Origin of the sequence: Vibrio hepatarius (assembly GCF_018860525.1) — a bacterium.
Classification (GTDB): domain Bacteria; phylum Pseudomonadota; class Gammaproteobacteria; order Enterobacterales; family Vibrionaceae; genus Vibrio; species Vibrio hepatarius_B.
The window spans coordinates 57,672-115,342 of sequence record NZ_JAHKPM010000054.1 but is presented as its reverse complement, the minus strand read 5'-3'; the positions used below and the strand labels follow the sequence as shown (position 1 = coordinate 115,342).

Sequence of the window (57,671 nt, the reverse complement as noted above, 5' to 3'; positions counted from 1 at the left end):
AAAACAGAATGTCACTCACTTGGAAACAGCGTACCAGTGCTGTCCTTGGCAATGCGATGGAGTTTTATGACATCGCAGTATTCGCATCGATATCGATGTACATTTCCCAGTTATTTGCCACTCAAGGCATTGCGAACTCAGAGCTGGTGGTGTGGGGCGTATTTGCCTTACGTTTTTTGATCAGGCCTTTTGGTGGTGTCGTGATTGGTCGCTACGCTGACAAATATGGGCGTAAGCGTGCGTTAGTTTTTTGTAATTTACTGACAGGTTTAGCAACCATCTCTATGGCGTTTGTTCCTGTTGATACCGTCGGGCAGTACGTTGTTGTCGTTTTCTTACTATTCCAGATGATTCAATCATTTAGTTTTGGTGGTGAATACCCAACTCTGATCAACTACCTTCTTTATGATGCGAAGAAGTCTGAACGCTCGCGTGTGAGCAGTTTGATTGTTGCGAGCTCCATCGTTGGCGTTATCATTTCTCTACTAATTGTTGCTGTCCTTGAACATTATCTAAGCGCGGGAGAGATGAGTGACTGGGGCTGGAGAGTACCCTTATTGGTGGGTGTAGCTAATATTATAGTTAGCCTGTATTTGCGACTTTCTCTGCCTGAGTTACCTAATGCAGAAGCGGTGGTAAGTAAGTTCAGTCATCAGAGTATTGCTAAAGTCTTCTGTATTTCCATTCTCGGTGCTGTAGTGTTTTATGTGCAGAACTTAGCAAGTGGTATCCTTGGTAAGGCAATGAACATCGAAAACCTCGCATTGATCAACTCGTCAGTGTTAGTGGTATTGCTGTTGGTATTTTCGTTTGTTGTCGACAAGCGTTCCTCACCGCAACAAGCATTCAAAGTAGGTGCGCTGCTTATGCTGTTTTTGGCCGTACCACTGTTTGCTTTACTCGGTTCTAGCGAATTCATTTGGCAAGTGTTATCGGTGCTTGGTATTAGTACTTTGGCGGCAATTATTTTGGGTAACTTGGCCTCATTATTATGGCAACAATCAGCAAACCAAACCACCAGTTTAGGGATTGGATATAACATTGCATTGTCTATCTTTGGTGGTCTCACGCCACTGATTGTGACAGAAGCAATGTTGCTCAGTTCTACCTATGTTGGGGTATACGTTGCTATTGCGACATTACCGGGGTTAGCTGTATTGTATCGCTTCAACACAGGCACTGATCAAAAACCAGTCCAGTTGGCATAGTCACTAGGTTAAAAATGCGTGTCAAGAAAGTCATATTTAACATTAATCGGCTTTCTTGAGTTTTCTATGTGGCTGAAGTGGTCAATAAAACACAAACCTAAATCAGTTTTGTTAACCCCCAAACCCGAGTCAGGATGATACTGCAAATAAATATGCAGCTGGGTAAGTATGATTGTAAGCAAATTGATCAAAAACATGGAATACGCTAAAACAGGGAGGTGTTAGGGGCAGGCCGCTTGAACGGGCATGCGATAGCTTGTTAGCACAACCACTACCTACTGAGTAGGAATGTGCTTTACTGGAGAGATCGTAATCTCGTTCTAAATATTTAGCTAGTGAGGCTAAATACCGCAACATTTATAAAGACACACCTAAAGGACTAGCATACTTACGTTATATTTCTGTTATTTAAAGTTTTTTACTATTGGTTACTTGCTTTTACACTTACTTTTGAAATGGGTATTGACGTTAAACTCAATAAAAATAGAATTACATTCACCCTATGAATGTGTCGGGTGGTTAGAATTATTTTTAACCTATATTTAAATAACCAGAGTTTAATAATGAAAAATAAATTGGCTTTAACAGCCTTTATATCAACGCTATCTTTGTCCACCATTGCTCCAGTACTTGCACAAGGCTTTACAGGAAATCCAGCAGTAAATGTTGCTAATCAGGGTTTTAGCGGCCCTCATCAAGGAATCAATACCATAAGACAGGTTTTGGCAGCAGGTTTTTTTAGCGATGATATGCCTGTGACTTTGATAGGGTATATTAAGGCTTCTCTCGGTGGTGATATGTACTTATTTACTGATGCGACTGGTGAAGTCACTGTTGAAATTGATCATGATAAGTGGTTCGGTCAGTCTGTTAGTCCAAAAAACAAAGTTCAGCTCTCAGGAGAAATTGATAAAAATATCGGCGGAGTGAAAGTCGATGTAGATAGTGTTCGAATTCTCGAATAAGATCAAAACTATTTTGGGGAGGTGTGAAGGCATACTAGCCCTTTAAAATCTCTATTTTAATGCGGCCAACAATTGGTCGCATTGTTGCGCTTGCACTGACACCATTTGCTAATGGTTAGCTCAATCAAACCAACCCAAGGAGATTAATTGTCAACGAGAAGCTCCATGTCAACTTTGTGTATACCCAACCCCCAACCATCCAGTAAATGCGAAACTTCGATTGCACCATACCTCGCGAAAAATGGAGCCGATAAATGGCTGGCTGCGATGTTTTTTTGTTGACACTCTAGTTGCTTTGCTTTTTGAACTACTCTCAGCATAAATTGATGTCCAATACCCATACCTTGAGTGTTGGAGGAAATTAAAATCCAATTTAATCTTTGACAGTCACTTGTGTTACCACACAAACCGAAAGCACCAACAATATCACCGTTGAGTAGACAAACTTCATACCCTTCTGGGTTGCTATCTAAATACTCGGCATAATCTTGTCTTTCATTGGTCGCGAAATAATCTGGGCAGTTTGTGTCAAAAATTGTCAGGCAAGCCGCTTTATCATGAAAAATGTAGGCTCTGAAGCTAACATTGTTTGGCATAATATCACTTTGCTCTTAGTACTGGTTAGACGTTGCTTTAGGTCATCACTTTTTATCATAAATACGCTCCAGCGCTTCAATTCTTTTCCATTGTTTAGCATCAAAGCTTTGCTGCCTTAAGTCGGTGATTTGGGTGTGTTTAAGATCGTCTGATAAGCTTGGAGTCGAGAGGATGTCTTGCCTCTTTTGTAAATAGTGCTCCATGTTTTGATTAAACACTTCACGTTGCTGGTCAATTTCTTCAAGCCTTCTTGCACCTTCTTCACCGACTAAGTTGACTCGAGTTAAGTATCTGTTTTGATTGCTTTGCTCAAGTGACTGGCTAAGTTGCCCCATTAACAAGTTATTTCGCTCGGCACGTTGAATATAAGCCGGTTGACTGGCTATTTTCTCTTGCCGTAATTGCGCTTTTGATTCCTCATCTAAGTCGCTGCGGTTGATGCTTAGCTTGTCGATGGCCAGTTGGCGCAGGCGATTTTCTTCATCAAACAAAAGAGCGATTTGCTGTACAGTAAAATGCTGGTGTTGTAATGTGAGTATTTGTTGGTTGATTTGCTCTAGTGCCGATAAATCCAGTGTCTTAAGCGAACTTGGCTCTAAATCAGCGAGTGCGGTTTTATAAAGAACGAAAGCTTCAAACAAGGTTTCGTCAATAGAAAGCTCTTCTTTATGATCGGAGGCCGAAAATAGATTTTCTCTAATTTGGTCTAAATTTCGCTCACCCATACTGGTTAGGGTATAGTTGAGGAGATCTCGGCTAGAAGAACTATCTACGAGAGTATCGCTTTGTGAGGGCGATTGAATAACCTGAACTCGATCTGCTTGTGAGTGATAAAGAAAATACACCACTCCTGTCAATATTGAGACGAATGCAAACGTGGTAAGAGTGATGCTTTTCACTTGATATTCCTCTATAAGCCTTGCAATTTCAAGCGGTTTGCTTGTTGACGATATAGAGAGACGGGGTCGGTTTCAAACAAGTGGTGAATACCTAATAGACCGTTTGTCTCATCGAGATGGTTCATTCGGTAATCGTCACGAATGACTTGACCTAAATGAGTACTGCACACATCAACTAAGCCATCATTAGGTTCATCAAAAGCAAGGCCTAAGACACCCAAAGCGGCATCTGCTGGATCAAAGAGATTGGTAAAAGAAGACGCACCTGTCCAAGAGTAATAATAGACACCATTGTCGTTTAGTCGCTCACCAGAGCCACATCGAGTCGCCGGAATCGCTTGAGGGTGATGTTGGTTAAAAGCTGCTAGACCTTCGGTCGTTAATGCATCAAGTGTCGCAAGAGGGTCTTGCTCTAGATCGTAGCCTCCTGACAACAGGCCAAGGATGGTTGTCAAGCTCATCGAGAGCTTAACAGCCAACGCTTCAAGTCGTGAATCTCTAGGAACTGTACTACGAACTAAATCGGCTACTTTTGAGCCCTTATTAACACCACCAATACTGGTTACTGAAGCCACCAGATCAGGGCGAACTGAAGCTACATAGCGGACTGTTGGGCTGCCATGGCTATGACCAAATAAGTTAACTTTTTTTGCCCCAGTTGCTGCGAGTAATAGTTCAACTTGATCAAGAAGCTGCTCCCCACGAACTTCAGAACTATTGGTTGCTGAGACTTGAGCGACATACACGGTGGCGCCACTTCGAGCAAGGGCATGGGGAATGCCATAGAAATAATCAACACCCGCCAAAGTATCAAAACCAAACAGGCCATGCACCAGAACTATTGGATACTTCGTTTGGGTATAACCACTGGCGTTAGCAGTCGTGGGCAATCCTACACATAAAAAAATGAGCAAAATAAGTATAAGTTTGTGTTTCAAAATGAATCCCTTCTGGTTTGACCTCTGATGAGTAAATAAACATTAGAAGAGGCAAACCTTTATGCGAAGTTTAGATTCTATTGTACCTCTGTAATTGCGAATAAAGAAACAAAAACAACACAAAAACTTAACATAAATTTAACTTGGTTTTAATTGATAATTAATTCAATAAATCATGGGCTTAATATTCAGCAATGATGGTGAAAATCGGGATTTTTGCGGGTAGAAAACTGGTCGAGGGGGCAAGATGTACTTAGCTGTACATCTTGCAATGCTGCGCTTATAAATGGTGGGTTATTGCCCTTGGATAGCAGTATTGTAACGTTTTAGACCTTGTTCTAAATCGTCTATAAGATCGTCCACACTTTCTAAGCCTATGTGCAGTCTCACTAATGTTCCTCCGAAATTCGGATTAGCAACGCGTCGCAATGTTTTAAAGCTGTTGGGTTCATTGGCCAATATTAAACTTTCAAAGCCACCCCATGAATAGCCCATTTTAAAATGGGTCATACCATCTAAAAGTGCTGTGGTTGCTTGAGGAATGCTGCGCTTGAGTACAAAGGAGAATAAGCCATTTCCTCCACTAAAGTCCCGTTTGAAAAATTCATGCCCAGGGCAAGTGTCGAACGCAGGGTGACGGACATGATCCACTTCTGGCCTTGTTTGAAGCCATTGGGCAACCTTAAGGCTGTTTTCAGCGTGTTGTTTTAAGCGCACGTCTAAGGTTCTTAGACCGCGTAGACCAAGATAAACATCGTCGGGTGAGACACATTGGCCCATTAAATAGCTTTGCTCTCGGAGTTGCTCCCAGTACTGCTCACTCGCTACCGCGGTGCCAAGCATCACATCAGAGTGGCCAACAATATATTTAGTCGCAGCTTGTATTGAGATATCAACGCCATGTTCAAATGGGTTGAAAAGTACACCAGCTGCCCATGTATTATCTAGCATGACGATAATATTGTTCTTGTGGGCTATTTTGGCGAGAGTGGGGACATCTTGAATCTCCATCGTGATTGAACCTGGCGATTCAAGAAAGAGTATTTTTGTATTGGGTTGAATGAGGGCTTCTATACCTTCGCCTATGACAGGATCGTAGTAGGTAGTGGCTACGCCCATTTTTTTCATCACCTTGTCACAGAAATCTCTGGTTGGCTCATAGCAGGTATCCACCATCAAAATATGATCGCCAGTTTCAATAAAAGACAGTATGGCATTGGCAATAGCTGCAGTACCACATGGGTAAAGTGCGCAACCTGCGCCACCTTCCACTTCGGCCATGGCATCTTGAAACGCGAAATGCGTGTGGGTGCCTCTGCGCCCATAGAAAAGCTCTTTGTTACCGCGATTGATTGTGGCGTGACGTTTGTCTGCGACAGTTTCGAAGACGATGGTTGATGCACGTTGAACGGGTGGATTTACCACACCTTTGGTCCATTTTTGTTTTCGCCCCGCCGTGATTAATTGTGTTTGTTTGCCTTTTGGCATTGGAAGTCCTTATCGAAAAATGCATTGCTTTATTTAAAACATGGCAAAACACGAATATCAAGCAACTAAGGTGTGTTTCTTTTTATTATCGTGTTTTTTATTGTTAGTAGGGGTGGAGTTTAGAGTAAAGGGCTAAATTGATAATACACATGTTCAAGCAAACGCGAATATAAGGAACGATTCTCCCACTCTTTCAGCATCACCTCATGCGATGAGTCAATGTAGCTTTGCTGTAAGCTGTACATTTGATGGGTGAACGTTTGATCGTCTATCGCCAGTGTTAGTTCAAAGTTAAGCCAAAGGCTGCGCATATCCATGTTGACGGTTCCCACCAAACAAAACTGTTGATCGATAACAACGGACTTGGTATGCAGCAAACCTCCATAGAATTCAAATATTTTAACTCCAGTTTTTAATAGCTCAGCATAAAATGCACGTGATGCCCACTGAACCATTAAGGAGTCATTTTTTTGTGGGATGATCAATTCAACCGTGACGCCTCGTTGTGCTGTCAATTTTAATGTTTCGAGTAAACCTGCACTTGGAACGAAGTACGGAGTAGTAATTCTTACCGATTGATTAGCCTGGTTAATCGCCAAGTTGAGTACCTGAGAAATAAGGTGGTCGGGCATCCCGGGGCCTGAAGGTACAACTTGTATTGGGTGTAGCGGATTATCTTTATCCACATGGGATACAGGTAATTGGGGGAGGGAACGAGAACCTGTTTCTACTTCCCAATCCCAACAGTGTATGGCAGATAATACATTGACCGTCGGGCCTGTGATACGCACCATGATATCAATCCATTGGCCGACACCTGACCCCTGCTTAAAATAGGCTGGGTCGACTAAATTCATCGAACCTGTGTAGGCAACTCGATCGTCAATCACAATGATTTTTCGGTGTTGACGTAAATCCAAACGTCGAAGAAATATCCTCCAAGGGCTCACTTCAAGCGCTTGAACGATTTCTACACCAGCAGATTTCATCATCTTTACCCAGTGACTTCGGAAAAACCTCGGGCTTCCGGCAGAATCGAGAAGTAATTTTACTTTAACACCGCGTTTTGCAGCTTGTATTAAAGCAGAAGAGACAGCGTCCGCTAAGCCCCCAGGATGCCAGATATAGAACACCAGTCGAACACTTATTTGTGCATTTTCGATATCATTAATGATCGATTGAAGTATTTGTTCAGGTGAATTTTGTAACGATAATGTGTTGCCGCAGAGAGCTGGCAATCCGAGACGATTATTGCAGAGCTCATCAATCCGATAGATATGCTGGCCAAAGTTTTTTGGGTCATGGGCGCGACAGTTATTGAGTTTGGTAAACCAGTTAGCAAAAGGAGTAAGCATATCTCTGGCTCTTTCTGCCCTTTTATGACCTAAGTTGAGTTCCCCGAATAGGAAATAAAAAAACACACCCACAATAGGAATGATGTAAATGATCATTAACCAGGCAAGTGAAACGCTGACCGCCCGCCGCTGAAATACAACACGTAGAGTCACGCCTACGACAAGTAGCCAGTATACTGCTACGCCAGCTAGGGTGAGGAAGTGATAAAACTTTTCCATTCGACTTCTACTTAAATCAATCAATTAGGTAAATGAGATAACAGGGTAAATCATAAAGTGAGTTAACACCTACGGCAATAAACATTTATTTATAGAGATTTGCTTTACATAATGTGAGCTACACTACGCATCAACTGGCATAATTCGATTAAGGTGTTAATGGTCTTCAGGTAAAAACGAGTTGTGATTAAAAAAGCACCAGTTAAATGTGCTTAATGTTAATTATGCATTAATTTATAAAGAATGGCCTTCCAATTATAATCTTAAACTGGTCTACTTACCATTTTGTTAGCGTCACATAAGATTGTTATGTGTGTAAAATTTTTTGTACAAACCTTTTTGGCGCGCTAACGTCTGTAAACGCAACTTAACGAATTTAAATGGAGTAATCGTGGCTACGACTACAAATACCCAACCCCGTGATACTTGGGGTTCTAAATTAGGCTTCGTGATGGCTGCTGCAGGTTCTGCGGTTGGCTTAGGCAATATATGGAAGTTTCCTTATACCGCAGGTGAAAGTGGGGGTGGTGCTTTTGTTGCCATATACCTTATTTTTGTCATTTTTATTGGCTTTAGTGTCATGCTGACAGAATTCGCCATCGGCCGAAAAACAGGTTTGTCTGCTGTTGGCGCATTTAAGTCTACTGACCGACGCTGGACATTTACAGGTGTGATGGGCGTTGTCAGTGGATTGCTCATTATGGGGTTTTATCCTGTAGTGGGTGGCTGGGCACTGGCTTATATCTTCAAAGTGGGAGATGGATTGCTTAGTGCGCCGAGTGCGATTGGTGATAGCTTTGGCAACTTTATCTCTGATCCTCTCCAGCCGATAATGTGGATGGGTGTTTACTTATTAATGAATGTCCTCATTGTCATGAAAGGCATTTCAGGTGGAATTGAGAAAGCCGGTAAAATATTAATGCCTTTGCTTTTCTTGATTCTGATTATTGTGTCGGTAAAAGGTTTAATGTTGCCGGGTGCAAGCGCTGGGCTAGAGTTTTTGTTTACGCCGGATTTCTCAAAAGTAGATAGCGGAGTTGTACTGGCTGCTTTGGGGCAGGCTTTTTTCTCTCTTAGCCTTGGTATGGGTTGTATGATGACTTATGGCTCTTACCTAAAGAAAAAAGAAAACCTAGTTCAAACGACAGGGCTGGTTACTGCAATGGATACTGGTGTCGCTATTTTGGCTGGTATTGCAATGTTCCCAGCAATGTTTGCGTTTGGTATGGAACCTGCCGCTGGACCAGGGTTAGTGTTCGTTGTTGTTCCACAGTTGTTTGCTGAAATGGGCGGCGCAATTGGAATTCTTCTTGCATTGCTTTTCTTTATCGGTTTAACGGTTGCCGCTTTGACTTCATCGGTTTCTCTGTTAGAAGTTGTCGTATCGTACCTTATTGACGAAAAAGGAATGAAGCGCTCTACGGCTGTACTATCTGCAAGTGCGGTTATGTCGGTATTATGTGTCTTTGCTTCTTTATCGTTAGGTGGTGTAGGCCCAACACTATTTGGTACGGGTTCTTTCGATATATTCGATTTGTTAACGGATAAAATTTTCCTTGCTGTTGGTGGTATGTTGGTTTGTATCTTTGCTGGGTGGCGTTTAAACCGAGCTGATCTTGAAAAAGAAATTACCAATGATGGCGAAGTGTCTTTTCCTCTGTTTGGCTTATGGTACAACTTAATCAAATATATTATTCCAGTTGCTATCGCCGTTGTTGCTTTCATGGGCATAAAATCGGGCTTTGATAGCGGTAAGGGAGCTGTAATGCTACTTGGAATTGGAATTATTGCTATTGCGGGCTTATTTTCAAAGAAAATGTAGTCTCCGCTCAATAGTATGACAACCAAAAATAGGGAGCAACAATGTTCCCTATTTTATTTCCTGCTTATCAAGCTATGGTATTAGGTGATGTAACAGGTATACTCATGCTTCCCAAATAGCATGTCCTGTTTTATGTTTGATATCATTTTTTGCCATTCAGATTTTATTGTCATTAATAAGCACCCTAATGTATCTGTCCATAAAGATGAGGGTGATTCAATGCTGCTGCAAGACGTTGCTGCATCTATAGATGAAAAGCAGTTATACCTAGTACATCGATTGGATAAAATGACGTCAGGCCTTCTTCTTTTGGGGCGCAATCGTCGAGCTGCCAGTGAGTTATCTAAATTATTTTCCCAGCGAAGGGTGGAAAAATACTACTTAGCAATTGGTAGTAAAAAGCCTAAAAAAAAGCAGGGTCTTATTAGAGGCGATATGGAACGGTCGCGTCGCAGTTCATGGAAGCTGTTAAACACTCAATCCAACCCAGCCGTTACTCAGTTTTTCTCCGTGGGTACCGAACCTAGCGAACGCTTGTTTATATGTAAACCTCACACCGGGAAAACACATCAAATTCGTGTAGCGTTGAAGTCAATCGGTTCACCGATTGTGGGCGACAGGATCTATAACCCGACAAGTGATGCTGATAGAGGGTATTTGCATGCATATGCACTCATTTTTGATTTTCAAGGTCAAAGTTATCGATTTGTTTGTGATCCTAGAGAGTGCGAATACGAAGGAGACAGATGGTGTCAAACAACCACCAGCTTAAGGATACAGGCTTGGCTTAGTCCTTGGACACTACCCTGGCCGCCGATAAAACAATAATAGGAACTAACGATGGACGCTTCACAAATTACCACCTTCTTTTCCCATATTCGCCATGAACTGTCTAATGTACCTGATGAAATTAGGCGTTTGTTCCATGGTAGAGGTCGGGTTTATTCGGGTCTTGAACAGTTAACCTGTGATTGGGTTGATAATCAGCTTTTGATTAACATATTTAAGCAGGTGGATAACCCGTTTATTGAAGAGCTAAAAAACGGTCTGTATTCGCTATCTCAAACTGAATTATGGCGTGATAAAGGTGTCACTTGTGCGGCTATTCAACACCGTTACCTTGATGGTTCCCCGCTAGAAATAGTTATCGGGGAACTGAATGACCGACCTATTGTGGTTGAATCAGGGATAAAATATCAGCTGAATATTGGACGAAATCAAAACTTTGGTTTGTTTCTTGATATGCGTTTGGGAAGAAACTGGGTTAAAAGTAGGACCAAAAATAAAAGAGTACTTAATTTATTTGCTTACACCTGTGGTTTTTCTGTGGCTGCTATTGAAGGCGGAGCAAAACAGGTGGTGAATGTGGATATGGCAAGAGCCTCTTTAACCAAGGGTCGAGATAACCATAGGCTCAATGGCCACAATCTCGACCAAGTAAAATTTCTAGCGTACGATATATTCAAATCATGGGGTAAAATTAAGAAGTTAGGCCCTTATGATTTAGTAGTTATTGACCCACCTTCTTTCCAAAAGGGCAGTTTCGCCTTGAGTAAAGACTATATAAAAATCATACGCCGTCTACCTGAACTACTGGCCGAAAAAGGTCAGGTACTTGCGTGTGTAAACTCTCCCCAGGTGAGTGGGCAATTTTTGATAGAGAGCATGCAAGATGCAGCTCCTCAGCTAACGTATAAATGCAGGTTAGATAATCCAACTGAGTTTGCTGATATAGACAATGATGCCGCCCTCAAGGTGATGCTATTTGAGTAAAATATTGATTACTTAAGTGTCTGGAAGCCAGAGTATATTCGCGTCAACGTTGTAAACCAGCAAGCAACACCAAATATAATGGCAATAATGGGAAAGTATTGTGGTAACAGACACATAGCTACCAAACAAGCGATAGTTTCAGTTCCTTCTGTCAGGCCACTCATGTAATAGAGCGACTTGTTTTTATACACTGGATTCTCAATGTCTCGTTTACTTGCCATGACCGCAAATGCGAGAAAGCTAGAGCCGGTGCCAACAAAAGAAAAAATGAGAAAAGCACCTGCTACCGCATTTTGATCAGGGTTTGCGACCACAAAGCCAAATGGGATCAGGGAATAGAACAAGAAATCTAAGCTGATATCGAGAAACCCACCCGCATCACTAATACCTTGACGCCTAGCTAATGCACCATCTAGTCCATCACATAATCGGTTAAGAAGGATAAACATCAAAGCCAAATCGTACCGAGTGAAATACAAAGCAGGGAAGGCTAGTACGCCTAAAGCAAAGCCGAAAAGCGTAGTTTGGTTTGCGGTGATCCCCAGTTTGTCTAAACCAACAGCTACTAATGCTAATGGTGAACGGATGATTTTAATACTGAATCTATCTAGCATGTGAGTGGCTCCATGGCCAGTTAAATACTCGCCCATGTTTAGGTATATCATCAAAGTCATGAGTGACCATGATTGTTGGAATATTGGCTTGAGATAACTGCGCCATGACCCAATCACGAAACTGCATCCTAAGCTCTTTATCTAACTTACTAAATGGTTCGTCTAGTAGGGCTAACTTGGGTTGAGCGAGAAGCATTCTGACCAAACTAATACGGGCACGCTGTCCTCCTGATATCTGATCGGGGAAAGACTCCGCTAGCGGTGAGAGTTCGACCTTGTTAAGTGCGGACATTGCTTCCTGGTATCGTTGCTCACCTTTGATTTTATTTGGTAAGGCAAAGGCTAAGTTTTGCCAGACATTTAAGTGAGGAAACAAGAGGTCATCTTGAAAAAGAATCCCAACCCTCCTAAGGTGTGGCTCTAGTTGAGTGAGATTGATACCGTTTAGCTCGATGTGTCCTGCGTAATGAAACTCTGGGCTCATATGACCGGCAATGAGGCTTAATAGTGTAGACTTACCACAACCACTTGGCCCCATTAGACAGATCACTTCGTCAGAGGAAGCTGAGAGAGTTAAGTCAGACATTAAAGTCTCGCCACTATTTTTATAAATGGTGATGTTTTCTAGCGACAGTGTCACGTGAAAGTGTTTCCTTATTAGTGCATCGGTAACCGTTACGACGCCTAACGATTATGCTCATAATCATGGCGGTCGCAAAGAAAATAAACGGTAATAAAGCTTGCCATAGAGCATAGATGGCAGTGACACGCCTATCAAAGCCACTTGATAATGCTACCGCTTCTGTTGTGACAGTTGTTATTCGTCCACCACCTAGCATTAAGGTAGGAAGGTATTGCGCCAAACTTACGCTGGCACCTACTGCCCATGCGTACCATAAAGCGGGCATTAGCAGCTTTACTTTGATTTTAAAGAAAACGGATAGAGGCGTTTTGCCTAAACTGAGCCCCACTTTACTGTATTTATTGTTGTAGCTTTGCCACGGACCATCTAATGCCAAATAAACCAGAGGAAATGCAAAGAATATATGTGACCAGATCACCCCAAGATAATAGCTGCTATCTAGCAAATACAAACTGGTAATCTGAATGCCAAACAGGATAGAAAGCTGCGGGATTAGCATAGGCAGTGCAATGATATATTTGGGCAAACACACTTTAAATCGTAGCCGGTATTCATGAGCGAGAACGGCGAGCAGCAGGCTAATGCATGCAGTGGTCATTGCGATAATGAGGCTGTGATTAATGGTTGGCCAAATATTATCCCATTCATTATTCCAAAAACGTAGGCTATAGCGGCTTGGTAATATATCAGGAAAACGCCATCGATGGGCTATGCTCCAAATCATCATCAGGGGTAGCATTACTCCGGATACTACCACTGAGAAAGCGAATAAAGTTTTGCCCGGTAGGTTAGTACCATGACGCCCGGAAAACTGCCAACGGCCTAATGGTCCAACTAATGTTTTCTCAGTTATAACAACGAAAATGAGTAAGGAACTGGCTATAAGGAACAGCATAACAGCGCCAGATGCCGCTCGAGGTAGTAAAGATAAATCAGGGTCGTTAAACCATTGCCACACCAAAACAGCGAGAGTGGGAGGGTTTGTTGGTCCCAAAATTAAGCTTAGATCGACAACCGAAACCCCATAAGCAATAACGGCAAACAGAGCAAAACGCATTTTAACCAGCCACAACGGGAAGATGGCTTTCCACCACATTTCAACAGGTGAATAACCAAGTGAAGTGCTTACCTTATGAATTTTATCTATCTTTAGTTGCTGTAATATGGGTATGCTCATTAAAAGTAAAAATGGGATTTCTTTCAAGGTTAAAGCAACCGTCAGCCCAATGGCATGGGGGTCATGCACAAACCAAGTTACATTTTGTGTATCAGGGATGAGGTCAGATGTTTCGGCTAAGATGCGCGCGATCATGCCCGTAGGTGCAAAAAGAAATGCAAAGCCAATGGCAAAGGCGACGTGTGGCATCGCCAATAGAGGTGCAAGTAATACCTCTAGCTTTGACCAATGCTTTCCTAACCAAAGTTTTTGTAAAACGGCAAAGCAAATAAAACAAGCAAGATAAGTACTGGCTATGGAACTAAATAAGGTCAGTACTATGGAGTGGTTAATCCCTGGCCAAGAAAAAAACGCTTTGTAATTAGATAAAGACAATTCAAAAAGGCCGACGGGAGGAACATAACCTAATGAGGAAAGTAGTACTCCGAGCAATCCAGGAATTGTTGGTGCGATACAAATGAGTATTAACACTATGTATGTGGTTCTGAACATCTGTTTTTCTTAGTTACCGTAGCGCTTGTGCCACTCTGACTCTAGTGCCGCTTGCCAGCTAGGGTGTGGCTCGACAATTGACTCAAATAAGGCGGTCTTTTTTGCACTTCCTGTAAGGTATTGGTTGTTGAGTACGGAAGGATCTCCCCAGATTGAAATATCGCCTTTACGGGATTGAGCTTCAGAGCCTAATAAAAAATTGATTGTGACAAGAGCACCTTCTTTAGCACTAGCGTTCCATGGAATGGCTAAAAAGTGAATATTTGAAAGGGCGCCCGCATCCATCGCATATACGGTTGTACTTTTGGCTAAATTACCATTTATCTGAGCCGAATAGACTGAATTAGGGTTAAAAGTGATAGCAATATCAAGCTGTCCATCATCCAGTAATTGTACTGTTTCTGCAGCACTCGCTGGAAATTGTTTCCCTTGACGCCACGCCACTTTATGAAATTCATCCAAATACGACCATAACGGGTTTGTCACTGCAGAAAAATCGACTTCGTTAACAGGCTTACTTAGAGAAGGATCGTTATTGGTTAATTCAATGAGTAAAGCTTTTAAAAAGCTAGTACCGTGAAATGCAGGGGGACGAGGATAGGTCAATTTGTTCGGGAATGCCTTGGCATAGCTGAGAAGTTCATTAAATGAGGCAGGCGGGTTGTTTAATTTCACTTTATCGTGAATAAAAACAAGCTGACCAACTCCCCATGGTGCTTCAAGTCCTTCCGTTGGTTCTGAAAAATCACTGGTGACGGGTAGGGATTTGTTGACCTTTTCCCAGTTTGGTAAACGCTCAACAAAAGGGCCAAATAGTAATTGGCTATGCTTCATTGACTTAAAGTTCTCACCATTTATCCACACCAAATCTACGCTTCCTTGAACATCTTTGGAAGCTGCTTTTTCAGCGATTAAGCGTGCTGTTGTCTCCGCTATATCAGTGACCTTTACATGCTTGAGGGTTATCCCATACTGCTTTTGCAGCGTTTGATTTGCCCAGCGAAGATAGTTGTTAATTTCTTGACTGCCTCCCCAAGCATGGAAGTAGACAGTTTGCCCTTTTGCCTTTTCTGTAATTTCGTTCCAGCCCTTTTCAGCCATGACATTGAGTGATAAAAGTAAACCAGCAAAAAATGTAATCAGCTTAGTCATGAGAGCCCTTTTTTAAAATCTGAATTAACGACATTCTGATAGACCGTACTATCAGTAGCTTTCATTCATTATGACGGAAAAAATTTATTTGTTTTATATATTTGAGGTATATAGTGGGAAAGTAAACAGCTTTGGTATCTAGCATACAAAAAAAGCCCTTACTGACCTAATAGGTAGTAAGGGCTCAATAGGTGTGGATAAGTGTTAAGTTATTTTTTCCAGTCTTGAAGCTTAAAAATCAGTGTATGGGACTCGTTCATTAGGGTGAAACTATCTTTAGTTAAGGTGATATCACTCCATTGTGATAATGTTTTCGAAAACGTCTGTTCAAGATTCATTGCTTCTCCGATGCACATTTTCATCGTCATCCCCATTTTTTCGATACGAAACTGATTATTTTTAAGTTCAGCTTGGCCGAAGAAATTATTGCAACCAGCATTTCCATTTGCCATTAATTTTTCGCCGATTTCAAGACGTGGGTTCTTTTGTTGCTCAGTAGAAGATATGTTTTCACCATCGATACTTACCAGTTCCCAATTATGGTGTTGAAGATCTTGGGCTGTTATTTGTTTTGCGTCACTACCATTGCTTGCACATGCTGTCATTAAAATGGGTAGCACGACAGCTGCAAGTAACGTTTTTGGACTAAACTTCATAGTAATAAACTCCGGAATATAAAACTCTATATCGACGTTTAGACGATTTTTATGTTACTAAGTATAGGTGGAAAAGCTTGGTTTTTGTCAGTCTAGAGTCATGGTTTATTCATCATTTCGTAGTGAAACTTATTGAGTTATTTAGCTTATGTTTATGAGTAGGCTTAACTTAATACAATAGTACAGAGAGAAGTTAATATGGAACAGCTAGAATTTTTTGTTGTCCCTAGTCCTTGCATAGGAGTCTGTACCGTGGATGAAAAAGGGTACTGTAAAGGGTGTATGCGTAAGCGAGAAGAGCGCTTTAATTGGCTAACTTTTTCTCCATCAGAGCAGATCCATATTATCAAATTGTGCCGCCAGAGGTACTACAGGAAACACAAAGGTAGCCACAATGAAACTGATGTGACGCCGTCACAACCTAGCGCGCAGCAAGAATTGTTTTAAAGTGGCGTTTTACACTGTAATTATACCTTGTCACTATCATTCCCATTCGTCACTGACCCACCCACCAGTATGCGCATCAAAGTGATTACCAATGAAACGCTGAGTTTGTTCTTTTTGATTATCGGAATTAGGCCCAGAATCTAGAAGTTGTTGAATATAGCTAGCCATAGGGTCATCAACGTCTAGTCGTTCTTTCCTTGTGGCAATCTCTTTAATTAATTGCAAACGATAGGAATTGCTTGCGCGCTTCATGGGGGACCTCTTTGTCGTGACTCTAACAATAAAAATTTAGGTGTGGAATGCTTTGACGTCAACATAGAAACAAGAGGCCACAGACTTATTGACTATGGATGCTCGAAGAGTAAATGACATTTATATTAATAATGTTGTTGGATGGCGCACACTTAGTAAATTTGCTTAAATGTGAGAGGCTTTTAGCTGTAATAAAAACTTCATAATTTAATTGTTAAATATGTAATTTAAGTACGGATCTCAGTTCAATTTAAACTTGTATGGAGAGTTTTTTCGTTCTAGGAGATAAGGGCCCATCAGCTCATCAGTTGGGCCCATAAAGGCAGATAAAAAGGGGGTTATTGGTTTGCTTGACAGACCTGTTTGGTAACTATTTCATCAACCATTAATTGGCCTCGAGCATTGCGCATTTTTATCCTATAGATTATTCCCACGTCTAAGTTATTCTTAGTTTCGTTGTCGGAGCAGTAACTCTTGATACTGGTCTGGAAAACTTGCTGAATTGGTTTAGCACCTGGAGCATCTTGGTTGTAGACCATCATTATTTCTATCATAGTTCCTTTAGAGCTTGCTCTCATAATGGAAAGAGGGCCTACTTCCATTGGGAGCTCTGCTGCAATCACACTAGCTCGGCTATGCGCCAGCATTTCAAGCTGACGTTTCTCTCCTGAAGAAGAGCAGCCTGTCACTAAAATCGTTGCAAGTATACCTAGGATAAATTTCAGCTTCATTTTAGAACACTTTTTTGTAAGGCTTAATTATTACTTGCTCATAGACGCCGGCTTCGACGTATGGGTCATTATCAGCCCATTGTTGAGCTTGTTGAAGAGAGTCGAACTCCGCAATAACGGTTGAGCCTGAAAAACCGGCTTCACCTGGATCATTTGAATCAATGGCTGGCATCGGACCTGCAGTTAGCAGGCGTCCTTCATCTTGAAGTTTTTGTAAACGAGCTAAATGATCTGGGCGAGCATTCAATCGCTTTTCAAGTGAATTTTTAACGTCTTGTGAGAAAATTACATACCACATATTACTATCCTCATATTTAGAAATGTCGAGAGGCATTGTCTAGATTTTTTGATCCCTAACTGTACAGAATGTAACAGCTTTTTAAAGAGGTTTTGACAGTAAACTGTGAGATCTATGTTGTTTTATGATGCGAAGTGTTGCTTTCGCATTATGTGCAGCCTAATTATAGATTACCGCGTGCAGCAGCCATTACTCATGGCCGCTGCAAGGGAAAAATAAGTCTGATTTGTAAACTCTTTAAACAAAATTCAATCTAGAAAATTCACTAGGCAGAATTCAAAGTAATTATTCGTCAGAATTAGGTTCAGATTTTTCTTTTGGCAAGTGTTTATATATATAGATACCAGTGAGCAAGGTAAAGCCAAAGGTTGCTGCCAATAAACCAAATACTTTGAAGTTCACCCATGTGTCGAGTGGTAGTTCATAAGCAACATATATGTTTAGTCCGGCACAAAATGAAAAGAACACGACCCATGCCCATGTTACTTTAGTCCACACATTGTCAGGTAATTGAATCTCCTTACCTAGCATGCTTTTAATCGCTGATTTACCTATAACATGACTTATTGCAAGGCCAAGTGAAAAGACAATGTATACAATGGTTACTTTCCATTTTATAAAGTTTTCATCATGGAGGAAAATTGTCATACCACCAAAAAAAGCAACCATGATGAAGGTAATCAACTGCATCTTTTCTACTTTTTTGTATAAAAGATAAGTGAGTATAACCTGAATTGCAGTCGCAATAATCAGGGCTCCAGTTGCAACATAGATGTCTTGGGTTTTATACAGGACAAAAAAGATGACGAGAGGAATAAAATCTATTAACTGTTTCATTGCAAAAATCTAAAGTTCCAATATTCAGCACAGTTTAACGAAATATGAGCAATGAACATAGATCTAAAGGCACTAAGGACCAAACTTGTTGGAATAATTTAAGTCAGTTACCAATAACTGACTTAAAATTATACGACTTTCCATAAACTTGGAGGTTGTTAAGCAGCACCACTAAGTATCTATTGTGAATACATTTCAAGTGATGATATCATGGGTTTTATATCCTCTAAGTATCCTTCTTCTTTCAAGTTCGAAACAGCAACCTGTAATTCTTCATTACTCATGGCAAAACAACTTGATTTTCCAGTCATATGGTTCAGATAGTCATGGTACTCATGTTCAGTAAAATGTCCTATCCGTTCGACCAACAAACATTTGATACCGTGGTGAATAAGTCGGTAGTATGTATGACGATGAATTTCCATAATACGTATCTCCTAGCTATACCAGTCTGAAAAACCGTTCAGACTAGGAAGTGACTTAGACAAAATCTTGCCACTTTTTGGTTGATACTGAGATAAAGCATAATGAGTGCCATAGTCATACCTGAAATGATCTATGTGATTTTTATTTAGGTTATTAGTAAGTTAGTCGCATATGTGATGTTTTAGCGGGTAATCAAAAAGTGGAGCAACATTATCTCTGTCTATAAATGACGAACACTATGCAAATTGCGAATCGTTTTGAAATTGAGGTAAATAAGAATAATTTTATCGCACCCAATAATATTATTTTAGTGTTAACAATTCACCTCGATATTCATTTTAATGCATTGAAAAATAAGCTTTTAATAAAGTAATACTAGATGTTTTCACACCTTATTTATGATAAAATTAACACTAAAGGCATGTTCAGCTAATAAAAAAGTTGGCGAAAATCAGAAGGTTGGCATACACTTTCCCAAGTAGAGCCGATATGTTGTTGATTGGCTGGGCAAAATGCTTTGGCGCTGCTGATTAGGCAGCAATGTTAAACACAGCTTTGAGGAAAGTTTTATGGCGCTCACAAAGGCCGATTTGGCTGAGAACCTGTTTGAAAAGCTTGGATACAGTAAACGGGATGCCAAGGAAACGGTTGAAGCGTTTTTCGAAGAAATTCGTAAGGCACTAGAAAGTGGCGAACAGGTAAAACTGTCTGGATTCGGGAATTTTGATCTTCGAGAGAAGAATGAACGGCCGGGTCGAAACCCAAAGACGGGTGAAGATATTCCAATCAGTGCACGCCGCGTTGTCACCTTCCGTCCTGGGCAAAAACTGAAAGCTCGCGTGGAAAATACCAAGATTAATGGTTAACACGTAGACTGCCTAGTAGTAAGGACATCAAAATTCTAGAAGACGGAGTTGTTTGACACACGTCTTCTAGTTATTTTTGGTAAATTTTGCTATTTAGTCCCTTTTCCAAAGGACATGGCAAAACTTGTTGTCTGGGTCTCGACTAATCAGTAGGCGAGCAAAAACATCATCGAGCACATCGCTGTCTTCGTTAACCAAGCCCACCCGTATTTCAGCATAGATGTTTTTGTCAACATCAAATCCAACATGTTGCGCCCAGTCATCGCTAGTTTCAACCAATTCCGCGGCGCCTTTGTCGTCAAACTGAGCCACAAAAATAATCACATCTGCTGCTTCGAGGTTATCTGCTGCCATTTCAAGGAATATATCATAGGCTGTTTCTATGGCATCGTCGTAGGAGATAAGTTCAGGCATATTTAGGCACGGCTCATATATTTGCGTTCAGTGGTATTTATCACGATACGATCGCCAGTTGCAATATACTCTGGGACCTGAACGGTTAAGCCTGTAACAAAACGAGCTGGTTTCGTTCTCGCTGAAGCAGAAGCCCCTTTGATTGATGGGTCGGTTTCTTCAATAACCAGCTCAACGGAAGCAGGAAGTTCAAGACCGACAGGGTTATGATCCACTACAATGACGTGTAGCCCTTGGATTTCTTCTGTGATGAATAACAGGTCATCTTCAATATCAGATTTTTTGAACGTGAATTGTGTGTAGTCTTCGTTATCCATAAAAATGTATTCATCATTATCAATATACGAAAAGGCAACGGCGCGTTTAAACATATCGACCGTTTCTACCACATCATCAGATTTAAATCTTTCGTCAACCCGGCTACCAGTAGATAGATCTATACAGCGCAATTTATAAATTTTTGCTCCGCCTCTTCCCCCAGGCGTTGTCACTTCGATATCTTTAATAAGTAATGTTTTACTATTAGATTCTATAGCAAAACCTTTTTTAAGCTCACTTGCTCTTGGCATAATTGTGTATCCTCAGCATGGAATAGAGTTGTCGTATTATATACATAGAGTTAAAACGAAGGAATATCTTGATTCGTGTCAATGTGTGGGCGAACATTAGAAGACAGAGTATTTAAAAATTATTGTAATCAGTTATATGCTTCTTTCAGTTATTGATCCTAAACAGCCATTTCAGGAAATGTACCAACCTGCTATTGATGAACTTGTTTGTTTTCTTAAGAGCGGGTTGGGAGAAAACCTCCATAGTGTGTATCTCTATGGCAGCGTTGCACGTAAACGAGCTGAACCTAAACAATCAAATATTGATGTTCTAGTCGTCACTAACGAGAGTTTTAGTGATGTGAGAACAACATTGTTTAATTCGATTAAATGGCGCTTTCAAAAGTCATACCCATTTATCAATGGGGTCTCTTTAACCAACACCTTAGCGCAAGATATAGCGAGCCTAGACAGTATATTTTCTTGGGGGTTTCAATTACGTCACTGTTCAGTCTGTGTGTATGGTGAAAATTTGGCTGAGTGCTTCGGTGATTATGAACCCAGCTGGGAGGTAGCCAAACATTGGAACATGGATGTTGAAAACTGGGTTGCTGTGTATCGGAATCGAATTGCTCGTTCAGCTACTCCAGAAGAACAAGTAAAAGCACAAATCATTATTGCAAAAAAATTACTTCGTGCCAGCTACTCTCTTGTGATGTACAAAGATAAAAATTGGTTTGATGATCCGATTGAATGTGGTGATCAGTTTTTGCAGTATTTTCCAGAGAAAAAAATAGAAATTGAAAGACTTGGAATTTTGTTGTCCGGTCGGTTTATAGCAAAACGATCTGTAATAGGTATCCTTGATGGTTTTGGAGAATGGCTAGTTAAGCAGTACCAAAAAACAGAGTTTCGTATTGGTTAAGCGTATTCTGGTTTAGAACAAGCCAAGCTGAGGTTCACAAAGGCTTGCGAAATTGATACCGACGAAGGGTAAGATAGCTTCTGCTACAGGTTTTAGCTGTTTATCGATATAGTGCTGGTAATCAATCGGACTCTTTTGATATTCCAGTGGCTCAGCACCAGAAAGGGTAATAACGTACTCAATCCTGCCTTTGTTTTGATATTGAAGAGGCCGTCCTAGCTGGGCATTAATCTCGTCCGCAAAACGTGCAGCCTTTACTTGGGGAGGGATGTTTTTTTTATACTCATGCAATTTTCGACGAAGACGCTTTTGATAAACTAGTTCTGAATCGAATCTCCCTGCGAGTGTTTGCTCAACAAATTCTTGGATAAACTCCGTAGGATCTTGCTCATGAAAAATCATTGAATAGAGCTGGTGCTGAAAACGCTGAGAGAGAGGGGTCCAGTCAGTACGGGCACTTTCTAATCCCTTAAAGATAATTTCTTCCGACTCACCTTCACCAATGAGTCCCGCATAACGTTTTTTTGACCCTGTTTCCTGACCTCGGATCGTTGGCATTAAAAACTTCCTATAATGCGTTTCGTATTCCAATTCGAGAATCGAAGTTAAGTTGTATTGTTCTTTTAGCTGTTTTGTCCACCAATGATTAATATCATCAACAAGTTCCTGACCAATTTTATCGGCTTGAGTTTGTGAATGTTTCCCATTCAATGAAACAAATGTTGAATCCGTGTCCCCATAGATAACTTGATAGCCTTTGTCTTCGATCAGTTGTTTGGTTTGTTTCATTATTTCGTGTCCACGCATGGTGATACTTGATGCCAACCGCGTATCAAAAAATCGACATCCAGCAGAGCCCAATACGCCGTAAAACGAGTTCATAATAATTTTAATCGCCTGAGAAAATGCTTTTGCGTTATTTCTCTTAGCCTTATCTCGTGCTGCCCAAAGGTTTTCTATCATGGCTGGTAGAAAATGTTTACTACGATGAAACTGACCGCCACGAAAACCTTCTACTGCTTGATGCTGATGTTTACCAATAGTTAACTTGAGACCCTCGATTAATCCCATGGGATCGATAAGAAACGATCGAATAATAGACGGATAGAGGCTTTTAAAGTCCAGCACTATGACTGAATCATAAAGATTGGGTATCGAGTCCATAACATAACCGCCCGGACTCGCTAACCAATTTTCAGGGTATAAGTTGGGTGCGACATAACCAGCGCGATGAATTTGAGGCAAGTAAAGATTGGTGAATGCGGCAACGGAGCCACCTACACGATCAAGCTCAACCCCTGTCAGCTTTGCACGTTCGATGGCAAATTCTAGTAAATGTGTTTGGGAGAAAATTTTATTAACCAAGATACAGTCATGGAGATTATACTTCGCCAGAGAAGGTTTATCCTTTAGGAACATCTGGTTAATTTCATCCATTCTGTCATGCACATTATGAATTTTTTTACCTTCGCCTAGTAGTTCTTGCGATACAGATTCAAGTGACCAGCTGCGAAAGTAATATGTGGCGGTTTTAAGCGTATCAATACCATCCATTACAACTCTACCAGGAATTGAAACGAAGGCTTGCTGCGTATTTGGTGATATACGGAAAAAACTTTTTTGATTAGCTCGGCCTATTTTCAGCTGGATTTTATGCCATTCAGCACGCTTGTGTAATAGCCTAAAATCAAAGTCGAGGACGTTCCAGCCAATAATAACGTCAGGGTCAAATTGTGCGAACCAGCGGATCAATGAATGGAGCAGTTGCTTTTCATCTGCTACCCACTCAATGGAAGTTTCTGCTTGCTGGTCATCGCCAATCATAATGACACGACTATCCATTGGACTGTCTAGCCCGACTGAATACAATATGCCTTTCTCAGAACACTCAATATCTAATGAAACCACTTTTAAGTGAGGAATATAATCAAATTGGCGACATTTCACGCTATTAAATCGTGTGTAGCCGTGTTTTACTAGAGGCTCACCTGTAAACTCAAGGCTCCCTTGAATAAAACGCTCCATTAGATAGCGGTCAGCAAGACGAACATCATCTTCTAGTACTAAGGTATCTGTCTTTTTAAGTGCTTGACTTAGCTGCTGTGCTTGTTTAATGCCTGAGCAGTAGCATGCAGCAAGTTCAATGCCGTCAAAGCTAGTGAGTGAAAGTGGTTTAATGGTGGCGTTAAGGTTGAACTTTTCGATGATCCCCTGACACAGTAATGCGGATTCTTGTGGAATGAAGAAGACAGGTTTTTCCCCGTCTACTAGCAACTGAACAGGGCCATTATCAGTGGCAAGCCAAAGTTCAATCTGAGTGTGACCAGAAATGTCTCTGGCTTGGCGAGTCAGTAAAAAACCGTGCTGGACAGACATGGACAGTGCTCTACAAGAAATTCGGAACTAGTTTAGCATAAGCTCAATAGTGCCTAATAATAAATAAAACCAGTGAGTTTTGCGCCAATATCATCTGACTGCCATTTCTGGTATGTGAGTTGAGTTCTAAGAGCGAAATTACTGTTAAATGACCAATTCCAATTGATGTTGATGTTGGAATGATTGTCTTGGTCAGAATCAATGAGTGCAAGATACTGAGCTTGTACTCCGAATCTGTGCTTACTGCTGATTTGAAAAAGCGCTCCTGCCTCAACCCCCAAACCTGGGACTAAGCTGTAGTCGGTCAGTTCTCCACCATTCAATTCACCTGAAAGCAGAGAGTAGAAATGAGTCTGATCTGATGCTCCCCATGCTTTACCATAACCTCCTTGTGCGAACCAACGGCCTGACATAGCTTGTGAAATCGGCTGGCGATCAAATCCAGTACGCATATTCCATGACCAGCTATCAAAGATTCTATTGCTAGGAGCAAGAGCCATAGTATCGAGGAAATAAAATCGCTCAAGCCTTGTTGTGCCTTCCTTGTCGATGCTTAATTGTGTATCGAGAAAATTGATTTGTGCGCCTGCCACAAAGCCATCTTGTGAATCGAGTAAATCATGATAAGCGGCTCGCCATTCTAATGTGGCTTGATTATTTTTGTCATTCCAATATTGATAACTCAAACCGAAACGAGCAGAAGCATGGCCTTGTTCAGGTGATACTGAAGGCATCTCAACGGCTGAAAAAGGAGAGCCGACTTTTATTCTACTTCTTTGGTAAAGCAGTTGGGTCAGGCGCTTGGCTGTTGGATCACGCTCTAAACCTTGATCGTATAATTGGAAATTGAGCCACTCATAAGCAAGTTCTAAGATTGCTGCGTGCTCTGTGTCTGAATAGTCCGCTGGGTTCGGAAAAATCCCTTCAGTTGCATTTTTAGCCGCGATGAAAAGCCTTTCATCTACTTCATTCGCAAGATGCAGTAATCGAGTACCAAATGCGGCTCGGTATTGAGGCGCTTCCAACAAGTCCGATTCAGCAAGGGCACGAACCGTGTCTGAAGGTATAACTTGCACTGAAAAGTGTTTGGTTAGCGAAAGATCCTCACGTGCCAGCTCTAGCAATGATAGCAATTGGTAAGAACAATTTTCATCGAGGAAATAATAATCAAATTCGGCATATTGCATCTCCCATAAATGAAGCAGAATGCGTTCAACTTCCTGTGGTGTGAATTTGAGCTTATATTCCCATATGTCTCTTGACTCAATATCATTATACTCACGAACTTTTTTGTAATAGGGCATAACAGCGTAGCGGCCAGGATAACGACCAATAAGCCCTTTTATTGCAAATAGGGCGGGGTTATCTTGGGTTTCAGGCTCTGCGGCAAAATTAACAGCGAAAGCAACTAACTCTTTGTTCCTTGTTTGATCTTTAGCATCAATACGCAGTAATGTGTGACCGAACATGGAAGAAGGATTGTTCATAAATGCTGTGGGGAAAACGAGTGTTAGCCCTTCAGGGTCAATGACTTCTCGCCATGTATCTAGCTCTGGACATGATAGCTCAGCACTTCTACCTTGTTGGCTTTCAAGCCAGGTGTAGCGTGCTGGATAACGACACTGTGTCTGCTTGGCAAGTTCTTTATCAGATGAATAGAGTAGGTCTATGGTCGCTTGTAACTCTGCTATCGGTGAATTCATACCATCTGGAGAAAGGAAAAACGACTCATTGTCGATAGTACTTTTATAACCGGATAATAGACCGGGAAGATAATGGCCTAATTTTAGCCAGTATGCATCCTGCGATAGCTCTCTCACCTCAAATTGGGTGGTAGCGTAGGTACTAGGCACTATCAAACTTAAGCTAAGTAATTGGGAAATCTTGATTCGGAAGGACTTCATAAAAGAGATGTTCTTGTATTAGCTAACAGCGAATGGCTCGTGATTTATCGGTATTTGTAACTGATAAAAGAAAAATGCCACCGAAGTGGCACCTAGAATTTAGCGATTTTAAATTGCGTAGTTAGCAAGCTTTGTATCGCTAGCAACCATTTGATTTAGGTTGGTAAACACTTGTTGAGAGGTCACATTTTCTGAAACGAAAACTTGTGCAAAGTTTTCTTGCGCCATTGAGTTGAATGTTGCTTTGTCAGCTTCGTTTATGCCCCAGACTTCAGAAAGTGTCGCTAAAGTTTCACCTTGACCTTTGGCCATGTCACGAGCCAAGTTGTCGATGTTTCCATCGATAAACATGGCTAATTTCTGTGAAGAAGTCACTTTACCTGTACCGTCACAGCCGAGAGTACCAAAAGTGATACCAAAAGTTTGGTTGCCAGATGTACCGTTTGTTGTTGCCGCAAGGATTTTTGATACTTTTCCTTCATTACCATCAAAGACCATAGTTCCCAATCCACAGCCAACGTCATTGTCTGCCATCACAAGACCAGACATAGGTAATGTAGATGCCAGTACTGTCGCTGCTAGAAGCTTTTTCATAACATATCCTTAGAAGTCATAATTAAAATTTTTGATATAACATGCGCTAATGTGTGCCGCACCGAGTATTAATAGATTAAATCCTTCTATCTTGCAATTACTATGATAAGTGAATGAGTGTATAAGCTTAATTTGTAGTCATAACAGTACTATACGGCTATTATTATCAATAGTCGTATAGTTAGCCTACTAGAAGCAGATATGAAAATAAGTACTTGCTAAAGTTTGCGTTTGAGCACATATTCAGAGTAAGTTACAAACCATAATTAGGTTAGAATAAGCAGCCATGCTGTTATCCACTACTTGAAGTGGGTGCAGAGCCAATCAAAAAGTGTGGAGATACAAGTTTGATAAATGTTTTCCTTGTAGATGATCACGAGCTGGTTCGCACAGGGATACGACGTATTATTGAAGACGTCCGTGGAATGAACGTAGCAGGGGAAGCTGAGAGCGGTGAAGACGCAGTAAAATGGTGTCGGTCGAATCATACCGATGTTATTTTGATGGATATGAATATGCCGGGTATTGGTGGTTTAGAATCGACCAAGAAAATCCTGCGTTTTAATCCTGATGTGAAAATCATCGTTTTAACTGTTCATACGGAAAATCCGTTTCCAACCAAAGTGATGCAAGCAGGTGCTGCAGGGTACCTGACGAAAGGGGCGGGGCCAGATGAAATGGTCAACGCAATACGTATCGTTAATAGTGGTCAGCGTTATATTTCGCCTGAAATCGCGCAGCAGATGGCACTAAGCCAGTTTTCTTCTGCTTCAGAAAATCCGTTTGCGGAGCTTTCTGAGCGTGAACTGCAAATTATGATGATGATTACCAAAGGGCAGAAAGTCACCGATATCTCAGAACAGCTCAATTTAAGCCCCAAAACGGTGAATAGTTATCGTTATAGGTTGTTTAATAAGCTTGGTATCAATGGTGATGTAGAGCTGACCCATTTGGCCATTCGCCATGGAATGTTAGATACAGAGACTTTGTAGTGACCGTTCCTTTTGACTCGGCTTCTTTTTTAAAGACGGTCACTAACCAGCCTGGCGTTTACAGAATGTATAACGCCGAGGCTTTTGTTATTTATGTTGGTAAAGCCAAAGACTTAAAAAAACGCCTCTCTAGTTATTTTCGCACCAAAGTAGATAGTGAAAAAACCCGAGCATTAGTGAGTAATATTACTCAGATCGATGTCACTATTACACATACTGAAACTGAAGCTCTTATCCTAGAGCATAATTACATTAAGCAGTATTTGCCCAAGTACAATGTGCTGCTTCGTGATGATAAATCTTATCCTTATGTTTTCATCAGTGGTCACAAACACCCTAGATTATCTATGCATCGAGGTGCCAAAAAGCGTAAGGGGGAGTACTTTGGACCATACCCAGATGCGGGGGCTGTACGTGAGACCCTACATTTAATTCAAAAAATTCTTCCTGTTAGGCAGTGTGAAGATACGGTATACAGTAACCGGACGCGCCCATGTCTTATGTACCAAATTGGTCGCTGTTCCGGTCCTTGTGTTAGCGACATCATTTCAGACCAAGATTACTCAGCATTGGTTAACCTCGTGCGTTTATTTTTACAAGGTAAAGACCAACAGGTACTGTCAACATTGGTAGAAAACATGGAAATGGCCAGCCAGCAATTGAGGTTTGAAGATGCCGCAAAGCTGCGCGATCAAATACAGGCAATACGTCGAGTTCAAGAACAGCAGTTTGTCTCTCATGATTCTCAAGAAGATATGGATGTGCTTGGCTTTGCACAAGAAAATGGTGTTGCGTGTATTCATATTTTGATGATTCGTCAGGGTAAGGTGCTGGGTAGTCGTAGTCATTTTCCCAAAATCCCGAATAACACGACCCAGCAAGAAGTGTTTTACAGCTTTTTGAGCCAGTATTACTTAAGCCATAATGAGGCGCGTACTATCCCGGTCGGAATTATTGTAAATCCAGGTTTGATTGATGACTCTAAACCATTGCAGCAAGTTCTTAGCGATATCGCAGGCCGTAAAGTTCATTTCCATTTGAAACCTACTGGAGCGCGTTCACGTTACCTAAAACTTGCCAATACTAATGCATTAGCAGCAGTAACCAGTAAAATTAATCACAAGATGACCATATCTCAACGTTTTAAAGCACTGCGTGAGTTGCTAAATATCGAGAGTATTATGCGAATGGAGTGTTTTGATATCTCTCATACTCAGGGTGAAAGTACTATCGCGTCTTGTGTGGTGTTCAACCAAGAAGGCCCTCTGAAGCAAGAGTATCGCCGCTATAACATTAATGGTATTACGGGTGGGGATGATTATGCGGCGATGGGGCAAGTCCTTGAGCGTCGCTATTCTAAGCAAATGGATGTGGATAAGATCCCAGATATTATATTTATTGATGGCGGGAAAGGGCAGCTCAACCGTGCGGTCGAGATTATTTCTAGTTACTGGAACGACTGGCCAAAACGTCCTCGCTTGATTGGAATTGCTAAGGGAGTGACTCGTAAACCCGGGTTGGAAACATTAGTTACCCCTAGTGGAGATGAATTTCATTTGCCAAGCGATGCTCCAGCATTGCATCTAATGCAACATATACGTGATGAAAGCCATAACCATGCTATTGCTGGCCATAGAGCGAAGAGAGGTAAAACTCGAAGAACAAGCGCTTTAGAGGAGATAGAAGGTATTGGGCCAAAACGTCGCCAAGCTTTACTTAAATACATGGGGGGGCTGCAAGAACTTCGTCGTGCTAATGTAGAAGAAATTAGCAAAGTTCCGGGGATTAGTGCTTCTTTGGCAGAAAACATTTATCAAGCATTGAAACAATAGGAAAAATCCCGCACCATAGGGCCCTGTTGTTAAGCAGTGAACAGAGCAATACGCAAACGATAAGAGCCTCAATAAATATGCGTTTAACTATCCCTAATATTTTATCATTACTACGACTTCTTCTGATACCAGTGTTTGTTGTGGTGTATTATCTTCCCTATAGCTGGTCCCCTTTTGCCGCTGCGATGGTTTTTTGGGTTGCAGGCTTTACCGATTGGCTGGATGGGATGTTGGCGCGTAAATTGGGCCAAATGTCTCGTTTTGGTGCTTTTATTGATCCAGTGGCTGATAAAGTTTTAGTGGCAAGTGCATTGATTTTGATTACTGATCACTATCATAGTATTTGGGTAACCATTCCTGCGGTTACTATGATTGCCCGTGAAATTATTATTTCGGCTCTACGTGAGTGGATGGCTGAAATTGGTAAACGCGCGAGCGTTGCCGTTTCTTGGGTTGGTAAGGTCAAAACGCTCAGTCAGATGTTTGCACTGTGGGTGCTTATCTGGCGTTATGACGATTGGATGGTTTGGCTAGGTTATATCAGCCTCTATGTGGCGACTTTTCTGACATATTGGTCGATGGCCCAGTACCTAGTAGCTGCCAAAGATGACCTCCTCAATGAGGAACACCACTGAAAAACGGGCTTATGCCCGTTTTTTTGTTATCGCATCGACTTTACAACAGCTAACTTAGCTAAATTCAAAGAATTTGTGCGACTTTATTAATCAAATTAGCCCTTTTTGGCGTATAATTAGTCAAACGATTCAAAAAATAAAAAATAGTGTTGACTCATTAGTTCGAATCCGTAAAATGCATCCCGTACCCAAGAGGAACGCAACAAAAAAGCGAATCGATTGGAGTTACAAAGGCGCGTTGGCAGAGTGGCTATGCAGCGGATTGCAAATCCGTGGACCTCGGTTCGACTCCGGGACGCGCCTCCATTTGCGACACTAGCTCAGTTGGTAGAGCGCAACCTTGCCAAGGTTGAGGTCATGAGTTCGAACCTCATGTGTCGCTCCAAATTTTATGATAGTGATGACCAACAATCATTATCAAGATGGTGTCTCCATCGCAAGTTTTAGATTTGCGTGCCCTGGTGGTGGAATTGGTAGACACAAGGGATTTAAAATCCCTCGGCGTTCGCGCTGTGCCGGTTCAAGTCCGGCCCGGGGCACCATCTAACCAAATACGCGACACTAGCTCAGTTGGTAGAGCGCAACCTTGCCAAGGTTGAGGTCATGAGTTCGAACCTCATGTGTCGCTCCAAAAATAAAAAACCGCCTAAAAGGCGGTTTTTTTTATTTTGGAGTTTATCGCCTATCATTATTTACATAATGATTTTTGAGGGTAGTGGTGCCCGTATTTCTCTATCTTAGCGATTAAGTGAATATTGATAATTCTTGTTGACCGTGCTCTCCTTATACCTTTTCCTCTATAGCATTTTAATAAATGATATTACAACTAAATTTTCCTTTAGTTTAAAAAAAACCAAATAATCTCATATTTTCCTTACTGTTCTTATTGTCATCATTTGTATCTATATGTGTGAGTTTTAAATAAAAATTATAATTGATGTAAATATAAACTTTGCCTAAAGTAGCCATGATGAATTGTTTTATATGGTTCCACTATTTTTACTAGAGGGGAGCATATAATCTAATGTTCGTACTTAGCATAATTTCTTAATGATGAGAAATTCTCAATATTTTTCAATATAAATAGGGCAATAAATGAAATATAGACATTTTATGTTAGCAGGGCTCATTATTCCAAGCTGGTCTGTTTTATCTACTCCTAATATAAATCGATGTAAAAATATAAATATTCCATTTGAAAATAATCAATTATATTTTGACCAAAGTTGTTCAACCGCATATGTTGTGCCCCAAGCTAATGGAACTATAAAAGAAGGGTCTTTTACTCCTAACAGCTATGGTAGAAATATTTGTGGTCACTATCGCTCAACTGTTGAAGCAATTGAGCGTGTCGATAATGAATTATTGGAATTTTATAAAAACTTTGGCGAATACATACAGAAAAAATTAGATCTTATTAATAGAATTCATGAATTGAGGCTTAAGATCAACTCAGTAAGAGAGCAATATGCAAATGAAATAGAGAAGTATGAACAAGCAAAATTTTATTTAGATGTTTTAGGGGAGGAATATATAGAGGTTAGTCAAGAACTTTCTGACTGTAAAAAGGCATCTACTGAATGTAGCTTTGAACAGGAAGAGGTCGATAGAGTTAGAAGTGATCTCACTGTCGCGGCACAAGAGGTAAGTGAAGCTAACAAAGAATATAGGATACCTAAAGCGATTATCAAAAGCGCGGAAAGATCAATCTTGAGTGCAGAAGAGTGGTTAGCATTACTAGAATACGGACAGAGTGCACGCTTGGAAAATATGAAATCCGTCAAAGGTGATTTAATGCAAATGCTTGCTAAGTACTCTTATACTGAGGCAGGTGATGCATTGTTTACTTTTGACTTGGAGCATCAAGCATTAGTCGAAGAGTTAGCTGAAAAATATTCACATCTAGGGTTGAATTGGGAAAAAATGCCTGCAACAAAAGTGGATGCTTCAACGCTATCTTTATTTAACTCCTCGGTGTTGAGCATTGATGCGCAGAATCTGCTTCCTGTAGTAGAGACATACATAGTGGGCCAAGGTCAGCCGACTCCTGGATTTAATACAATAGGCAAGCAGCAGATATCCCCAGAGGACCCATGGTCAGCTGGCAATATATTGTCATCAGTACCCACCAATGATATTGTTAAGGTGGGCTTTAAGGTGAATGCAATTAGTGCGTGTAACTTAGACAATGACTCTAGTCTGAATCAAATGGTCAAAGTCATTAAGCCATCTTTATATTTTCAATATGGGGTTGATGTTTCTTCAGGTTATACCGCTCACGTCAATAAAAAAGCCTTAATTGACGCTACTGAAATTAAACAGTCAAGTGACTACAGTGTCTGGTTAAAGCCTTGGGCAACTGCCAACAGTATCAGTGACTTAAATAGCCTTATTAGCATTAATTTTGATAGCGCTGTGCCTGAAGATGTTCAGTTTAAAGTTGCACGCTCCGTTCTTGAACGCACCGCTCTTAGTTATATGGATAATTTGGGCAAAAGAATACCAATTCCACCATATTCAACCTTTGGAGTTGCTTCGGGTGCAGAATTGCCTTCAATTGATACAGGCTATGAAACAGTATCAGGTCATCAAGGCGTTCACTTCGTATGGAGTAGATTCAGTCAACAAGAAGAAGACACTTTTTCAGCTAGAGATCGCTACTTTTGGGATAATACAGACGCTACTTATTCAGAAAGTATAGCGAGCTCATATATGCTTCCCCAAAGTAAACTGATTTCATTTGAGATTGCACAGTGATTAGAGCTTTAGGTATCGTCCTAATTATTATTTTTTTATGCGTAGCAGGCTGGAGCTATCAGTGGTTATTTATTGATGTTAAGCAGCAAGAACAATTGTTGGTTGATGGTACGAAAAGAAGTACTATCGATTCTCAGTTAGATAAAACCTCGGTTTATTCTGCTGCAACTTCTCTAAATAAAGATCAAACAGAGAACTCAAACCAATTAATTAATCAGCTACAAAGTTCTTATATCGATGCCAAACTAGCAAGATTACTTTCAGATAAAGAGTTATCCAGTGAATTTTCAGCAATTTCTGAATCTATTGAGAATAGTGGACTTTTAAATGATATAAACACCAATGTACTTAATGAAAGAGAAATGGATATGACTGTTAAACTATTTAAGCAGCATGACATATTAGGTACGGAGATTATACGCCGGAAAGTGCAATCTTTGGACAAAGAAATGCTGGCAGAAGAATTAGGAGAGTTAGAAGGAAACTTGCAAAGTATAGAAGAAATCATAAGTGAGGCTGAGAGCTTAATAAGAGAAATAGAGGAAAATTAGTTCCCTTTATTTTTGTACTAAGCATTTAGCATAGTCCATGTTTTGATACTTCCCCCCCAAAGCTTTTTGGGGGGTTCAAATTGTATTACTTTAGTCTCTAGTTACACAAGCTGTGCAAGCATGTCATCTGAGTAGTCTATGAGTACTTCGCCGGCCTTAACTTTAGCAACATAGTCTGGGTTAGCAATTAATGGGCGACCTATGGCTAATAAATCAAATTGTCCGGCGACTAAAGCGGCATTGCCAGTTTTAGGCGTAAAGCCACCAACCCCCATCAAGGTATTGCTATAATGAGCACGCATATAGTCAGACACCTTGCCACCTAAGTAATCAAAAGTCATATTATCGTCGAATATGCCAACATGCAGATAGCATAATTTTCTGCTTTCTAAAGCTTGTAGTAAGTAGTCAAAAACCTGTTTGTCCCTTGGGTCAGATTCCATATTAAAATACGCCCCAGGTGAGAGACGAAGCGCGGTTCTTTGTGAACCAATCGCTTCGGATACAGCGTCAACCACTTGCAAGGCAAATCGAGCCATATTTTCGGCATTTCCACCAAATTCATCCTCGCGCTGATTGCTGGAAAAGTGTAAGAATTGATCAATTAAATAGCCATTGGCTCCGTGGATTTCTACGCCATCAAACCCAGCTTCAAGCGCATTGATGGCTGCCTGACGATAATCTTTAACCAGCTTTAGGATCTCTTCTTGGCTTGCGGGCTTTGGTGTGATGTATTCGAGTTCGCGCATACGTGGAACTGTGCCTTCAACACCGATAGCGGAAGGTGCAAGCACATAATCACCGTCATAGAAATGTGGATGTGCGACTCGACCTGTGTGCCATAACTGAAGGAACATTTTGCCCCCATTTTGGTGAACAGCGTCAGTGACTTTTCGCCAGCCAGCGATTTGTGCTTGAGTATAGATTCCAGGAGTATTGGGATAACCTTGTGCATCCGGTCGTATGATGGTTGCTTCGCTTATGATAAGCCCGGTATCTGCGCGGCGAGCATAATACTTCACCATGTCATCGGTTGGTACAAGATTGGCATCTGCCATGCAACGGGTAAGTGGTGCCATGATGATGCGATTATTGAGTGTAATAGCGTCGTTAAGCCTAAAAGCGTCAAATAAGTGTTCCATGGATATCCCTTTATTCTTGAATGTTCATTCAAGTTAGTCTAATTTGAATGAACATTCAACATGTTTTTTGAATGTGTGTTCAAAATCCGTTAGAGTAGGGTGTTGTTGATAATTTAAATGTGAGTGATGATGCGCAGCGCAGAATTTGATCGTGAAACAGTGCTACGTTCTGCAATGGAAGCCTTTGTAAGTAAAGGGTATTCAAAAACCAGTATGCAGGACCTAAAAGCCGCAACAGGATTACATCCTGGCTCAATTTATTGCGCGTTTGATAACAAACGTGGGTTATTAATAGCAGCTTTAAGGCAATATCGTGATGATAAATCTCGCGAATTTGAAGCCTTATTTGAGACCAAATCTAACGTTTTTGAAGGTTTAAATCATTACCTTGATTCAGTAGTAGATGAGTGCGAGAAAGAGGCGATAAAAGATTGTTTATTGCAAAAGTCATTAAGTGAATTGGCGCAGCAAGACTTGGAAGTAGAAAAGCTAATTGGCTCAATGCTACAGGATTGGCATCGCTCTATTGAAAATAAAATTTCTCAGGCTCAAGTTGCTGGGTACGTGAACAAGAATAAGTCTGCCGGACAACTGACCCAGTTTGTTGTAATGGGTATTTATGGGATGCGCACCCTTTCACATACCCAACCTAAACCCGGCGTGTTGAGAGAGTTAAAGCAAGAACTAACTCATTACCTTAAAAGTTAGTGATTTTTGACTAGGCGATAAATGCTGCCCTTATCGGTACTAAAAATAAGCTCGTCTGTGGGGCTGACAATGACATGCCGAATACGTTGATCTAGGCTCTCAAGAATGCGAGTTTCTCCAATGGCAGACTGGCTGTCATCTATTGTTACGATATTGATATGCTTTAGTTTAAGTGCAGGGGCAAGAAGTTTACCGTTTAACTCTGGATAGTTGCTGCCTCGGTATAATAATAGGCTTGCAGGAGCAATCGATGGTATGTAAACCTTAGTAGGTGACTCAATCCCTTCTTTCTCTGTGGTATCTGCAACATTGATTGGGCCCCAATACTCTTTTCCATGAGAGGTAATGGGCCAACCGTAATTAGCGCCTTTTTTGATGAGGTTTATTTCATCACCACCTCTTGGCCCATGCTCAATTGACCAAAGGATTTCTGACTCGCCATCATAAAATAAACCTTGTGGGTTGCGATGCCCAATGCTCCACAACTCTTTTTGCGCGTTTGGCAAAGTGACAAAAGGATTATTCTTTGCGGCGCTGCCATCTGGATTAAGCCGTAAAATAGCGCCAGCATGGGTGCTCAGATCTTGTCCGTTCGGTCTTTCTCCTCTGTCGCCAATACTCATATACAGATGATCTTTACTAAACGCTAAGCGACTTCCGTAATGACGGCTTGTGTCTGATTTGGAAGTAGAGGTAAAAATCGTTTCGAAATGAGAAAGTTTTCCAGATTGATAGAGAAAACTCGCTAATGCCGTGTCTGAGCCGGTTTGAGTTTTCTGGCTATACGTGACATAGAACTTCTTTTTTTCAAAGGGAGACGCAGCGATGTCCATCCAGCCGCCTTGGCCTGCCGCGTACAGATTATGTGGGTTTTCCATCAACTTAGATGTGTTTCCCGTTTTGGTATTAAGGGCAAGTATATGGCCATTTCTTTCTGCGACAAGCAATGTATCATTGTCAACAAACGCCATTCCCCAAGGTACTTTTAGACCAGATGCAATCTTCTGAGTGTGGTATTCTTGGCTATATGCAAAGCTTATCCATACGGCCAAAACTAACAATAGCGCTGTTCTGGGCATTGATCACTCCTTCTTATCACTTCTGAGCATTAACCTTTAAGCCAACTCTAGGTAGTTTTTTACTTTGTACAACCGGATATTCAGCTTGGTGATGAACTCGTGCTACAAAAACATATTCTTTCTACTTGCAGTATATAGTGTAGAGCGAGTACTTGGCCTATAAGGCAAAAACTTGTATTAAATTGCAGCTCAATGCGTATTTCAGATTGGCTTTAGACGCCGCTTTCGTTACTATGTAGGGCTATTTACGAAGCCCAAACTCCCAGTCGGGATACCTTATAGAAACTACCAGTAGGTAGATGAGGAAACGATGCAACATCTAGAAGAGATCATTGCTAACGCGAACGTTGCTGTTACAGCTGCAGATTCGTTAGTCGCACTTGATGAAGTGCGTGTTCAGTATCTAGGTAAAAAAGGTGAGCTGACCGCTCAGCTTCAAAGCCTAGGTAAACTACCACCAGAAGAGCGCCGCAGTGCTGGCCAAGAGATCAACAAAGCCAAAGGCGTTGTTCAGCAAGCTATTGCGGCTCGAAAAGATGCGCTACAACGTGCTGAATTAGAAGCGAAATTAGCAGCAGAAACTATTGACGTCACTCTACCTGGTCGTCGTATTGAGAATGGTGGCCTGCACCCTGTTACTCGCACTGTTGAACGTATAGAGCAGTTCTTTGGTGAACTAGGTTTTAATACAGAGTCCGGTCCTGAGATCGAAGATGCATTTCATAATTTTGATGCACTGAACATCGCAGAAGATCATCCTGCGCGTACTGACCATGATACCTTCTTCTTTAATCCAGATCTTATGTTGCGTACGCACACTTCAGGTGTTCAGATCCGCACAATGGAAAATGGAAAGCCACCGTTTCGTTTCATTGCTCCGGGGCGCGTTTATCGTAACGATTACGACCAAACTCACACACCAATGTTCCACCAAGTGGAAGGTATGTTAGTCGATGAAAACGTTAATTTTGCCCAGCTTAAAGGGATTCTCCATGACTTCTTGTGTAACTTCTTTGAAGAAGAAGTTGAAGTGCGTTTTCGCCCTTCATACTTCCCGTTCACAGAGCCTTCAGCAGAAGTGGATGTGAAAGGCAAGAATGGTAAATGGTTAGAGGTATTGGGTTGTGGCATGGTACACCCAAATGTTCTACGAAGCGTAGGCATTGATGCAGAAAAATACTCTGGTTTTGCATTTGGTATGGGCGTAGAGCGTTTAACTATGCTTCGCTACGGTGTAAACGATTTAAGAGCGTTCTTCGAGAACGATCTGCGTTTCTTAAAACAGTTCAAGTAATCTAGGGGAACCATCACTATGAAATTTAGCGAAACTTGGCTTCGTGAGTGGGTGAACCCTTCGGTTTCAACGGATGAGTTGACTCACCAAATTACGATGGCTGGCTTGGAGGTTGATGATGTTCTTCCTGTGGCTGGCTCTTTTACAGGTGTTAAGGTTGGCCATGTTGTGGAATGTGGTCAACACCCAGATGCGGATAAACTACGTGTAACGAAAGTTGACGTCGGTGAAGATGAACTGCTTGATATCGTATGCGGTGCACCAAATTGTCGGTTAGGAATTAAGGTGGCGGTAGCAATCGTAGGCGCTGTACTTCCCGGCGATTTCAAAATCAAAAAAGCCAAATTACGTGGTCAACCATCGCATGGTATGCTGTGTTCATTCTCTGAGCTTGGTATTGATGTTGAGTCTGATGGCATTATGGAACTCGCTGAAAATGCTGCGATTGGTACTGATTTTCGTGAGTTCTTAGGGCTAAACGATGTCACTGTTGATGTTGACCTTACTGCAAACCGTGCTGATTGTTTTAGTATTCGTGGTCTTGCTCGTGAGGTCGGTGTACTTAACCGTGCGGACGTCACTGAACCGGCAATAAACCCAGTGGCTCCTGCAATAGACGATACGGTCTCTATTGACGTTAAAGCGCCAGTAGTATGTCCTCGCTACCTTGGTCGCGTGGTTAAAAATGTGAACGTTAAAGCCCAAACGCCGCTTTGGATGCAAGAGAAACTGCGTCGCTGTGGTATTCGTTCGATTGATCCAGTGGTTGATATTACGAACTACATCTTGCTAGAGCAAGGCCAACCAATGCATGCTTTCGATTTGAACAAAATCGACGGTGGTATTGTGGTTCGTATGGCTGAGCAGGGTGAAAAGCTCACGCTTCTTGATGGAAGTGAAGCGGAATTGAATGCTGATACACTGGTTATCGCGGATCATAATAAAGCACTCGGTATTGCAGGGATTTTTGGCGGTCAGGATTCTGGTGTAACGTCTGAAACCCAAGATGTTTTACTAGAGTGTGCCTTCTTCGCGCCTGATCATATTCGCGGTCGTGCACGCAGTTATGGTTTACACACAGATTCATCAATGCGTTTTGAACGCGGTGTTGATTATGCATTGCAAGCAAGTGCGATGGAGCGTGCAACCGAGCTATTAATTGAAATCTGTGGCGGTGAAGTGGCTCCTGTTGTTGCCGTTGAATCAGCAAGCGATCTGCCAACACCAAATACAGTCGCATTGCGCCGTACTAAACTCGATCGCCTACTTGGCCATCATATTGCCGATGCAGATCTGGTTGAGATTTTAGAGCGTTTGGGTATGCAAGTTGCGACAACCGAAGCTGGCTGGACAGCGACTGCACCAACGTGGCGCTTTGATATTGCCATCGAGCAAGATTTGATTGAAGAAGTGGGTCGTATCTATGGCTATGACAATATTCCAAATCAGAGTCCAGCCGCTGATCTAAAAATGCACGATCATGTAGAAGCGAATATTCCACTGAAACGTGTTCGTAACTTGCTCGTGGATCGTGGTTTCCAAGAAGCCATCACTTACAGTTTTGTTGAGCCCGAGCAGCAAAAACTGACGGTTCCAGATGTTGAGCCACTGATCTTACCTTTCCCAATTTCTGCTGATATGTCAGCGATGCGTCTGGGTTTGATACAAGGTCTTCTCAACACGGTTGTTCATAATCAAAAGCGTCAGCAGCCACGTGTTCGTCTCTTCGAGTATGGCCTGCGTTTTATCCCTTGTGAGTCATCAGAAAACGGAATGCGCCAAGAACCAATGCTGGCGGGTGTGATCGCTGGTGCTCGCAGTGAAGAACATTGGGATATAGAAACTAACACGGTTGATTTTTTCGATTTGAAAGGCGATCTTGAAGCTATTCTTGAACTGTCTGCGAATGAAAAAGCGTACTCTTTTGCTGCGGTCAAGCATCCGGCATTGCATCCAGGACAATCTGCGGCAATCATGGTAGATGGAAAAGAAGTCGGTGTAATTGGTACTGTTCATCCAGAGCTTGAGCGTAAATTTGGTTTAAATGGTCGCACGATTGTGTTTGAAATCGAGTGGTCTGCCATCAACACTAAGGTGATCCCAGAAGCGGTACAGCTTTCTAAGTTCCCTTCAAACCGTCGTGATATTGCACTGGTTGTCGAAGAAGAAATTGCATCTGGCGATATCGTTGCAGCGTGTATCGAAAAAGGAGGAGAATTCCTCACAGATGCTCGCTTGTTTGATGTTTATGTTGGTAAAGGGGTAGAGGAAGGCAAGAAGAGCCTTGCCATTGCCCTAAGTCTACAGTCGGTAGAACGAACGTTGGAAGACTCGGATATTGCAGGCGCAGTTGATGCTATTGTTGCTCATGTTTCTGAAAAATTTGGTGCTTCTCTTCGGGACTAATCAACACTAAATGTATAGTAAAAACCTGCTTCTGGCAGGTTTTTCATTATAGTGCCTATTGGAATGATAGTAGGGGACTGCATTGGTACGTCTAGTATTCATTCAGGGATTAATAATAATTCCTCTTCTCTTTAACTTGATTAAGAATTATTATATTTTGTCCTAGTAATCTTAATTAGAAAAATATAGATAATCTGTGTAAATGTTAACACTACTAATTATATAAATAAAAAATATTAATTGCATTCACACTACCCATAACTAAAAAATTTTAATCTTCATATAGAAAATTTTACTCAAACTCACTTCTCTATTTTAAAAAAATATATAAATATTTCTTAGCTTATTTCTAGGCCCAAAGCATGGTCAATTTTCGATCGATAACACATAAAAATAACATTTAAGTAACATTTATTAAACCAATATCCCATACTGATATTATTGTTATTTATTTTGCTAAATCGATGAAGCAGTATTTTGAATGATATTTGAACACATAGTCGTCTATTAAATAACCCAGTCTGTTTAGTAAGCAAACGATCTGATGAGGTATAAATATGAAATTCAAAAGAAGTGCTCTAGCTACATTATTGGCCTGTAGTTTTACTGCAAATGTTCTCGCAGAAAAAATTGGTGATGCCCCAGAAGACTTTACTTATATAAGTGAAGAAGCAAATGAAGAAAAGTTTGTTTTAAGTACAGATGAATGGGCAGCCATTCAGCTGTTTTCTGCGACAGCAAGGGCACTCCCTATTACCGAAGACGACATGCGCAACGAATTCCTATTAGGTTCTCTGGATTTTGGAAGTAACTACCAAGAACTTTTGAGAAGTTATCAAAGTGTGCATGATATTTCTGGGCAGTGGCTAAATGCGGGGGGCTATAGAGACCAAATGGTCGGCTTAGCTACAGATATTGTTATTTACTCGGACGATGTTCTGACAGGTAGTGAGAATATATCTTATTTTGTTGACAAGTTATATTTAGCGATTAATGACAATAATCTAGCGGTTGGTGATTCGTATCTAACCATCATTCGCAGATTGCTAGATAACATGCTAACCGACACTCAAGAATATTATGATAAGGCTGATGAACTTGGTACAAAACTTACAGAGTTCGTCAATACGTTAGATGCAGAAGATCAAGAACTTCAAGAAGTTCAGTCGGCAAATACTGATATTCTTGAAAATGACGGTTCAGCGACAAAAGATGAGATAGATGCCCTACAAGATAGAATTGAAGAGGTAAATAAGGAATACAGTAAGTGGGTAAAAGTGGCAGCAACGTCTCCCGTTTATTCTACGGTTGCTTTTCCTTTTGGTTTAATCGCGTCGATTGGTGCTGCATCTGGCGGGACAGCGCAAGCTATTGCATTAAAAAATGAAATCAAATTTATCAAAGAAGACATTGAGAGCCTGACCAAACGTCTTAGGACCGAGGAGCTAACATACGCCTCATGGCAGCTTGCCAATGGCAGTATTACCAACACTCGAGATCAACTATCAGAAGCACTTAATGCGCTAGAGAAACTCAAAGGGGCTTGGGTACTCGTTGTTGCTCAGCTTCAAGCGGCACTTGACGGGATACAAGGAGCAAACAGCGAAGATGTTATCGATAATCCTGATTTGCTGATCGCCATTGCACTAACCGCGACAGAGCTTCAAGAGTTAGAAACTCGCTGGGGAGAAATTAAAGAGACAACAGAGGAGTGGGTACGTAATTCTTACGTGACTCAAAGCAACGAATAGCAGCACTAAGGCAGCCACAGATCTGGCTGCCTTTAATTTTCCCCACTAAGTTGATGGAGTAACGCTATGTTTTTCAAAAAGAGCAAAATTCTTACTGGGTTGCTGCTAGCAAGTTTTGGCGTGTCAGCGAATCCATGGTCTGATTTCTATGATGTTTCTGTACCAAGCTATATGCCCGGTCAAACAAAGGAAGTGACGGACGTTAGTAGCCGAAAAGTGGTGAGACAAGCTATGTTGCTTGATTCGGCGGAACTCAACAGAACCTTTGAGCAGTATCCAGGCAGAGGGCGTTATATTTTTATTGCCGATACATTATTGCTTGATGAAGTAGTTTCGCAAAATATCCAAGGCAAACATATTGTGATACTAGCCCGTTACATCCAAGGTGATGGTCTGATTGGTTTTAGTCAATTAGAAGATGCCAATACATCGGTGACTATTATTGCGGATAAGATTGAGGCAGGAATACTGATTACTTCACATACAGGAACGGTTACACGAGTCGAAGACAAAGGTGAGAATTTTAAATTTACCTATAGAAACTTACTTGGCAGGGAAACCGTTAGCTATGATAGCGAAAGTATTGAAGGCATTATTGTACAATTAAACGAAGATAGAGATTATATTTTTAATCTTGCTTATGATTACGGAATGTCTGCGTATGACAGTAAACCTCAGCTTAGTATTGATATACTAGAATGGTATGCGAATTTATTAGCAAATAGTGATGCGCTCATTAATGAGGAAAACGATTGGAATTTTGACGATACTTTTCGTGCTCTAAAAAGCTTGAGCTTATTTTATTCTTCCTCTCAAAAAGATCAGAATTTTGTTCCAGTTCTTGATTTAAATTTATATTCCAATAGCTACAGTCAGATTTTGGACGCGATGGAAGCGTTTCAGAGTGAATATGATCAGTTTGAAAACCACCAAAATGATGTCCAAGCGAGAAAAGACAGTGCACGTTTGATGTTGGATAAGCTGGATAATGCACTGAGTGCCCAGCAAGCGATCATTGAAAACCAAGAAAGGCAGATTACATCTTTCCAAAACAGTATTGAGAGCAAAATTGAAAGTTTTAAGGAGCAAGAGGGTGTTGTCGAAGTTGCAAAGCAGAACTTCAGGCAAGGCATTATTGACTACCAGCGTAAGTTTATCGCTGGTATAGCGATTGAAGTGTTTAGTTCATTGGCTGATCTAGGCTCGTCCGTGATCTCTGCATTTACGATTGGTCCTGCTGGAATTGAAAGCGCAGCACAAGCCATAGGTGATGCAGCTCAAGATGCTCAGCAAGCAGTGACGATTTCAAAACGTTTAGAGCAGCTTAGTAAAGATATTAAGAAGATTAAAGATCTCAGTGCCAATCTAGATTCCATATTGAAACTGATAAAAAGCAATCAACTGACCGCAGAGCTTAATGGTCTAATGAGGGAAACAGAAATCGATATCCCTGATCTCGGGTCGTCTAGCACTGGTTGGGAGCTTGCTAGAATCGATATTGATACTGCACTTGGCGCGGCTCAGGAGTTGGGTGTTTTAGGTACAAGAGAGTACAAGAATGAGCTGAATAAGCTCATGACTTGGGGCTCGAGTGTTTCAGGCTTGCAGGTCAAGGCTGTCATAGCAACCTATAGGTTAACTGAGCTTCAGCTAGCGAAAGAAGCGATTGAAAAAGACTATGATAGCGTTGTTCAGTACATAAACGACTTGGATACGGACGAGCAAGCTCTGCAGGAAGTCGAACAGTACCTTTACCGTGCATACAACCTGTTTAAGCGCCCTCTTTATAGTGCTTTGCTCAACTATAACGCTGCTTATAAGTATCATACCTTCGAAGATAGTACGGTCACCCCTCGCATTAACGCCAGTTATTTAGAATACAATCAAAATCTGGTCTCTATGGATGAACAACTTTCTCATGTGATTGAAAGCTTCTATGAAAACCCTCCACAGAGCTTTTCAATAGATACAGACATCAATGATCAAGCAATACTCAATCAATTAAAAGAGACTGGTGAATTTAGCTTTATTGTTAACGAGCAAAACCATGAAACTTTTGGTGGTGGAATATTTAACAATAAAGAAAGGGTCCGTTTAAATAGTATTGGTGTTGAGCTGTATGGAACAGAATTAGTAGACGGCAGATATGAATTTCAAATTACCCACACTGGAGAGTTTAGGGATTTTTACCAGAACCAGCCATATATATTCAACACTAAAGAATCCCACCGTATATATTCGTACGATAAACAGGGAGATGAATATAACATTATTACTCCCGGTGACATATCAGAGAACTTTGGTAAGTTCATTTTCAAACCCACGCCGTTTTCTACTTGGACGGTCAAATTATTCGAGCACGAAAAAGTCGACTTAAGCAAAGTTGAGAATATTAAGCTTTCCTTCTCTGGAGAGTGGGTAACGCCCGAGTTTTAGATTTCAATTCTTATCCTTGTGCTATGCAGAAGTGCTATAGCGCAATCTAAACCTCAATTTTATTAAAACCTTAGATCTTAAGAGGCAACTATGGATTGGTGCAAAACAGTGTTAGCAGTGTCATGTATGTTGGCAGTAAATAACATATCATTGGCTGAAAACTATAATGGTTTGGGCAATTTGGATGTATTTTCATCTGAGAGCGATGACTTCCTTCTAAGCGAAGAAGAATGGATTGAATTGAATATGTTGGCTCGCAGTGCGAGTACACTACCTGTTACTCAAGAGAGTATGCGTAAGCGTTTTAATATGAGTAATTACGTGGACTTTGATGGGGTATATCAAGACTTACTCTCTAATTATCAAAATATCAATCATATATCGAGCGATTGGTTAGGAGAATCTGGCTATCGCGATAGGATGATTACTTTGGTTGAAAACCTGATTGAGTATTCTCATGAGATGAACGATTCTTCTACTGGAATGTTGCTGCAATCACAACTCATTGTGGAAGCGGCGGAGAATGCCGATGATATGGCGTTTGAACGGGCAAAAGCAGATTTACTAGTAATATTAGAGGCAATGCTTGAGGACGCGACTAGGTATTACCAAGCTGCAGATGCACTCGGGTATGGCTTAACCGATTTTATCAATTCTCTCGATGTTCAGGTACAAGACCTCGATCGGTTGCAAAGTTCAAATCAAGGTATTCTTGAGAATGACGGAAGTGAAGCCAGTAGAGAGATTGATGCGCTAAAACAAAGAATCGATGAACTTAATAGTCAATACCGTAAATGGGTAACCGTAGCCGCAACCACGCCTACTTATGCATGGATCTTTCCTTTTGGAACGATTGCCGCAATAAGCACCGCAGGTGCTGGCTCTGCGAAAGCAGTGGCTTTGAAAAATGAGATTCAGTCTATTCGTGAAGATGTTATTGTCCTAAGAGAAGAGATGGCGCACGATCAAGCCGTATATTTATCTTGGAACATTGCGACAGATAGTATAAAAAACATACTAGAAAGCACACGCTCTGCTTTGGCAGCGCAGCAAAGGTTGAGAGGGGGTTGGGCTCTGATTTCGAGTCAATTGGAAAGTGTTATTAAAGGAGTTAATGCCATAAACAGTAATGATGTCCTTCATGATCCAGATAACTTTATTGCAGCTTACTTGACTGAATTAGAGGTCGAAAAACTGCAATCCCGATGGGAAAATCTTGGCAATGAAGGAGAGACGTGGTTAGCAAACTCTGATGTAACTGGAATATCCTCAACACAGTTTAGTGTGCCAATTCGAAGCGGTTTGGCTGATGACTTAGGTATTTCATACTCAACTGAAATAACAGAATACGCTACGGGTTTATCGTGGCCGACCTATAACTATCAACAAGCGACTGACTTATGCCAAGACCAAGGTATGCGTCTTCCAACTAAATTTGAACTTGAAGAGCTACAAGCTTGGTTTAAGCAATACGAAGATATTGACCCTAATGTATGGCCAGTTGCTAGCCACTATTGGTCAGCGACTATTGACCCTCAGGGACGCTACTATACGGTTGGCGTAGACGGTGGAGGTTCAAAACTCTATCCTCATGGTCATCAATATGTTGCTTGTACTGGTGGTGAAGTGCTAAATACGCCAGTACCTCCTCCGCCAGAGGTTTCAAATGAATTTTCTTTGCCCGTAACAAAGGAAGAAGCCGACAGAGAGGGTTATGTATATACGGGCTATAAGTCCGAGATAGACTTTGGGCCTAAATGGGTGACGTTTACTTATGATCAGGCGGAGAATATGTGTTCTCAGAGAGGTATGCGTTTACCAAGTGTCGAGGAATTGAGTGCTTTTTCAGCAGAAGGTGGAGTTGGCTGGCCAACCCATAGAGTGTATTGGACTGATAACAACCCTAAGGACTACAACTGGGATTATACGATGTATATTCGCGATGCTAACCCAATCATGTCGATGAAATCTTGGACTGGATATGTTTCTTGCAAATAGTTTAAATAATATCTTGATGGTTATCAGCAATGGCCTGCACCAGTATTGGTTACCATACAACCCTTAACATCACTGTGCAATCGGAGTTGTGGGGGCATCTAACCAATGCCTCCTTATATTTACTAATTAGAAAAGCAGAATTCATCTTTATCTCGGATCATGTTAATGGTCCAAATAGCTGGTAGGAGCAGGATTAATTGCGCAACTAATTTTACAGCACTAGACCAAACAATAATATTGAGCAGTAAATTATTTTCTTTGACACCAAAGAAGGCCAAAACGAGGAATAACTTAACATCGACTAAAGCGACAAAAAATGTAGAAAGTGTAATGCGTAAGGCCATATTTCTAATCTTAAGCGCGGTAAATAATACTCCAAACATCGACATGGACACAAAGTAAGCACATAGTGATGATAAGTAAACACGGTAGTTGACTAAGCTATATACTGAGTTAAGGCTTTGGTTGTAGTTTGATTCAGCTTTAATTCCCGGAATAATCGTGGACATATACATCAAACTTATAAAAACTAGATAGCCTATGTATGCCATAGTTATACACTTAAAAAATGTTTTTGGTGACCTTGTGGCGATAATGATTGATGAAAAGAAGTAAACAAATGGGTAGGTAAAGAACCCCGCAGTTAAATAAATACCAAATACTTCAATTGATTTGGCTGCCGCTAAGTTGGATGCTGTAAGAAAGCAAAAGATACCAAGAGTGGCAGCCATAGTCGAAGTTTCAAGACGCTTCAATGGCTATCGCTCCATAAGATTGTAAATGGCTATAAAGTTTTCATTGCTAATCCTTAGTTTTTTTCTAATTGAAGGTGTTAGTAAACTTTTCATTGAGACGGTTACCGGAATATCAGATATTTCCATCTCAATGGTTTTATCTTTTACGTTGATTGAGCGTATGCGTTCATCAGAAATAGAGTATATATCCTTATGAAGCCCGACATCATGCTTGTCGATATAAGCATGTTTAAACATCTCCTTGTCAATAAATCCTACCAATCCGTCGATAGAATATAAGTTAGAGCGTTTTTTTCTTATTTTAAATAAGTTAAATTTTGACATTTTTAAGTTGCATGATTGGGTAGTTATCTTCGTGAATTATCCTATTGGAAGATATAAAAATAAACTTATTGTCTTCTTCTATTATTTTTCTAAGAACAACTTCGCCTGATTTTGATTTACAGATATAATGATTTTTGTTTTTTAATGGTGGGACAAACTTCTCAAAAATCAGCTGGCTACTTTTTGGTAAAGTGTCAATTAGAAGGTTGTTTTTAATGTAGATATCCGTATCTCTTTTATTACAGAGTTCTATAATATCGGAACTCAATTTATCAAAGTGGTAGGGTGGAACAGCATCATCTGAAAGATCTGAAAAAGTAATGTTATAGTAATCACAAATTTTTCCAACTGTTTCTATCGTTGGGTTACTATTCTTGCCTGAATATAGGCTATATAAAGTACTGTACTTTATCCCCATTTCTTGAGCTAAAAACTTAACCCCGCCTGTATCATGCTTACTGTCATTAATTAGTCTTATTATTTTATCTATCATTTTAAATTTGCCAAACTGTGATTATGTTCATGTTTAAAGGTTGTTTAAGACAAACATTTAACTTGTCTTGGTTTTATGTTTGTTTATTGTTATTTTTTGGAGAATTTAAATGTTTTTATATAATTTTTCCAGTGTTTATTTTCAATAATTTGATGGGCATTTTTTAATGAGGGTTTATATTGCTAGAGTTTTTATGGTTCATTAGCATAATATAAGATTAAAGTAGGTTAACTAATATACATAGATCCAACAAAGGTGGAGAATACTCGAGACGTTGCGGCTAATTCTGGTAAGTATTTAGTGTTCAAAGCCAAAGGTGGAACACCTGATTTATTCATTGGTTTATGGGGGCAGATTTGGTCTTATTTTAGTGATACTTTTGCTGAGTTCTAAGACGCAAAACTTGGGTTACCTGTACCAGGTTTTATGGATCTGTGTTTATATATAGTAGATAAAAGCTGTGCAAGTAATAAAATACCAGAGATACCAAGCCCGATGCCGATTCCCCCCCAGATACCCGCTAAACCATGGTCCTGTAGTAGGAACCAAGCAGCAGGCAAGCCAAATAACCAGTAGCCAATGGCTGTGACAAAAGTGGGGGCTAAAACTATTTTCATCCCACGCAGTAAGTTGATTGCAAGTAGCTGCCATGCATCAACAATAAATGATAAGGCTACGACCCAGATCACGGCTATTAATAAATCAGACATTTGAGTGTCGAGGTTAAATAGAGTGCTGATAGCTTCAGGATAATATATAAAGAGTCCTGCGAGTACTGAACTGAGTATTGTTGTTATCATAAAGCTTCGCTTGACTGTGCGTTTGATTCCTTCAGCGTTTCCTGCGCCGAAATCTCTACCAACCAGAATTGCGGCTGCTTGTGAGAAGCCAAAATTTATATTCCAAGTAAAGCTTAGGCATTGAATCAGGATCTGGTGCAATGCAAGGGCTGCGACACTAATAGCTCCAGCCATTAGAGTTCCCCCATAAATCAAACCATGTTCAAGTAATGCTGCCATTGTGATTGGTAATCCAAGAGACAATAGGGGTCTGAGTAATGAAAATGAGTATTCATCGATTTTTGTCCACGGTGAAAATGAGCGATATTCTGATCGTTTAAAGACCCAGTAACCATAACCTAACATAACGATAAAAGATGCTAGTGCCGTACCTGCCCCAAGGCCTGATAAACCTTGTTCAAATGTAAATGCAAATAGGTAACTTAGCGGGACATTTAATACAACGGTCAACAGCGACATAGCCATAATTGAACGAGCGCTTCCTAGTGCACTGGTTAGGCCACGTAAGACAAGCAAAATGAGTGAAGGGAGCATTGCCCACTTTAAGGTATTGAGGTAACTCATTGCGGGATTAATTAACTGTTCAGGCTGATCGGAAAGAATGAGTAAATTTGGAACGTAATTAAAGCTTAAAGTGAGAACTAAAGTTAAAATGAAGGACAGTAATATAGCGCCTTTAACGGCATGGCGAATTTGTTGATTTCCAAATGCTGGTCTTGCAATTCGCTGGCCATAAGCGATAGCGATAAGGTTTGCGACACAGCCGACACAGCTGCTCGCAATAATAAACACAAAGCTGTAAACTGATGCCCCTAATCCGCCAGCTGCTAGTGCAGACACACTTAGTTGTGACATCATCCAAACATCGGTTAAAACTAATGCCATGGTGATGAGCTGTGAAATGATTAATGGGAATGCTAATGAGAGAATTGTTTTCATTATATGCCTCGGGTAGTTTACCAGCATAAACTACGCTTTTGGCCTCTGGCCTTCAAATGATATTTATGTCACCCTTACATGAGTTAAAATCATGTGAGAAAGCAATGTCTGGTTATAATTTTCTTCCTTATTCGCACAATGGGCTTAAAGTATTTGAGTCTGTCGCACGCTTGATGAGTTTTACTAAAGCTGCCGATGAATTAAATGTGACTCAAAGTGCTGTGAGTCGACAAGTTAAACAGCTTGAAGATGCATTAAGTACTCCATTGGTGTTACGTAAGCATCGAGCGATTGAGCTTACGGCAAAAGGTTATGAGTTATACCAGAGCTTGAGTGCAAGCTATCATGCATTGGATAAATTAATAGGTGATTGGTCTTCATCTCATAAGCAAAGGATTGTGATAAAAAGTGCGCTAGGTTACGCAACTCGTATTCTTTTACCTCAAGTTGTTATCCTTAATGAAAAATACCCTGAACACGAAATCGTTATTATTCCTTCAATTGAAGAAGATCCAGACTTAGACTCGGAAGACTGTGATTTGTTGATTGTAAATACTTGCCGAAGAGATAAATACAAAGGCAGGAAAGATGTGACTTTTTTGCGTGAGGAGTATATGGCGCCAGTGTATGCTAAATCCCTATCAGATCAAAATGTGCCGCTCCAAGATGTACTTACACTACCTCATTTACATGCCACACTCGACCACCAAGACTGGAAGAATTGGTTAAATCAGGCTAATTTGCAAGGAATAAAAAAAAGCAGAGACACCGTTTTTTATAGTTTAGATTTAGCACTAAGTGCGTGTTTAGCTGGTCAAGGAGTGACGGTTACCGATCTATTACTAGTATTGCCAGAGCTTAAGCGTGAGTTTCTTAAATGCCCAGATGATGTAATTTTGCAACATAGCCAATGGCAATATTTTTGCTATAAACCTAGTCGAAGCTTGGTTATTGATGAAATACATAACTGGCTTGTTGAGCAAACCCAAAGTGAGTTGGGTCAGCTCAAAGCGATGTGTGAAAGTTTTGGCTGGGATAGCCAACAAGTGAATTTTGGTTCATTTTAACAGCAATTGCAGTTGCGCTTATACTTACTCATTTTTCCTATACCAGGGTTAAAGGTATTGGTTGGGTCTAGTGCGTGGTAAAATGCCTGCAACTGTTTTTCGGCTTCATAAAGGTGACCCACATTATGTTCGGCAGGGTATTTGGCACCTTTTTGAGTCAGGAGCTCAAGCATCTCCTTTTTGATTTTCTTCGTGTCAGCCCCTTTTCTAAAGATATAATCCTGGTGAAATACATGACACATAAAGTGCCCATAATAAAGCCCAACAACTAAGTCTTTCGTTATTTCTTTTGGTAATTGCTCAACCCATTCAATGTCATTACGGCGCAATGCGATATCTAGAGCGAGAATTTCTTCGACATCGTTAGAATGTATGGTTTCGTAACGTATAGCGGCACCAGCTGCAGCAAAACGATGAAGTAACGCTTTTTTGCCTTCATCCTCACTACAAATAAAATATTCACAGTCTTCGTTTTTAGCCCAGATGTCTTCGAGATGTTTTTTGGCTTCATCAATACCACCATCACTCATTTTAAGAATCAAATGGTGCTGATATTTGTCCCTAAATTGTAACATACGTTGTGGTAAATGTTGCGGGAACACCTGACTAAGCCAATACATAAGGATATCTGGAAGTTCATTTGAAACAAAGGGAATACGTTTTAGTATGGCTTCTACTTTTGCCTTAAGAGCGAAGAACTTTGGCAGTCGATCTGTACCTAAATGGTGAATTGATAAGAATACATCCTTGCCATAATTTTCAGCTAAGTTGAATATATCTCGATGCATATACTCGCCCATTTCAGGAAGATGCGTAAACTGGCTCAGCATATCGCGCCTAAGTTGACTAAGCATTGCAGAGTCATTGCATCCTATATAGAAAAGTTGCTCATTTTCAGGGACCGTATTGGTGTCGACTCGAACCGCAAACACCGCAAGCTTACCAGCGCAGCCACTTGCTTCAAATAGACGTCTAGGATCCGCATTGAAACGAGATGGGCTATCTGAATCTATATTGCGTACTCGAGCCTCATATTCTTTATCTGAAGCCATAGCATCACTGTTAACTATACTGTCGGGTGTAAAATTACCTTGCTCGATATTAGTGAGAATTTCTTCTGGTGTATTACCTAATCCTTCAATTCCAAGGTGGTTTACCAGCTCTAACTTACCATCCTTTGTTACTCGACCAAATAGTGAAAACTCAGTGTAGGCAGGGCCGCGCTTAACAAGTGCACCTCCTGAGTTATTGGCAATGCCACCGATAACAGTTGCACCAATTGAAGAAGAACCAATAACCGAATGGGGAGCACGATTGACCGTTTTGAGTTTTTTTTCCAATTGGTGAAGGCTAACACCGGGCAAACTCACGACTTGTTTACCACCATCGATAAGGTGTAAGGTATTGATGCGCATTATATTGATAATAACGACATCGCGATCGTAGTCTTCACCACTGGGTGTGGAGCCCTCGGTAAGTCCGGTTTTGGCGGCTTGCATGATAATAATACAATTAGATTTGACCGCAGTTTCTAAGAGGCGCCACTGTTCAACAAGTGAACCGGGAAACAGTATCGCAAGCGCTTTACCTTTTCCAGAACGAAAACCGGATCGATAGTATTCAGTTTTTTTCTCAGCGGTTAAAACGTTTTTTCTGCCAACGATATCGATGAAAGCTTGAATTATCGTGTGATTATCCATAGTGTTCTTTACTTTCTTAGTAAACGATTTGTAATGAGAGATAGTTTAATTTTGAAATTTAAACTACACCACTTTATTTCGAAAGCCTGTATATACATTCGGAAAAGGATGAATGTATAGTTTAGCAAAGTTCAATAATTTCAATTTCTTAAGATTTACCATGGGGTTGATTGCTGGATTTTAAAGCAAAGTATTTTTTCAAAAAGAATATAATATTATGTCCATAACCTGATATTTTCGGTTATCAAACGTGTGATCTCATTAACATTTGAATGAATACATGGTGCCATTTTTTTGTTCGCTTACTAAGCTACGCCGACTTCTGAAAAATAAAACTTAATCCGTTATTATAGTGAAATATTACATCGAGACTTTAAACTCAGATTTGCAGTATATGTGAAAACGAATGTATGACCTTTCTAAGAACATATGTATGAGAATGACGCTATGACATCCATTGATAAGAAGTTAACACAACTAAAAATAATTCCTGTTGTTACCATCAATAAGATAGATGATGTCGTGCCCTTGGGACACACACTGATCGAAAACGGTATTCCATGCGCTGAAATTACCTTTCGTACTAACTGTGCAGCACAGGCGATACGGCTATTACGGGATACTTACCCCGATATGTTAATTGGTGCGGGGACAGTACTGACACCTTATCAAGTTGATGAAGCAGTTGATGCAGGTGTCGATTTTATTGTCAGCCCAGGTTTTAACCCCAAGACAGTGCAATATTGTTTGGATAAACATGTGACGATTATTCCAGGAGTAAACAGTCCGAGTTTGGTTGAACAGGCGATGGAGATGGGACTTAAAACGTTAAAATTCTTCCCAGCAGAGCCATCTGGTGGGCTTGCCATGCTTAAAGCTTTATCAGCAGTCTATCCAGTTAAGTTTATGCCCACAGGAGGGATAGGCATCAACAATGTAAATGAATATCTTGCAGTACATTCAGTTGTTGCTTGTGGTGGAACTTGGATGGTACCGGAAAAACTGATAGACCGCGGCTGTTGGCAGGAGATAGGTCAACTAGTTAAACAGGCGTCACTCATTACGTTTTAACTTGTATTGCGCGATTTAATTAATTTATCTACCACTTAAATGCTTAATACATAGTTCATGAAATGCTTGCGCTTGTGGAGACATGGTTGTGTCTTTAAGGGTGAACACCCCAATTTTTCTTTCTATTTTTGGTTCTACTAATGGTAGCCAAACGAGAGAGGTTTGCTTGGTTGGAAATGCAAGTTTAGGCAGGGTCGTTATCCCTATACCTAATTCCAGAACAGAAAAGAGTGAAGTAATATTTTCAACTGAATACAGCGCTTTCTGGCTTAACGTTCTAGCTGGGGTTGAATCAAGTAAGCTGCAGGTACCATTACGAATAAAGGGCTGTTTTTGTATGGTCTGCCAATCAACGCCTTGCTGAGCACTCGCAAGAGGATTGTCATGCTTGCATACGACCCCCACGGGATCAGACATCAATGGTGTTAAATCAATATTATGTTCATTAACACTAGAGTGATTACCTATTGCGAGATCGACCTCTCCTGATAACAACCTTGATTCAACCCCAGCAGCATTATCATCAATCAAACTCACCTCTACATTGGGGTATTTTTGATTAAACTCACCCAATATGTTTGGAATAAGTTTTGCTGCTACAGATGGGACGCTCGCAATACTGATTCTTCCTTGTTGGCCAGCAGCGGCAGCACGTAAATCATTATCCAATGCAATATAGATATTTATAAATCGTTCAACCTTGGGTAAACAGATTTTTCCAAAAGGGGTTAATTTTGATTTATTTCCCGATTCGAATAACGGCTGGCCAAGAATTTTTTCCAACTCTTTTATTGATGTCGATAGCGCAGCTTGAGAGCGACTAGCTCTATGGGAAGCTGCACGAAAACCTCCTTCCTCGACGACCATCACAAAATGCCTTAATTGTTGTAGCTTAATACTCACTTGTTTGTCTCCAAGTGCATTGTAGTTACTGACTTAGGGATATAATGATAAGTTTTACTTATCAAGTGTAATAAATTTACCGTTAGATTTATCGAATGTCAAAGTGCAGGATTTAACTTTTGTAAAACAATGATGTAACAAAGGTTAAGGATCCATGAATACTAAAAGACAAAAACACCCGATTGACACCTCTTTATTTGCATCAAAGGCACCTCTTGAGTGGGCCATTGTTGGAGGGAGTACTTTATATACGGCACAAATTCCCATTGATGCTGATGGGGTTGTCGTTAGTGGTGGTATTGAAGCGCAAACTCACCAAGTATTTAGCAACCTAGTACATACCTTAGAGTGTGCCGGTGAATCTCTGGATTCGGTACTCCAAGTCATGATTTATGTGACTGACAGGCAGTACTTGGAGAGTGTTAATCGGATTTACGCACAATATTTTCGCGCACCATTTCCTAATCGAGCCGCAGTCATAGTGTCGGGCTTGGCAAGAGAAGAAATGTTTGTCGAATTTGTGGTTTATGCAGTTGCCAACCCAAAAAACCTTTCAACATCGAGTAATGAATCTATTTAAAAGTTAAGAAATCTTTAAAGGAAATGTATATGAGCTTATTTGATAAAGTTAAACCAGAGCAGTCACTTTACATTCAAGGGGAGTGGCAAGCAGGTGAAAGTGCAGTCCTAAATATTAACCCTTCTGATATTAGCGAAAGTTTAGGGGAGTTTTCCCAAGCCAGTGAATGGCAAGTCCAACAAGCTATCTTGGCGGCGAAACAAGCACAACCGACATGGGAAAAAACACCAATTGAACATAAGCAGTCCATTTTACAAGCGATTGGAGATGAGCTTATAACTCGTTGTGATGAACTGGGTGAGATACTTTCTCGTGAAGAGGGTAAGCCATTTGCTGAGGGGCGTGGAGAAATTTATCGAGCTGGGCAGTTTTTCCAATACTTTGCGGCTGAAGTATTACGTCAAATGGGTGATAGCGCGTTGTCTGTGCGCCCTGGAGTATCGGTTGAGGTGACGCGTGAGGCATTAGGTGTAGTGGCAATTATATCTCCTTGGAATTTTCCCACCGCGACCGCTGCTTGGAAAATTGCACCTGCGCTTGCATTTGGTAATAGCGTGGTGTGGAAGCCGGCAAACCTAACCCCAGCGAGTGCCGTTGCATTGACTGAAATAATTCATCGTCAAGGAATGCCTGCAGGTACGTTCAACTTGGTATTAGGTACTGGATCCGAAGTTGGGAATGCCTTAATTAATTCATCTGATGTGAATGGTGTCAGCTTTACTGGTTCGGTAGATACAGGACGAAAAGTTGCAGCGGCAACGGCCCCAAACTTTGTTCGTTGTCAGTTAGAAATGGGCAGTAATAATGCACTAGTGATCGCTGATGATGCTGATATTCAAATTGCTGTCGAAGCGACCATTGCAGGATCATTTTCTGGGGCAGGGCAGAAATGTACGGCTTCATCTCGCATTGTCGTAATGAATGATGTCCACGACGCCTATGTTGAAGCGCTAATAAAACGTATGAGTGAAATTAAGGTTGGACATGCCTTAGAAGATGGCATTTTTATGGGGCCAGTGGTTGATGGCGAGCAATTAGCAGCTAATTTAAGTTGGGTAGAAAAGGCTCGCCAAAGTGGTGCGGAGTTAGCTTTTGGTGGAGAACGTTTAACGCTAAAACATCAAGGTTACTACATGTCTCCAACTTTATTCATCAACACTGAAAATGCCTGGGAAGTGAATCAAGAAGAAGTTTTCGCACCAATGGCGAGTGTAATACGAGTAAAAGATTTGGAGGAAGCCATTCAGGTTACCAATGACACTCGTTTTGGGTTAACCGGAGGCATTATCACACAGAGTTTACGAACAAGCGCCATCTTTAAGCAACAGGCTCAAACAGGATGCGTGATGGTCAATCTTCCAACCGCAGGAACAGATTACCATGTTCCATTTGGTGGACGGAAGGAATCCAGTTTTGGTCCTCGTGAACAAGGACAATATGCCAAAGAATTTTACACCGTTGTTAAAACCGCTTATCAGCGCCCTTACTAATTTTTCTCAAGCAGTGACAAGGCTGCTTTATGTATGAAAAGAATACAAATTATTGAGGAGTGGTTATGTATAAAGAGCGAATTATCATCGATGGACTGCAATATTGTCATTGGAATAGAGAGTATTTTCAAACATTACTTGCAAGTGGAATTACTGCAGTGCATGCGACGATTGCTTACCACGAGAATGCCCGTCAAACGTTAACTCGTTTTGCGCAGTGGAATATGCACTTTGAGCAAAACTCAGATTTGATTATGCCGGTTCTTTCAATGGCCGATGTAGAGCTTGCAAAGCGGCAAGGCAAAGTGGGTATCTTTTTTGGAGCACAAAACTGTTCACCTATTGAGGATGAAATTGGTCTGATTGAGGTAATGCGACGTCAGGGGCTATTGGTTATGCAACTCACGTATAATAACCAAAGCTTACTTGCGACAGGGTGCTATGAACAAGACGATGCTGGTGTCACTCGCTTTGGTCGACAGGCCATTGAAGAAATGAACCGAGTAGGGATGATTATTGACATGTCCCACAGTGCTGAACGTTCAACACTTGAAGCAATTGAACTCTCATCTCGCCCTATCTGTATTAGCCATGCAAACCCAAGCTTTGCCCATGATGCTCGACGTAATAAATCAAAAACTGTCATTAAAGCGCTTACTGAACGTGGTGGCTTGATTGGGTTTAGTTTATACCCGTTTCACCTACCTAATGGGAGTCAATGTTCGTTGGAAGACTTCTGTCAAATGGTCGCTGAAACTGCTGAGTTATATGGTGTGGAACATCTCGGTATTGGCAGTGACTTATGCCTAAACCAGCCTCAGCATGTATTGGAGTGGATGCGCAATGGCCGTTGGTCAAAATTGATGGATTATGGCGAAGGATCCTCTGCGAATGCAGGATGGCCTGATAATTTGCCTTGGTTTAGCGGTAGTCAGGGTATGGAAAATATCTACAACGGATTACTCGATTGTGGTTTTAGTTCGCATGAAACAGCAAAAATACTCGGAGAAAATTGGTTCTCTTTTCTAGATCAGGGACTTGAGGCCCATTTATAAGCCAGCCTAAAACGAAAACGTAGCTCAACCTTCCATTGAGTTGTTCGATGGTTGGTTTTCTACAACAACATAATAAGTAAAACTTTTTTGGAGTCAGATTATGTCTACTTTACCTCACGGCATAAGTGTTTCGGCACCTGATGAACACTATGTTACTAGTAAAAAAAATTCTCTGGACAGGCTTGGGTTAAAGAATCCAGCGTTTTGGTATAGCGGCGGATTTATTGCTTTGTTTGTTTGCTTGGCACTATACGACGGTAAATTGCTTACCTCAATAGTGACGACTGGTTTCTCTTG

Annotated in this window: 55 protein-coding genes and 4 tRNA genes (2 of these 59 cut by a window edge); 31 read left to right on the top strand and 28 right to left on the bottom strand. The window is 40.9% G+C overall.

The features are described 5' to 3' along the window. The 3 genes from KO511_RS16060 to KO511_RS16050 form a co-directional block, all read left to right on the top strand. Nucleotides 1-2, top strand: partial view of a VOC family protein gene (locus KO511_RS16060; protein WP_215988417.1) — a 2-nt sliver only. 385 nt of this gene lie to the left of the window's left edge; just 2 of its 387 coding nucleotides fall inside the window; its start codon lies off the left edge, out of view; the stop codon is cut by the window's left edge — 2 of its three bases fall inside, at nucleotides 1-2. Between the two features lie 6 nt (nucleotides 3-8). Beyond that, a complete protein-coding gene (locus KO511_RS16055; RefSeq protein ID WP_215988416.1) occupies nucleotides 9-1,208 on the top strand; it encodes an MFS transporter in 1,200 nt (399 codons plus the stop codon). Between the two features lie 563 nt (nucleotides 1,209-1,771). Further along, nucleotides 1,772-2,173: a YgiW/YdeI family stress tolerance OB fold protein gene (locus tag KO511_RS16050; RefSeq protein ID WP_215988415.1), complete on the top strand. Its 402-nt coding sequence runs from the start codon at nucleotides 1,772-1,774 to the stop codon at nucleotides 2,171-2,173. Nucleotides 2,174-2,316: 143 nt separating this feature from the next. Here the strand turns inward: KO511_RS16050 and KO511_RS16045 are convergent, their stop codons facing one another. From KO511_RS16045 to cls, 5 genes are all read right to left on the bottom strand, one after another. After that, nucleotides 2,317-2,769: a GNAT family N-acetyltransferase gene (locus KO511_RS16045; protein ID WP_215988414.1), complete on the bottom strand. Its 453-nt coding sequence runs from the start codon at nucleotides 2,767-2,769 to the stop codon at nucleotides 2,317-2,319. A 45-nt stretch (nucleotides 2,770-2,814) separates the two neighbouring features. Then, a complete protein-coding gene (locus KO511_RS16040) occupies nucleotides 2,815-3,669 on the bottom strand; it encodes a lipase secretion chaperone (protein WP_215988413.1) in 855 nt (284 codons plus the stop codon). 11 nt (nucleotides 3,670-3,680) lie between these two features. Beyond that, nucleotides 3,681-4,607 carry an esterase/lipase family protein gene (locus tag KO511_RS16035; RefSeq protein ID WP_215988412.1) on the bottom strand — a complete coding sequence of 309 codons (927 nt, stop codon included), beginning with the start codon at nucleotides 4,605-4,607 and terminating at the stop codon, nucleotides 3,681-3,683. Between the two features lie 294 nt (nucleotides 4,608-4,901). Next, complete coding sequence (locus KO511_RS16030) at nucleotides 4,902-6,095, bottom strand: cystathionine beta-lyase (RefSeq protein ID WP_215988411.1); 1,194 nt, start codon at nucleotides 6,093-6,095, stop codon at nucleotides 4,902-4,904. A 119-nt stretch (nucleotides 6,096-6,214) separates the two neighbouring features. Further along, nucleotides 6,215-7,669, bottom strand: coding sequence for a cardiolipin synthase (gene cls, locus KO511_RS16025; RefSeq protein ID WP_215988410.1), 1,455 nt, complete (start codon nucleotides 7,667-7,669; stop codon nucleotides 6,215-6,217). 391 nt (nucleotides 7,670-8,060) lie between these two features. Between cls and KO511_RS16020 the strand changes: the two genes are divergently transcribed. The 3 genes from KO511_RS16020 (at nucleotide 8,061) to KO511_RS16010 (ending at nucleotide 11,264) form a co-directional block, all read left to right on the top strand. Continuing rightward, nucleotides 8,061-9,491, top strand: a complete 1,431-nt coding sequence (locus KO511_RS16020; RefSeq protein ID WP_125321805.1) for a sodium-dependent transporter — start codon at nucleotides 8,061-8,063, stop codon at nucleotides 9,489-9,491. A gap of 132 nt (nucleotides 9,492-9,623) precedes the next feature. Further along, nucleotides 9,624-10,319 carry a TIGR01621 family pseudouridine synthase gene (locus KO511_RS16015; RefSeq protein ID WP_215988409.1) on the top strand — a complete coding sequence of 232 codons (696 nt, stop codon included), beginning with the start codon at nucleotides 9,624-9,626 and terminating at the stop codon, nucleotides 10,317-10,319. A 12-nt stretch (nucleotides 10,320-10,331) separates the two neighbouring features. Continuing rightward, nucleotides 10,332-11,264 carry a class I SAM-dependent methyltransferase gene (locus KO511_RS16010; protein ID WP_215988408.1) on the top strand — a complete coding sequence of 311 codons (933 nt, stop codon included), beginning with the start codon at nucleotides 10,332-10,334 and terminating at the stop codon, nucleotides 11,262-11,264. A gap of 8 nt (nucleotides 11,265-11,272) precedes the next feature. Here KO511_RS16010 and KO511_RS16005 read toward each other — a convergent pair whose 3' ends face one another. The 5 genes from KO511_RS16005 to KO511_RS15985 all read right to left on the bottom strand — a co-directional run bounded on the left by KO511_RS16005 (nucleotide 11,273) and on the right by KO511_RS15985 (nucleotide 15,998). Next, on the bottom strand, nucleotides 11,273-11,878 hold the full coding sequence (locus KO511_RS16005; RefSeq protein WP_215988407.1) for a CDP-alcohol phosphatidyltransferase family protein: 606 nt from the start codon (nucleotides 11,876-11,878) through the stop codon (nucleotides 11,273-11,275). Beyond that, nucleotides 11,868-12,518, bottom strand: coding sequence for an ATP-binding cassette domain-containing protein (locus tag KO511_RS16000; protein ID WP_215988406.1), 651 nt, complete (start codon nucleotides 12,516-12,518; stop codon nucleotides 11,868-11,870). Before KO511_RS16000 ends, KO511_RS16005 begins: the two co-directional genes overlap by 11 nt. Further along, nucleotides 12,484-14,190 (bottom strand): ABC transporter permease, encoded by a 1,707-nt coding sequence (locus KO511_RS15995; RefSeq protein WP_215988405.1) that lies wholly within the window; start codon nucleotides 14,188-14,190, stop codon nucleotides 12,484-12,486. The genes KO511_RS16000 and KO511_RS15995 overlap by 35 nt, the downstream gene beginning before the upstream one ends. Before the next feature lie 9 nt (nucleotides 14,191-14,199). Next, nucleotides 14,200-15,342: an ABC transporter substrate-binding protein gene (locus tag KO511_RS15990; RefSeq protein WP_215988404.1), complete on the bottom strand. Its 1,143-nt coding sequence runs from the start codon at nucleotides 15,340-15,342 to the stop codon at nucleotides 14,200-14,202. A gap of 209 nt (nucleotides 15,343-15,551) precedes the next feature. Next, entirely contained in the window at nucleotides 15,552-15,998 is a 447-nt protein-coding gene (locus KO511_RS15985; protein WP_215988403.1) for an META domain-containing protein, read from the bottom strand. A gap of 198 nt (nucleotides 15,999-16,196) precedes the next feature. Between KO511_RS15985 and KO511_RS15980 the strand changes: the two genes are divergently transcribed. Beyond that, nucleotides 16,197-16,445 carry a DUF1289 domain-containing protein gene (locus KO511_RS15980; protein ID WP_215988402.1) on the top strand — a complete coding sequence of 83 codons (249 nt, stop codon included), beginning with the start codon at nucleotides 16,197-16,199 and terminating at the stop codon, nucleotides 16,443-16,445. Nucleotides 16,446-16,481: 36 nt separating this feature from the next. Here the strand turns inward: KO511_RS15980 and KO511_RS15975 are convergent, their stop codons facing one another. The 5 genes from KO511_RS15975 to KO511_RS15955 all read right to left on the bottom strand — a co-directional run bounded on the left by KO511_RS15975 (nucleotide 16,482) and on the right by KO511_RS15955 (nucleotide 18,988). Further along, nucleotides 16,482-16,697, bottom strand: coding sequence for a hypothetical protein (locus KO511_RS15975; protein WP_215988401.1), 216 nt, complete (start codon nucleotides 16,695-16,697; stop codon nucleotides 16,482-16,484). 338 nt (nucleotides 16,698-17,035) lie between these two features. Then, the gene (locus tag KO511_RS15970; protein WP_215988400.1) at nucleotides 17,036-17,428 is read right to left on the bottom strand and encodes a GspS/AspS pilotin family protein; all 393 of its coding nucleotides are present in this window, start codon (nucleotides 17,426-17,428) and stop codon (nucleotides 17,036-17,038) included. A 1-nt stretch (nucleotide 17,429) separates the two neighbouring features. Beyond that, on the bottom strand, nucleotides 17,430-17,726 hold the full coding sequence (locus KO511_RS15965) for a YciI family protein (RefSeq protein WP_215988399.1): 297 nt from the start codon (nucleotides 17,724-17,726) through the stop codon (nucleotides 17,430-17,432). Between the two features lie 285 nt (nucleotides 17,727-18,011). Then, the gene (locus tag KO511_RS15960; protein ID WP_215988398.1) at nucleotides 18,012-18,563 is read right to left on the bottom strand and encodes a septation protein A; all 552 of its coding nucleotides are present in this window, start codon (nucleotides 18,561-18,563) and stop codon (nucleotides 18,012-18,014) included. 179 nt (nucleotides 18,564-18,742) lie between these two features. Beyond that, the gene (locus KO511_RS15955; RefSeq protein ID WP_215988397.1) at nucleotides 18,743-18,988 is read right to left on the bottom strand and encodes a regulatory protein GemA; all 246 of its coding nucleotides are present in this window, start codon (nucleotides 18,986-18,988) and stop codon (nucleotides 18,743-18,745) included. A 570-nt stretch (nucleotides 18,989-19,558) separates the two neighbouring features. Here KO511_RS15955 and ihfA point away from each other — a divergent pair. Further along, nucleotides 19,559-19,855, top strand: coding sequence for an integration host factor subunit alpha (gene ihfA / locus KO511_RS15950; RefSeq protein WP_125322582.1), 297 nt, complete (start codon nucleotides 19,559-19,561; stop codon nucleotides 19,853-19,855). Between the two features lie 93 nt (nucleotides 19,856-19,948). On the opposite strand, the gene KO511_RS15945 is transcribed toward ihfA, so the two are convergent. Then, the gene (locus tag KO511_RS15945; protein ID WP_215988396.1) at nucleotides 19,949-20,269 is read right to left on the bottom strand and encodes an HI1450 family dsDNA-mimic protein; all 321 of its coding nucleotides are present in this window, start codon (nucleotides 20,267-20,269) and stop codon (nucleotides 19,949-19,951) included. A 2-nt stretch (nucleotides 20,270-20,271) separates the two neighbouring features. Continuing rightward, a complete protein-coding gene (gene yeiP / locus KO511_RS15940; protein ID WP_215988395.1) occupies nucleotides 20,272-20,838 on the bottom strand; it encodes an elongation factor P-like protein YeiP in 567 nt (188 codons plus the stop codon). A gap of 136 nt (nucleotides 20,839-20,974) precedes the next feature. Here yeiP and KO511_RS15935 point away from each other — a divergent pair, with 136 nt between their 5' ends. Further along, the gene (locus KO511_RS15935; RefSeq protein WP_215988394.1) at nucleotides 20,975-21,742 is read left to right on the top strand and encodes a nucleotidyltransferase domain-containing protein; all 768 of its coding nucleotides are present in this window, start codon (nucleotides 20,975-20,977) and stop codon (nucleotides 21,740-21,742) included. Between the two features lie 12 nt (nucleotides 21,743-21,754). On the opposite strand, the gene KO511_RS15930 is transcribed toward KO511_RS15935, so the two are convergent. The 3 genes from KO511_RS15930 to KO511_RS15920 all read right to left on the bottom strand — a co-directional run bounded on the left by KO511_RS15930 (nucleotide 21,755) and on the right by KO511_RS15920 (nucleotide 26,616). Next, on the bottom strand, nucleotides 21,755-24,118 hold the full coding sequence (locus tag KO511_RS15930) for a DNA polymerase II (protein WP_215988393.1): 2,364 nt from the start codon (nucleotides 24,116-24,118) through the stop codon (nucleotides 21,755-21,757). 53 nt (nucleotides 24,119-24,171) lie between these two features. Then, a complete protein-coding gene (locus KO511_RS15925; protein ID WP_215988392.1) occupies nucleotides 24,172-26,022 on the bottom strand; it encodes an Lnb N-terminal periplasmic domain-containing protein in 1,851 nt (616 codons plus the stop codon). Nucleotides 26,023-26,130: 108 nt separating this feature from the next. After that, entirely contained in the window at nucleotides 26,131-26,616 is a 486-nt protein-coding gene (locus KO511_RS15920; protein ID WP_171360651.1) for a DUF3015 domain-containing protein, read from the bottom strand. Nucleotides 26,617-26,963: 347 nt separating this feature from the next. On the opposite strand from KO511_RS15920, the gene uvrY reads away from it, so the two are divergent. The 9 genes from uvrY to KO511_RS15875 all read left to right on the top strand — a co-directional run bounded on the left by uvrY (nucleotide 26,964) and on the right by KO511_RS15875 (nucleotide 33,383). Next, the gene (uvrY, locus tag KO511_RS15915) at nucleotides 26,964-27,608 is read left to right on the top strand and encodes a UvrY/SirA/GacA family response regulator transcription factor (RefSeq protein ID WP_125322573.1); all 645 of its coding nucleotides are present in this window, start codon (nucleotides 26,964-26,966) and stop codon (nucleotides 27,606-27,608) included. Continuing rightward, nucleotides 27,608-29,440: an excinuclease ABC subunit UvrC gene (uvrC, locus tag KO511_RS15910; RefSeq protein ID WP_215988391.1), complete on the top strand. Its 1,833-nt coding sequence runs from the start codon at nucleotides 27,608-27,610 to the stop codon at nucleotides 29,438-29,440. Before uvrY ends, uvrC begins: the two co-directional genes overlap by 1 nt. Nucleotides 29,441-29,517: 77 nt before the next feature. Further along, nucleotides 29,518-30,075: a CDP-diacylglycerol--glycerol-3-phosphate 3-phosphatidyltransferase gene (gene pgsA / locus KO511_RS15905; RefSeq protein ID WP_215988390.1), complete on the top strand. Its 558-nt coding sequence runs from the start codon at nucleotides 29,518-29,520 to the stop codon at nucleotides 30,073-30,075. Between the two features lie 232 nt (nucleotides 30,076-30,307). Then, nucleotides 30,308-30,381: transfer RNA gene (locus KO511_RS15900), tRNA-Cys, on the top strand. A 3-nt stretch (nucleotides 30,382-30,384) separates the two neighbouring features. Then, nucleotides 30,385-30,460: transfer RNA gene (locus tag KO511_RS15895), tRNA-Gly, on the top strand. 70 nt (nucleotides 30,461-30,530) lie between these two features. Continuing rightward, a tRNA-Leu gene (locus tag KO511_RS15890) sits at nucleotides 30,531-30,617 on the top strand. 13 nt (nucleotides 30,618-30,630) lie between these two features. Beyond that, nucleotides 30,631-30,706, top strand: a tRNA-Gly gene (locus KO511_RS15885). 464 nt (nucleotides 30,707-31,170) lie between these two features. Next, a complete protein-coding gene (locus tag KO511_RS15880) occupies nucleotides 31,171-32,832 on the top strand; it encodes a hypothetical protein (protein ID WP_215988389.1) in 1,662 nt (553 codons plus the stop codon). Next, nucleotides 32,829-33,383 (top strand): hypothetical protein, encoded by a 555-nt coding sequence (locus tag KO511_RS15875; protein WP_215988388.1) that lies wholly within the window; start codon nucleotides 32,829-32,831, stop codon nucleotides 33,381-33,383. The genes KO511_RS15880 and KO511_RS15875 overlap by 4 nt, the downstream gene beginning before the upstream one ends. A gap of 101 nt (nucleotides 33,384-33,484) precedes the next feature. On the opposite strand, the gene KO511_RS15870 is transcribed toward KO511_RS15875, so the two are convergent. Continuing rightward, on the bottom strand, nucleotides 33,485-34,525 hold the full coding sequence (locus KO511_RS15870; protein WP_215988387.1) for an alkene reductase: 1,041 nt from the start codon (nucleotides 34,523-34,525) through the stop codon (nucleotides 33,485-33,487). A 129-nt stretch (nucleotides 34,526-34,654) separates the two neighbouring features. Here KO511_RS15870 and KO511_RS15865 point away from each other — a divergent pair, with 129 nt between their 5' ends. Next, entirely contained in the window at nucleotides 34,655-35,233 is a 579-nt protein-coding gene (locus KO511_RS15865; RefSeq protein WP_215988423.1) for a TetR/AcrR family transcriptional regulator, read from the top strand. Here the strand turns inward: KO511_RS15865 and KO511_RS15860 are convergent. Continuing rightward, nucleotides 35,230-36,312: a PQQ-dependent sugar dehydrogenase gene (locus KO511_RS15860; RefSeq protein ID WP_215988386.1), complete on the bottom strand. Its 1,083-nt coding sequence runs from the start codon at nucleotides 36,310-36,312 to the stop codon at nucleotides 35,230-35,232. The genes KO511_RS15865 and KO511_RS15860 overlap by 4 nt on opposite strands. Nucleotides 36,313-36,622: 310 nt before the next feature. Between KO511_RS15860 and pheS the strand changes: the two genes are divergently transcribed. From pheS to KO511_RS15835, 5 genes are all read left to right on the top strand, one after another. Beyond that, the gene (gene pheS / locus KO511_RS15855) at nucleotides 36,623-37,606 is read left to right on the top strand and encodes a phenylalanine--tRNA ligase subunit alpha (RefSeq protein ID WP_215988385.1); all 984 of its coding nucleotides are present in this window, start codon (nucleotides 36,623-36,625) and stop codon (nucleotides 37,604-37,606) included. An 18-nt stretch (nucleotides 37,607-37,624) separates the two neighbouring features. After that, nucleotides 37,625-40,012 (top strand): phenylalanine--tRNA ligase subunit beta, encoded by a 2,388-nt coding sequence (gene pheT, locus KO511_RS15850; protein ID WP_215988384.1) that lies wholly within the window; start codon nucleotides 37,625-37,627, stop codon nucleotides 40,010-40,012. 557 nt (nucleotides 40,013-40,569) lie between these two features. Continuing rightward, a complete protein-coding gene (locus tag KO511_RS15845) occupies nucleotides 40,570-41,763 on the top strand; it encodes an alpha-xenorhabdolysin family binary toxin subunit A (RefSeq protein WP_215988383.1) in 1,194 nt (397 codons plus the stop codon). 66 nt (nucleotides 41,764-41,829) lie between these two features. Next, the gene (locus KO511_RS15840) at nucleotides 41,830-44,199 is read left to right on the top strand and encodes a hypothetical protein (RefSeq protein ID WP_215988382.1); all 2,370 of its coding nucleotides are present in this window, start codon (nucleotides 41,830-41,832) and stop codon (nucleotides 44,197-44,199) included. A 90-nt stretch (nucleotides 44,200-44,289) separates the two neighbouring features. Beyond that, the gene (locus KO511_RS15835; RefSeq protein ID WP_215988381.1) at nucleotides 44,290-46,197 is read left to right on the top strand and encodes an alpha-xenorhabdolysin family binary toxin subunit A; all 1,908 of its coding nucleotides are present in this window, start codon (nucleotides 44,290-44,292) and stop codon (nucleotides 46,195-46,197) included. A gap of 122 nt (nucleotides 46,198-46,319) precedes the next feature. On the opposite strand, the gene KO511_RS15830 is transcribed toward KO511_RS15835, so the two are convergent. The 3 genes from KO511_RS15830 to KO511_RS15820 all read right to left on the bottom strand — a co-directional run bounded on the left by KO511_RS15830 (nucleotide 46,320) and on the right by KO511_RS15820 (nucleotide 47,769). Continuing rightward, a complete protein-coding gene (locus KO511_RS15830; protein WP_215988380.1) occupies nucleotides 46,320-46,952 on the bottom strand; it encodes a queuosine precursor transporter in 633 nt (210 codons plus the stop codon). A 3-nt stretch (nucleotides 46,953-46,955) separates the two neighbouring features. Next, nucleotides 46,956-47,189 carry a hypothetical protein gene (locus tag KO511_RS15825; RefSeq protein ID WP_215988379.1) on the bottom strand — a complete coding sequence of 78 codons (234 nt, stop codon included), beginning with the start codon at nucleotides 47,187-47,189 and terminating at the stop codon, nucleotides 46,956-46,958. A gap of 73 nt (nucleotides 47,190-47,262) precedes the next feature. Further along, nucleotides 47,263-47,769 (bottom strand): helix-turn-helix domain-containing protein, encoded by a 507-nt coding sequence (locus KO511_RS15820; RefSeq protein ID WP_215988378.1) that lies wholly within the window; start codon nucleotides 47,767-47,769, stop codon nucleotides 47,263-47,265. Nucleotides 47,770-48,024: 255 nt separating this feature from the next. Here KO511_RS15820 and KO511_RS15815 point away from each other — a divergent pair, with 255 nt between their 5' ends. Then, the gene (locus tag KO511_RS15815) at nucleotides 48,025-48,162 is read left to right on the top strand and encodes a hypothetical protein (protein WP_215988377.1); all 138 of its coding nucleotides are present in this window, start codon (nucleotides 48,025-48,027) and stop codon (nucleotides 48,160-48,162) included. Here the strand turns inward: KO511_RS15815 and KO511_RS15810 are convergent. Then, a complete protein-coding gene (locus tag KO511_RS15810; RefSeq protein WP_215988376.1) occupies nucleotides 48,159-49,508 on the bottom strand; it encodes an MATE family efflux transporter in 1,350 nt (449 codons plus the stop codon). The two genes, KO511_RS15815 and KO511_RS15810, sit on opposite strands and share 4 nt — an antisense overlap. A 104-nt stretch (nucleotides 49,509-49,612) precedes the next feature. Here KO511_RS15810 and KO511_RS15805 point away from each other — a divergent pair, with 104 nt between their 5' ends. Further along, nucleotides 49,613-50,575: a LysR family transcriptional regulator gene (locus tag KO511_RS15805; RefSeq protein WP_215988375.1), complete on the top strand. Its 963-nt coding sequence runs from the start codon at nucleotides 49,613-49,615 to the stop codon at nucleotides 50,573-50,575. On the opposite strand, the gene dld is transcribed toward KO511_RS15805, so the two are convergent. Then, nucleotides 50,572-52,275: a D-lactate dehydrogenase gene (gene dld, locus KO511_RS15800; RefSeq protein ID WP_215988374.1), complete on the bottom strand. Its 1,704-nt coding sequence runs from the start codon at nucleotides 52,273-52,275 to the stop codon at nucleotides 50,572-50,574. The two genes, KO511_RS15805 and dld, sit on opposite strands and share 4 nt — an antisense overlap. Nucleotides 52,276-52,722: 447 nt before the next feature. On the opposite strand from dld, the gene KO511_RS15795 reads away from it, so the two are divergent. Next, nucleotides 52,723-53,346 (top strand): bifunctional 4-hydroxy-2-oxoglutarate aldolase/2-dehydro-3-deoxy-phosphogluconate aldolase, encoded by a 624-nt coding sequence (locus tag KO511_RS15795; protein ID WP_215988422.1) that lies wholly within the window; start codon nucleotides 52,723-52,725, stop codon nucleotides 53,344-53,346. A gap of 24 nt (nucleotides 53,347-53,370) precedes the next feature. On the opposite strand, the gene KO511_RS15790 is transcribed toward KO511_RS15795, so the two are convergent. Further along, nucleotides 53,371-54,249 carry a LysR family transcriptional regulator gene (locus tag KO511_RS15790; RefSeq protein ID WP_215988373.1) on the bottom strand — a complete coding sequence of 293 codons (879 nt, stop codon included), beginning with the start codon at nucleotides 54,247-54,249 and terminating at the stop codon, nucleotides 53,371-53,373. Between the two features lie 154 nt (nucleotides 54,250-54,403). Here KO511_RS15790 and KO511_RS15785 point away from each other — a divergent pair, with 154 nt between their 5' ends. From KO511_RS15785 to KO511_RS15770, 4 genes are all read left to right on the top strand, one after another. Then, nucleotides 54,404-54,829, top strand: a complete 426-nt coding sequence (locus tag KO511_RS15785) for a RidA family protein (RefSeq protein WP_215988372.1) — start codon at nucleotides 54,404-54,406, stop codon at nucleotides 54,827-54,829. 29 nt (nucleotides 54,830-54,858) lie between these two features. Further along, nucleotides 54,859-56,319 carry an aldehyde dehydrogenase family protein gene (locus KO511_RS15780; RefSeq protein WP_215988371.1) on the top strand — a complete coding sequence of 487 codons (1,461 nt, stop codon included), beginning with the start codon at nucleotides 54,859-54,861 and terminating at the stop codon, nucleotides 56,317-56,319. Between the two features lie 65 nt (nucleotides 56,320-56,384). Continuing rightward, on the top strand, nucleotides 56,385-57,374 hold the full coding sequence (locus tag KO511_RS15775; protein WP_215988370.1) for a membrane dipeptidase: 990 nt from the start codon (nucleotides 56,385-56,387) through the stop codon (nucleotides 57,372-57,374). Between the two features lie 100 nt (nucleotides 57,375-57,474). Next, on the top strand, nucleotides 57,475-57,671 hold the beginning of the coding sequence (locus tag KO511_RS15770) for a BCCT family transporter (protein ID WP_215988369.1). Its footprint extends 1,381 nt past the window's final position; 197 of the gene's 1,578 nt are visible here — the first part of the coding sequence; the start codon lies at nucleotides 57,475-57,477; its stop codon lies off the right edge, out of view.

Bases quoted from the DNA above. Each gene is read 5' to 3' on its own strand.
- KO511_RS15785 (WP_215988372.1), top strand. From the start codon at position 54,404: ATGAATACTAAAAGACAAAAACACCCGATTGACACCTCTTTATTTGCA.
- KO511_RS15845 (WP_215988383.1), top strand. From the start codon at position 40,570: ATGAAATTCAAAAGAAGTGCTCTAGCTACATTATTGGCCTGTAGTTTT.
- KO511_RS16015 (WP_215988409.1), top strand. From the start codon at position 9,624: ATGTTTGATATCATTTTTTGCCATTCAGATTTTATTGTCATTAATAAG.
- KO511_RS15880 (WP_215988389.1), top strand. From the start codon at position 31,171: ATGAAATATAGACATTTTATGTTAGCAGGGCTCATTATTCCAAGCTGG.
- KO511_RS15775 (WP_215988370.1), top strand. From the start codon at position 56,385: ATGTATAAAGAGCGAATTATCATCGATGGACTGCAATATTGTCATTGG.
- KO511_RS15820 (WP_215988378.1), bottom strand. From the start codon at position 47,769: ATGATAGATAAAATAATAAGACTAATTAATGACAGTAAGCATGATACA.
- KO511_RS15945 (WP_215988396.1), bottom strand. From the start codon at position 20,269: ATGCCTGAACTTATCTCCTACGACGATGCCATAGAAACAGCCTATGAT.
- KO511_RS15930 (WP_215988393.1), bottom strand. From the start codon at position 24,118: ATGTCTGTCCAGCACGGTTTTTTACTGACTCGCCAAGCCAGAGACATT.
- pgsA (WP_215988390.1), top strand. From the start codon at position 29,518: ATGCGTTTAACTATCCCTAATATTTTATCATTACTACGACTTCTTCTG.
- KO511_RS15925 (WP_215988392.1), bottom strand. From the start codon at position 26,022: ATGAAGTCCTTCCGAATCAAGATTTCCCAATTACTTAGCTTAAGTTTG.
- KO511_RS15970 (WP_215988400.1), bottom strand. From the start codon at position 17,428: ATGAAGCTGAAATTTATCCTAGGTATACTTGCAACGATTTTAGTGACA.
- KO511_RS16010 (WP_215988408.1), top strand. From the start codon at position 10,332: ATGGACGCTTCACAAATTACCACCTTCTTTTCCCATATTCGCCATGAA.
- KO511_RS16055 (WP_215988416.1), top strand. From the start codon at position 9: ATGTCACTCACTTGGAAACAGCGTACCAGTGCTGTCCTTGGCAATGCG.
- KO511_RS15865 (WP_215988423.1), top strand. From the start codon at position 34,655: ATGCGCAGCGCAGAATTTGATCGTGAAACAGTGCTACGTTCTGCAATG.
- KO511_RS15985 (WP_215988403.1), bottom strand. From the start codon at position 15,998: ATGAAGTTTAGTCCAAAAACGTTACTTGCAGCTGTCGTGCTACCCATT.
- KO511_RS15795 (WP_215988422.1), top strand. From the start codon at position 52,723: ATGACATCCATTGATAAGAAGTTAACACAACTAAAAATAATTCCTGTT.
- KO511_RS15780 (WP_215988371.1), top strand. From the start codon at position 54,859: ATGAGCTTATTTGATAAAGTTAAACCAGAGCAGTCACTTTACATTCAA.
- KO511_RS15920 (WP_171360651.1), bottom strand. From the start codon at position 26,616: ATGAAAAAGCTTCTAGCAGCGACAGTACTGGCATCTACATTACCTATG.
- KO511_RS16030 (WP_215988411.1), bottom strand. From the start codon at position 6,095: ATGCCAAAAGGCAAACAAACACAATTAATCACGGCGGGGCGAAAACAA.
- KO511_RS15870 (WP_215988387.1), bottom strand. From the start codon at position 34,525: ATGGAACACTTATTTGACGCTTTTAGGCTTAACGACGCTATTACACTC.
- KO511_RS15975 (WP_215988401.1), bottom strand. From the start codon at position 16,697: ATGAAGCGCGCAAGCAATTCCTATCGTTTGCAATTAATTAAAGAGATT.
- dld (WP_215988374.1), bottom strand. From the start codon at position 52,275: ATGGATAATCACACGATAATTCAAGCTTTCATCGATATCGTTGGCAGA.
- KO511_RS15990 (WP_215988404.1), bottom strand. From the start codon at position 15,342: ATGACTAAGCTGATTACATTTTTTGCTGGTTTACTTTTATCACTCAAT.
- KO511_RS15935 (WP_215988394.1), top strand. From the start codon at position 20,975: ATGCTTCTTTCAGTTATTGATCCTAAACAGCCATTTCAGGAAATGTAC.
- KO511_RS16045 (WP_215988414.1), bottom strand. From the start codon at position 2,769: ATGCCAAACAATGTTAGCTTCAGAGCCTACATTTTTCATGATAAAGCG.
- KO511_RS15805 (WP_215988375.1), top strand. From the start codon at position 49,613: ATGTCTGGTTATAATTTTCTTCCTTATTCGCACAATGGGCTTAAAGTA.
- cls (WP_215988410.1), bottom strand. From the start codon at position 7,669: ATGGAAAAGTTTTATCACTTCCTCACCCTAGCTGGCGTAGCAGTATAC.
- KO511_RS15835 (WP_215988381.1), top strand. From the start codon at position 44,290: ATGGATTGGTGCAAAACAGTGTTAGCAGTGTCATGTATGTTGGCAGTA.
- KO511_RS15960 (WP_215988398.1), bottom strand. From the start codon at position 18,563: ATGAAACAGTTAATAGATTTTATTCCTCTCGTCATCTTTTTTGTCCTG.
- KO511_RS15860 (WP_215988386.1), bottom strand. From the start codon at position 36,312: ATGCCCAGAACAGCGCTATTGTTAGTTTTGGCCGTATGGATAAGCTTT.
- KO511_RS15810 (WP_215988376.1), bottom strand. From the start codon at position 49,508: ATGAAAACAATTCTCTCATTAGCATTCCCATTAATCATTTCACAGCTC.
- pheT (WP_215988384.1), top strand. From the start codon at position 37,625: ATGAAATTTAGCGAAACTTGGCTTCGTGAGTGGGTGAACCCTTCGGTT.
- pheS (WP_215988385.1), top strand. From the start codon at position 36,623: ATGCAACATCTAGAAGAGATCATTGCTAACGCGAACGTTGCTGTTACA.
- KO511_RS15995 (WP_215988405.1), bottom strand. From the start codon at position 14,190: ATGTTCAGAACCACATACATAGTGTTAATACTCATTTGTATCGCACCA.
- yeiP (WP_215988395.1), bottom strand. From the start codon at position 20,838: ATGCCAAGAGCAAGTGAGCTTAAAAAAGGTTTTGCTATAGAATCTAAT.
- KO511_RS16005 (WP_215988407.1), bottom strand. From the start codon at position 11,878: ATGCTAGATAGATTCAGTATTAAAATCATCCGTTCACCATTAGCATTA.
- KO511_RS15955 (WP_215988397.1), bottom strand. From the start codon at position 18,988: ATGGAAATTCATCGTCATACATACTACCGACTTATTCACCACGGTATC.
- KO511_RS15965 (WP_215988399.1), bottom strand. From the start codon at position 17,726: ATGTGGTATGTAATTTTCTCACAAGACGTTAAAAATTCACTTGAAAAG.
- KO511_RS15825 (WP_215988379.1), bottom strand. From the start codon at position 47,189: ATGTTTAAACATGCTTATATCGACAAGCATGATGTCGGGCTTCATAAG.
- KO511_RS15980 (WP_215988402.1), top strand. From the start codon at position 16,197: ATGGAACAGCTAGAATTTTTTGTTGTCCCTAGTCCTTGCATAGGAGTC.
- KO511_RS15840 (WP_215988382.1), top strand. From the start codon at position 41,830: ATGTTTTTCAAAAAGAGCAAAATTCTTACTGGGTTGCTGCTAGCAAGT.
- ihfA (WP_125322582.1), top strand. From the start codon at position 19,559: ATGGCGCTCACAAAGGCCGATTTGGCTGAGAACCTGTTTGAAAAGCTT.
- KO511_RS16050 (WP_215988415.1), top strand. From the start codon at position 1,772: ATGAAAAATAAATTGGCTTTAACAGCCTTTATATCAACGCTATCTTTG.